Raw genomic sequence first — 55,895 nt, 5'->3', positions numbered from 1 at the left:
TGCTTTTCAGCCAGTCTAACCTCGGGCGTCGCTTTGCGCGACCCCGCTCCGGGCGCCTACTCGCGCGCGTACTCCTCGCATTGCTCCCGCGAGAAGGCCCCGACGCTCATGCAATCGCCGAAACGGTCGCGGCTGAACTCCTTGGCGATCAGCACCGCGAGAATCGCGGCGGCGGCCAGATAGAGGGCCAAAAGCAAGGCGTTGTCGAGGCGGCCCGGCACGCGGGAATCACAAAGCTGGAGGCAGCTTCTCGTAGCGCTTGCGGTCGGCGTCGATGACGCGCGCCACGGCGCTGCATCTTTGCTGGTCGTTCGGGTGCTGGGCGACGCAGAGCTGATAGGCTTCAAGAGACTGTTCGTAGGAATTGACGGCATATTCCCTGTTCGCCTCATCCTTGACGCTTTTTGCGCTGTTGCAGCCAGAAAGCGCAAGCATGAGAACGGCGACGCCCAGATAGCGCATGTGCATCCTCGTGACCTTGAATTTTTTCCTATCTCAGATTCACCGGCCAAAATAGCCCGTTCGCTGCAATTGTCACGTTAACAGGGGTCATGCAGGCATAGGGAATATGGATCGCCTGCCCTCTGGCGAAGCTCCGGCCCGCATACCAATAGTCGAAGCTCTGGCATTTGCCATTGTTCACGGCAATGCCTTCCACCTCGGCGACCTCGGGGCCGACGACAAGGCACTCGATCCAGCGGTAGCCGCTGAAGGTCTGCAAGTCCGGCAGGAAGGCCTGCGTTTCCATGAGCCGGCACTGAAACGGCCCGGCGGCGGCGGCCGGCGCCGCGCCCAGCAGGGCGGCCGACAGAAACACGCTGGCGCGAAGAAGCTCGGGCATGTCGATTCCCTCGTGAACCGGCTTCTTCATAAAGCATCAGGGAGATTTCCGCATAACGGAAACGGATCGGGCTTCTTGGAAGGGGAACGCGGTGGCGCGGATCGATCGCGAAGACATTGTGGCCATGGCGGCCTCGGCGGCGCTCGTCGGCGCCGCCGGCGCGGCGCATGTCTGGCACGCTGGGCCTATCCCGGGCTTTCTCGCGAGCGCCGTGGCGCTAGCTGGCGTCGCGTATGTCATCAGCGAAGCGACCGACCAGGTCGGCAATCATCTGAGCCCCGCCGCCACTGGCCTCGTCCAGGCGGCGGTCGGCAGCCTGCCTGAGTGTTCGTCTGCATCTTCTCGCTCCAGGCCGGCCTCGTCACCGTGGTGCAGGCGTCGCTGATCGGCTCGATTCTCGCCAATGTCCTGCTCGTGCTCGGCCTTGCCTTCATCGTGGGCGGATGGCGGCATGGCGTGCTCGTCTTCGGGAACCGGACGCCCCGCATGATCGCCTCGCTCCTGCTGCTCGCGGTCTCGGCGTTGTCGCTGCCGACGCTCGCCAACGAGCTGCATCTTCCGGCTGGCGCGCACGAGCAGCCGCTCGCGGTGGTTTGCGCGGTTGTTCTACTCCTGGTTTTCGCCGTCATGATGAAGGAGATGCTCGGACCCGGACAGCGCGCCGTTCCGGCGGAGGCCCACGCCCGCGCTCATGCCTGGCCGCTTCCCGCTGCGGTCGGCGTGCTTCTGGTCTGCGCGGCGGCGGCCGTGCTGGTCTCGGACTGGTTCGTCGAGGCGCTCGAGCCCGCGATGGATACGCTGGGGCTCAACCAGACCTTCACGGGCCTTGTGGTGGTCGCCATCGCGGGCAACGCGATCGAGAATGTCGTGGGGCTGCGCCTCGCCGCGGCCGGCAAAGCCGAGCTTGCTGTCAGCGTGGTCCTCACGAGCGCGCTGCAGGTCGCCGTTGTCGTCGTGCCGATTCTCGTGCTGGTGAGCGCCATGCTCGGAGGCGCGGCCTTCACCCTCGCCACTCCCACCATCCTCGTCGCCGCCATGTTCCTGTCGGTGATGGTGGTGACGGTGGTGACGGTGGACGGCGAGGCGGACATGGTCGACGGCGCCGCGCTCGTCGGCCTTTATGTGATCATCGCCGCCATCTTCTGGTGGGGCTAGCTCATCGGCCGTCCGATGGTGTCGGCCATGACGGCTCCCCGCTTGCCGAGCGGCCGCGACTTCCCCTCGGTCGTGTCCTTGGCGGTTTGATGCTCCATCTCGGCGTTGAGTTCCGCGCCGGTGAGCAGCACGATGGTGGACGCCCACATCCATAGCATGAAGCCAATGACCGCGCCCAACGAGCCATAGGTCTCATTGAAATTGCCGAGGTTCGCCGCATACCACGAAAAGAGCAGCGAGGCCGCGAGCCAGAGAAAGGCGGCGAGCGCGCCGCCCCAGCTCACCCAGCGCCATTTGGGTCCGTCGCGGCTCGGCCCGAACCGATAGACGAGCGAAATGGCAAACGCGATCAGCACGAGAAGCAGGGGCCAGCGCAGAAAGGCGATCGCCGTATCGACGGCTCCCGGCAGAGGGAGCGCCTGAAGCGCCGGCGGCATGGCGACCATGACGCCGAGCGACAGCGCCACCGTCGCCATGCCACAGAGCGTGAAGGCGAGCGTCACGGCGTTGAGCCTGAAGAAGCCGCGCTTCTCTTTTTCCTGATACACAACGTTGAGGGCGTCGAAGATCGCCTTCATTCCGGCGTTGGCGCTCCAGAGCGACACGAGCAGACCGATGATCGAGGTTGCGCCGAGCTTCGTGGCGCCCTGCGCGGCCACGCGATGAATTTGCTCCCCGATGATCGACAGGCCCTCGGCGGGAATGAAGCCGGAAAGCGCATTGAGATGCGCGCTGATCGCCGCCGGATCGGCGAAGAGCCCGTACAGCGCGACAAAGGCCGCGATCGCCGGAAAGATTGCGAGCAAGGCATAGAACGTCACGCCGGCGGCGATGGCCAGAATGCGGTGCTCGGCAATATTTTCATAGACGCGAGCGAGCACATCCCTCCAGCCGCGCGCCGGAATATCAGCAGGCGTCGCCGCCTCTCGTCCTCTCTCCGACGCTTCCCGCGCGGATGCCGAAACCTGCTCCATCGCCATTGCGAAAGCCTCCGCGGGCGACGGCGCACCCCGTCGCGCTCTCACGGAAGAACCTTGCCAAGGGACTGGCGTTCCGCAGAAATTCCACTTTTGGGCGACGGCCTGGGGACCCTCGCGCGCCGCCTCACCAATAGCGCCAATACGGCCCGACGCGCGGCCCGGTGGACAGGTACAGCTCCTCGCGCTGGACGCGACGATCGGCGGCCCGGTCGAGGTCTACGTCGAGCAGGCACTTGGAAAATCCATCCGTCCCGCGCCGGAAGCCATAGGATCGGCACCGCGCTTCGTCCGCCGCGCGCTGCTGGGCGGGTGTGGTCGTCTCGCAGGCGCATAGCAGCAGGCCCGCCGCCAACGCCGCCAGAAATCCGGGTTTCAGCATTGCGCTGTCCTTGTGGAAAGCTCGAACCCGACAAAATACCGCGACGAAAATGGCTGCTTCACGGCGCCGGCGCCTCACAGTTTGACAGGAGCCGCCATGAGCGCGCACCCTGCAAACCGCGCAAGGCCCATGGGGGCGCCGGAGACAAGCCTATGCGTGAAATTCTCGCCCATTTCGACGGCGTCCCGCTGCGCCGTCTCGCCGACGGGGAGACGCTGCTCCCCGAAGGCGAAAGAACCGGTCATCTCTATGCGCTGCTGGACGGGCGACTCGAGGTGTTGCGCGGCGAGACATGCGTTGCTGTTCTCGACGAGCCGGGCTCGCTCATCGGGGAAATGGCGGTGCTTCTCGACTCGCCTCATACGGCGACCGTCCGCGCCCTGGGGGAAGCGCGCGTGCATGTCGCCGAGGATGGCGCCGCCTTTCTCAGTGGACGCCCCGAACTCGCGTGGCTGGTCTCGCGCCTGCTCGCGCGCCGCCTCAACGCCGCCACGACCTATCTCGTGGACATCAAGCGGCAGTTCGCCGGTTATGGAAACCACCTTGAAATGGTCGGGGAGGTTCTCGAATCCCTCATGCATCAGCAGAGGGCCAGCGGGGCGGGACAGGTTTCCAACCGCGACGGATACGGCGGTTAGCCTAACGGAAGAAGAGTATGCCCGCGACGGCGGAGGCCGCCATCAACGGCAGGGGGTTCATGTCGGTCGCCATCAGAATTGCGAAGACGACCGCCGCGATCGCAGCCGAGTGCCAGCCCGTCAGCACGACCTTGCTGATGCTGACCACGCCGCCGAGCAGGAGGCCGATGGAGACAACGCCGAGGGCGCGCTGGATCGACGCGCGCCACGGCCAGCCGGCGAGATGCTCCCAGACGCGGCCGACCCAAAGTGTGAGCAACCCGGTCGGCAGGAAGAAAGCGAGGGTGACGGCGATCGCGCCGACGGGACCCGCGACCCATTCGCCGATCCCGGCGATCATCATCATGTTTGGGCCGGGCGCCATCTGGCCGATGCTGTAGAGATGGACGAGCTGGTCCTTCGTCAGCCAGTGGAAGACGCCGACTGTCAGCGTCTTCATCTCGGGGAAGGCCGCCATGCCGCCGCCGATGGTGAGGAGCGACAGATAGGCGAAGACGCCGACGAGCGCGACCATCTGCTTCATGGCCGATCCTCTGGAGTGTTCCGTGGGCGGAACCAAAGCGTCGCGATCGGGGCCACGACGGCGAGCGCCAGCAGCACCGACTCATGGAGCACGGCGACAAAAACCAGCGTCGCCGCCGCGAAGACGGCGTCAGCCGGACGACGAATCGTCTTGCGGCCAAGCTGCGTCGTCACATAGATGACCATGCCCACCGCGCCGGCCGAGACTCCGCGCAGGATAGCGCTGACGAGCGGGTGGTCGTGAAGACCGGAGCCCAGCGCCATGGCCGCCGCGACCATGATGAGGCCGCCGGGCAGGCAGATGCCGACGAGCGCGACCGCCGCCCCCAGGCCGCCGCGAAGGCGGTCGCCAACGAGAATCGCCATGTTGGAGGCGTTGAGGCCCGGCAGCGACTGGCAGATCGCCAGCAATTCGACGAAAGTCTCGTCGTCCAGCCATTTGAGCGAGCCGACGAGGCTCGAGCGCAGATAGCCGACCACGCCGCCGCCGAGACTCGTCGCGCCGATCGTGAGAAAGGCTCGAAAAATCTCGCCGATGGAAACCTGGGGCGCGGGATCACTCATGGCTTTGCGGCGGATTGCCCTTGAGCCGGTAAACGGCGCCCGTCTTGGTCGTGCCGAGGCTGATCCAGTCCTGCGCTTCGTGCTGCAAAAGCCTGAAGAATTCGGCGCATTTCTGCAGCGCCCTGGCGCTCAGCTCCTCGCGGCGCTGAAACTTGTGCTGAAACGAGAACTCGCCCACGAGCTGGCGATGGTCGCCGCGCGCGCGCCACACCGACACGTTGCTCGCAGCCTCCAATCCCTTGCCGAAATCGAGCGTCCCGAGTTGCTGGAGCACTTCCTCGACCGCCGTGCGGTTGACGAGCTGAAGCTGGCCGCTTTTCTTCTCGACAAGTAGCGGCCGCAGGGCGGGCAAGGCCTCGACAAGCGTCGCCGTATCCGTGAGGTTCTCGTTGAAACTCAGCGGATTTACCTTGAACTCGACATTGTGCGAATAGAGCGAGCGCGAGCCGCCGATACGCGTCTTCTCCGGAAGCCACTCCTCCTTGAACTTGATGCGCCACGCGCCCGGAATATTGGGCCGAACGTCCAACTGGGAGGCGGTTTCGAGATCGGGATGGCGGAATTTGAAGACGATCTCGGGTTCGCCGGCCGGGAACCCATCCTCATAAGCGATACGGCGCCGCAGGATGAAGGCGTTGTTGTAGAGCTTGAAATCCTTCGTATCGAGAAACAGAACCTCCCGGATCTGCGGGCGGAGGCCTTCACAGGGCTCGGTTTCGAAGTCGACATGGAGCTGCCTGGCGACCTTGCGGACCAGTTTTCCGAAGTCGTGGAAGCTTTGGATCGAGGTGAAGCGCAGACCGTTGAGGATGATTTTGGCTTCGATGTAATGGACCTCGTCGAGCGGATGGCCGTCGACGTAGGAGCCTCGCGATTCTTCACTGCCAGAGAATGATTGGTGATCCGCCAAACGACGTCCCCTTTTTACACTCATCGAGAGGCGGTCCGCAGCATGGAGAATGTCGCACCCGCGCTCGACCCAGGTCAAGCTGGACCGCCAAAGCCATCTGATAGATAGACGCCTTTTCAAAAAGCCGGAAGGGGCGGCGGCGCGAACCAGTCGGGGAGAGCGCGCAAAGCCGGAATGGGCCTTTCGAGCGGCTGGTCGAGGCGCACCGATTGCGCCCCCATCGCCGACATCCACAACGCCTCGTCGCGGATGGCGTCAATGGCGATATAGGCGGGCGGCGCGCCATATTGGCGGCCGGCGTTGAGCACCCATGTGTCGCCGAGCCGGTCGATCCAGGAGCCCTCGGCAACGAAGGGCGATTGATGGATGTGGCCGCAGATGACGACATCCGGCCTGTATTGCCCGATCCACTCGACGAGGTCTGCGTCGCCGAAACTCTGCTTGCCGGACCAGCTCGTCGGCGATTGTCGGGGCGGCGCGTGATGCGCCCAGACCCATCGCCGACCCTCTCGCCGCTGGGCGTCCAATGCGAGTTGGCGCAGCAGCCTTTCCTTCACAAGCGGCCCGTCCCACCAGGGAAAAACCGAGAACAGCACATCGCCGACGACAATGGCGTCGCCGTCGCAGGCGACGCCCGACAGGCGCGCCTCCTCGACCCAGCGCGCGATCTTCTCGCCGCTCTCGCTGCGGGCGTCGAGATCGTGGTTGCCGCTGCAGAAGATGACCCGCGTGGTCGCCGCCAGACGCTCCAGATATTTGCGCACCACCACCGTCTGCGCTGCGAAATCGACGATCGAGCCGGCGTCGAGTGCGTCGCCGGCGAAAATCACGAGGTCGAACTGCGGAGCGGCGCGCGCCAGCCAGTCGAACTGCGGCAGCGCATAATGCAGGTCCGAGACGATGAGCCAGCGCATGAAGCTTGACCTCGGTGGCGCCGCGAGCGGCTGTCCTGCGAAGCTCTCGCAATTTGGCCAAAAGGTAAAGGCTCTCCGCTTTGCCCTCGGGTGGCCCTTGCAAAAGCACGGCCAGGACGCAATCTCTGGCGTAAAAGGAGGATGGGACTGCATGAACGCGCCGATCGCGCCGGAGCTTTCCGTTTCGCGCTGGTTCAATACGCAGCGACCCGTTGCGCTCGCGGATTTACGCGGGCGCGTCGTGATGCTCCACGCCTTCCAGATGCTTTGCCCCGGCTGCGTGGCGCATGGGACGCCGCAGGCCCAGCGCGCGCATGAGCTTTTTCGCAACACTGATCTCACGGTTCTGGGTCTGCACACGGTTTTCGAGCATCACGCTGCAATGACGCCCGTCTCGCTCGAGGCCTTCATTCACGAATATCGGCTCACTTTCCCCATCGGAGTCGACGAGGCGGCCGAAGACGGGCCGATCCCGCTCACCATGCGGCGCTATCAGATGCGCGGCACGCCGACCGCCATCATAATCGGGCGCGACGGGTCGATCCGCCATCACGGCTTCGGGCAGGAGGACGATATGGCGCTCGGGGCCATCATTGGCTCACTTCTCGCGGAGCGGGCATGACGCCGCCAGCGGTCCAGCCGCTCGTATTGACAGGCGCCGTCGCCCTGCTCGGCGGCGGTTGCATGAGCGGCATCGACAAGAAGCCCGCACCCGGCCCGTGGCGTATCGATGCGGGCGGCCTCCGCGGCGATGCGCAGGCAGACCTTGCCCATCACGGCGGCCCCGAGAAGGCGCTGCATCATTACGCCTTCGACCATTACGCCGCCTGGCGCGCCGAGATCGGCCCCGCCGCGCCGCTCGCAACGCCAGGCGCCTTCGGCGAGAACCTGTCCACAAAGGGATGGACGGAGGACAACGTCTATCTCGGCGACATCGTCGAATTCGGAACCGCGCTTTTGCAGGTCAGCCAGGGCCGCCAGCCGTGCTGGAAGCTCAACCGGCGTTTTGGGGTCGCGGACATGGCGCGCCGCGTCCAGAAGAGTGGCCGCGCCGGATGGTATTACCGCGTGCTCGCCGATGGAATCGCCAAGCCGGGCGACCGGCTCATTCTCGCCGAACGCCCCTGCCCCGACTGGCCGCTATCGCGGCTCAACCGCCTGCTCTACCTCGAAACAGGAGATCGCACCGGCCTTTTCGCCATGGCCGAACTGGCGCCGCTCGCACAGGGCTGGCGGCGTCTCGCCCGGCGGCGGCTGGAGAACGGCAGGGTCGAAAGCTGGGACATGCGCCTCGAGGGCCCAGCGACGGGCGGCGAGATTGCCACGGGCGGGCGAAGTTTCTAACATGCCGCAATCCCGAATGCTTTTTTGAATCCGGCCCTTCAAGGAGCCGCGAAGGAGCAGAAATGTCCGCCCGCCCGCATGTAACGCTGCAAGACAATCTTTTCACCGGCAGGATCGGCGCGGAATATGACTTCCTTCGGCTGATGTGCCCCAATCACGTCCTGCTGGCCAAACGCGTCGGCGAGATCGTGGGGACCTTCAGGCCGGGCGCGGCCCTCGAGGGTTTCGAGATCGGCTGCGGCACCGGCATCAGCACGCTCGCGCTCCTCGCCGCGCGCGACGACCTCCACTTGATCGCCATCGACAGCGCCGCGAGAATGCTCGATCAGGCGCGCGAGAGTCTTTCCGACTATGTGAAGGCCGGCCGCGTCGACTTCAGGGAGGCAGATGCGCTCTCGGCGCTGAAGGCCCTCTCCGACGCAAGCGTCGACATCGTCGCGTCCAACTACGCAATTCACAATTTTTCGCAAGAATATCGCCTGCAAGTCCTCGCGGAAGTTTATCGCGTGCTCGCGCCGGGCGGGCTCTTCGTGAATGGCGACCGCTATGCCATCGACGACCGCGCCGCGCATCTTGCCGACACGCAGGCGATGGTGCGCCAGTGGTTCAAGCTCTTCAGGGAGCTCGACCGGCTCGATCTGCTCGAAGACTGGATCGTGCATCTCTACAGCGACGAATCCCCCGACCACATCATGTATTTCCGGCCGGCGCTCGATCAGCTTGCCTCGCTCGGCTTCTCACCGGTCGAGGTCAATTTCCGTGACGGCGTCGATACGCTGGTGCAAGCCGCAAAACCTTAATTGCAAAATCACACGCGCGAGCTATGGCCTGTAGATGGATCTCGCCCTTCTCGCCCTCTTCGGCTCGCTCATCACCGCCCTGTGCCAAACGGTCACGGATCTCGGCACTAAAGCCGCGACCCGCGCGGCCGACGATCGGGCCATCCTCGCGGCGCAATGGACGATGTGTACGTTTCTGCTGGTCATCGCCAGCGCCGTCGCCTATCCCGGGCTGCTGAGCGCGCCGGTGGAAACGCTCGAGACCCTAACGAAGCCGGGGTTCTGGAGCCTTCTCGTCCTCAACGGCGCCCTCAACGTCGTGGCTTATGTCTTCTTCATTCGCGCTTTCCGCCTGTCCGACGCCTCGCTCGTCGCGCCGCTCGTCCTGCTGACGCCGGTGCTGATGCTCGTCACCTCGCCGATCATGACAGGCGAAACGGCGCCCCCGATGGGCATTCTCGGCGTCATCCTCACCGTGCTCGGCGTCGGCCTTCTCGACGTCAATCAGGACAGCAAGAAAAAGCTGAATTTCAGCGTTTTCATCCGTCATGCCGGGCCGCGTTACATGATCGTGACGGCAAGTATCTGGAGCATCTGCGCCAATCTGGACAAGCTTGCCGTGAAGGCGTCGGCCCCGCTCATCTACATGACGACGCTAAGCGCCTTCATCGCGATCTGTTCGCTGGGCTATTGGCTCGCGAGCGGCCGCCCAGGCGCGCATCCGAGAGCTTTGCGTCATGCGCTCGTCGCCGGCTCCGCCCTGTCCTTTGGCGCGGCCCTGCAGATGTGGGCGCTCACCGTCCTCTTCACGCCTTACGTCATCGCGATCAAGCGCCTCTCGGCGTTGTTCACGGTCCTCGCGAGCGGGCGCGTCCTCAAGGAGGAGAACGGCGGGCGGTTGCTGGGGGCGGGAGTCATGCTCGCCGGCGCGCTGATGATCGTGCTGGCGCGAGGGTGAATCTCTTCAGGGCCCGTCTAGTTCGCAATACGCACGATTTTTATCTCGCGGTTGACAGAGTTCAGTGACGAAAAGAACGCATATTTCGCGTCCCTGTCGGGGAAATAGATGGTTTCCCTACCGCCCTGAAAGGTTGCGACAGTGCATCTTTGGAGTCCCGGACTACTGAAGGAATAAATTACGTAAATATCTGAGACATTCAGAGACCTTCGCAAAAGAACGGGAAGGGGAAACATTTTCAGCACTCGGCGCGGGAAAGAAATAGCATGACCGGCGAGAGCAACCCCGAGCAGCTCGCTGAAAAAAGAGAGAGCAAAATATAAAGAAAGGACGAGAACCAGCGTCCTCACTTCAACCGAGCGCGTGAGGAGAGCCGCAACGATCAGGGCCAAAGCCAGGCCGGCGCAAAACATGGCCAAACGCCATACGCAGCTTCTCCGGTAAAATGTTCTGTCAGACGAATTTCCTGGTTCTGTCACGTGAACGCTCCGTGCCCGCTGTTCCCCAAAAAGACAGAAGCATCATAACAATCCAGAAAAAAGACATTTTTCGGAAATAAGATATTCAACTTCGGAATGCCGCCGCCTCCTGAAGCGCCTTCTCAAGAAGCGCGTCGACGATTTCTGAGACCGCTCGGCGACTCCCCGAACAGCTTCCTGAACTCTATTGTAAATCTGGATGGAGAGGAGAAACCCAGCCGGTCCGATATGGACCCGATAGTTGCATTATCCCCTGACTCCAGCAGCAACTGTCTTGCGAGGCGCAACTTTTCGCGTTTCTGCCATTCCATTGGGCCGACAAAATACCTTTTTTGAAAACCATATTGAATGGCTCTGCCCGATATTCCCGTCAGTCTCTCCATCTCGGTTTTGGAAACCCATCTTTCGGGATGATTTCTTATGTGCTCGCAGATCGTATCGATGTTTTTGTTCATGCGCGGAATATTCTCTTGCGCGGCGTCAATCAGTATTCTGTCGCGGTAAATCAGCGAAACCATCGCCCTCGCGATCACATCGTCAAGGCACATGCGGTTCAGCACGGACTGGTTGCCTCTGCATTCGTCAACCAGATTGAAAAGGCCTGAAAAGAAGTCCCGGAAATTTATGGAGCCAGCATCCGCTGCAATCGACGAACTCTCCATTACCCTCGACATGGGCAGTTCGACGCCCATGGCCCAGGACATGGCTCTTATCGTTGCAACCAGCTGTTCTCTTTTGAGCCGAATAATGCCGAAACTAGCCTGGGTCGTGACGCCCTCGTGAGCCACATCCGGCACAAGCAGGGCGACGCTTCTCCCCGCTTCCACTTTGATCCTTTTTCCACCAACGGCGGCCTCATAACCTCCGATAAAAGGGATGTGGAACTCAAAGTGATCCGAGCTTTTAACGGACCACTTTACGGGATCCATACAAGCGGAGACCAGCGTCTGGGAACTGATTTCGATTGCGGAAACGAAGCCCTCGAAACCTTGGGGATCTTTGCCGTCGGCGGGAACGGCGTCCATCTCGAGCACGGACGGAGAGACCTCGCGAAACCTGTTGGCGAAGGCCTGAATATCCATGAAATGCTCGCAGCTCCGCCTCCCGAAAGGCAGAGACATAGCTCGTGGAGAGATCATCTTGTAGTTACGATCCGTTATTTTCTGTTACGATCCTACGCCACGGCGCCAGCAGCGACAAGATAAGTATTTCGTAAGATAACGTCGCAAATTCGCCGCACTCAGCGCGCGCTGGCGCGAGATTTAATCAGGAATGAAGCTTTTCCAGCGAGATCCGGCGGACTTTCGGTCAACAGAAATACGTCAAGTGAGCGCAACGCGGCCTCCAATTGCGCACATTGCCGCGTATGCTCTACGGATTGCCCGCTACGTAAACAACGTTCACTTCTCTCTTAGGGCAAATCAACATCAATTAGAGAGTTTGCGCCCCGCGTTGGGCTTAACTTCCGGCGACGACGCCGTCTCGCCATATTGTGCAAAACATTCGAGCGCCCAAGCGCCTCAACGGGCCTCGGCCAATCGCGGATACTTACAACCGGCGTGATCTTCCATCACGCGGGGTCGGGCGGCGCAGCCAGATTTTCGTGCAGGTCGCACAGGCGCCGCGCGTATGGCGGCGGCGCGACGGCTGAAGGAGGACGCCCCTACTCCTCCATCTTCAGGGCGGCGATGAACGCCTCTTGCGGGATCTCCACCCGCCCGAACTGGCGCATCTTCTTCTTGCCTTCCTTCTGCTTCTCGAGCAGCTTGCGCTTACGCGTCACGTCGCCGCCGTAACATTTGGCGGTCACGTCCTTGCGGAAGGCGCGCACCGTTTCGCGGGCGATGATCTTGCCGCCGAGCGCCGCCTGGATCGGCACCTGGAACATATGCGGCGGGATGAGCTCCTTGAGCTTCTCGCACATCTGGCGCCCGCGCCCCTCCGCGCGGGTGCGATGCACCAGCATGGACAAGGCGTCCACGGGCTCGGAATTGACAAGAATGCTCATCTTCACGAGATCGCCGGCGCGATAGTCGGTGAGCTGATAGTCGAAGCTGGCGTAGCCCTTCGATATGGACTTCAGACGATCGTAGAAGTCGAAGACCACCTCGTTGAGCGGCAGGTCATAGACCGCCATCGCGCGCTTGCCGACATAGTTGAGATCGACCTGCACGCCGCGCCGGTCCTGGCAGAGTTTCAGCACTGAGCCGAGATATTCGTCGGGCGTCAGGATCGTGGCCCGAATCCAGGGCTCCTTGATTTCCTCGATCTTCACGACATCCGGCATGTCGGCCGGGTTGTGCAGCTCGATCTCGTCGCCATTGGTGAGCAAAATCTTGTAGACGACCGAGGGCGCCGTCGCGATGAGATCGAGATTGAATTCGCGGTGGAGCCGCTCCTGAATGATCTCAAGATGCAGAAGGCCGAGGAAGCCGCAGCGGAAGCCGAAGCCCAGCGCCGCCGAAGTCTCCATTTCATAAGAGAAGCTCGCGTCGTTGAGGCGCAGCTTGCCGATCGCGGCGCGCAAATCCTCGAAATCGGCGGCGTCGACCGGGAACAGGCCGCAGAAGACCACCGGCTGCGCCGGCTTGAAGCCCGGCAGCGCCTCCGCGCAGGGCTTGCGCTCATCGGTGATCGTATCGCCGACGCGGGTGTCGGCCACCTGCTTGATCTGCGCCGTGATGAAACCGACTTCCCCCGGTCCGAGGGCCGCCACGTCCTGCATCTTGGGGCGGAAGACGCCGATCTTGTCGACCTCGTAATGGGCGCCCGTGCCCATCATCTGGATTTTCTGGCCCTTCTTCAGCGTGCCGTCGAAGATGCGCACCAGCACCACGACGCCGAGATAGGCGTCATACCAGCTGTCGACCAGCAGCGCCTTGAGAGGCCCCTTTTCGTCGCCCTGCGGTGGCGGCAGGCGCGTGACGATCGCCTCCAGCACGTCCGGGATGCCGATGCCCGTCTTGGCGGAAATGAGAACCGCGTCGGAGGCGTCGAGGCCGATGACCTCCTCGATCTGCTCCTTGATGCGGTCGGGCTCGGCCGCCGGCAGGTCGATCTTGTTCAGGACAGGCACGATCTCGTGGCCCGCATCGATCGCCTGATAGACATTGGCGAGCGTCTGCGCCTCGACCCCCTGTGAGGCGTCCACGACCAGGAGCGAGCCCTCGCAGGCTTTCAGCGACCGCGACACCTCATAGGCGAAGTCAACGTGGCCGGGCGTGTCCATCAGATTGAGAATATACTCTTTTCCATCCTTGGCGCGGTAGTGCAGGCGCACCGTCTGCGCCTTGATCGTGATGCCGCGCTCACGCTCGATATCCATCGAATCGAGCACCTGCTCCACCATCTCGCGGGCGGCGAGCGTCCCGGTCTCCTGAATCAGGCGGTCCGCGAGCGTCGACTTGCCATGGTCGATGTGGGCCACGATGGAGAAATTGCGGATGTTGTCGAATTTGTGGGGGGTGCTCATGGCGCGTGGGGATAGCAGCGCCCGCCCGTAAAGGGAAGGGCGCGATTAACCAAGCGGCGTCGGCAACCCGCAAGCAAGCGCCCGAGGCGGATTTCCGCACCGCAAAATGGGTCCCGTATTTTCCACAGGTTTCTCGATCCGGCAGGCGCTCGGCATGATGGCAAGGTTGGCGAAAGCGACGGCTGAAAAAAGCCAAGCTCATGGTCACGGGAGGAAGCGATGCGGCATTTTCAGGCTGAGCCTGTCTCGACAGGCCCAGATGACCGCCCGGCAAAAATGCTGGCCGGCTATCTTTGCAATATCAGCCGCGGCCCCTCGACCGTCCGACGCATGATCCTGAACGATATTGGGAGGTTCGCTGAACTCGGCGCGGACGGGTATGTCTCGGATCTGGTCCAGACCCTGCGCCTGTTCGATCGCGCATACGCCAAGGCCGCCTGAAGGCGCTGCCGCCGGTTGTAGGGCGGCGATCGCCGCCCACGCCCAAGCGGCCAAATGTGCTCGTTCTGTCCGAAAGTTGGCTGGAATTGCGGTCGCGCGGCCAGCCGACACGGCGCAAGGTTCCGGATCACGGACGAGACGCCCTGACGAGCGTCTCCTGCGCTCTGGGGAGGACGCCATGGCGGGTTACGGGCTTTTCGTTCTGGTGCTGGCGGTCGGGGCCGCCACCGTCGGATATTTCTGGCTGCGCAACGACTGAGGGCGGCCGTTACAATCCATTCGCCTTCCTGGCGATCGCGCTGTCGATCAGCGCCTTGACCTCGGGATGCAATTTCTTGCTGCCCGGGACGAAGAGGCCGGGGATTTTCCCGGCTTCGATCAGCTTGCGGCGTTTCGCCCGTTCATAGCGCGCCGGGTCGTCTCTGTCGTATCGCATTGATCGCTGGCTCATACATTGGCACATAGGGCCCAAAACGCGTTTGCCGAGACTGTAGAATCCACTTTCCAGAGGCTCGGATTAAGAGCAACGTCTAGCTTCCGCGCTGAATGGCTGCTACGCTGGGGGAGCCTAATTGAGCTCGGGGCAACCGATGCGCATGATTTTGGTCTATTCCGCCCTTGGCGCGATGTGCGCGACGGTCGCTTCTGCGCAATCGGAGATCAACCCGACGGTTCTCGCCCCCGCAGCCCGCCAAGCTTTACCAAAGAGCCGGGTCACTTGTTTGCCCCCACGGGCCGCCGGCTCATATGCGAGACCGAGGCTCCGACGGCCATCTCCCCCCAAGCCATTCACCCAAAACGAAGAGACGCTGTTCGACTGGCCTTGGTATTGACCGGACGGCGGATTTTTCCCTCTTTCTTGCAAAGGTCGTATACGACCAGGACACGCCGGGCTGCCTGCCGCTCCGCTCATTGAGATATGTCCAGATGCGCGCCGGTGCGACATTCAGAGCGTGGACCTCGGCTTGCCAAGGAGATTCTCGCAACGCTAGCTTCTCGGCGGGAGCGGCCAGACCCGCGTACCGATGCGTGCGCCGACCATATTCGCCAAAGAGGACCCGTTAATGAAGGGGGCAGAGCTCCGCCGGTTCATCGAGCAAGCGCCCGTCGCAATGGCTCTGTTGGATCGCGACTTACGCTACATTGCCGCAAGCCCGAGGTGGCTCAGGGAGCGAAAGCTTGGCAGCGGCATTCTGGGTCGATCCGTTTTCGATGTTTTTCCTGATCTCCGCGACGAGAAATGGAGAGAGGTCTCTCGTCGTGCGCTCGCCGGCGAGGTCGTCATTCGTGAGGACGACCAACTCACCCTGCCACACGGGGATGTTCAATGGGTGAGAACGGAAACACGGCCCTGGCGCGATGAAAATGGCGACATCCTGGGAATTGTCGCCTACGTGGAAGATATCACGCCGCGCAAAAAGGCCGAGAAATCCCTTCGGGAATCCGAGGAGCGCTACCGCTTCGCAATCGAGGCGACGAGCGACGGCATATGGGACTGGAACCTTCGAACCGACGAGGCCAGTTACAGCCCCTCCTATTACACAATGCTGGGCTATGACGCATCCGACTGGGGCTCAGGCAGTCTCGACTTCTGGAAAAGTCTGTTGCATCCGGATGATCGCGACCGCGTTGCGGCGATGGCCCGCCACCTGATCGAAGCACACGGCTTCTACTCTATCGAATTCAGAATGCGCGCCAAGGACGGCTCATATCGCTGGATCATGAGCCGAGGGAAAGTCGTGGAGCGCGACGAGTCCGGGGCGCCCGTTCGCGCCGTCGGCACGCACGTCGACATTCATGAACGAAAAACTCTGGAAGAAGCCTTGCGGCGAAGCGAGGCAAAGGCGCGCGAGAAAAAGGAAGAGTTGGAGTGGATTTATAATAACGCCCCAATCGGCCTTTGCTTTTTTGATCGAGAGTTGCGCTATTTGCGGGTCAACCGCCATCTCGCGGCTTTCGGAGGGCTTACGCCTGAACAACTGGTCGGGCGGACATTGGAGGAGACCGCTCCTGCAATCGCAGCCAGCGCCCGGGTGGCGATGCAAGAAATTCTCGCATCCCGAAAGCCTCTCACCAACAGGGAGATCGTGGCCGAAACCCCCAGCCAGCCGGGCGCCGCGCGGCATTTTCGCGAAAGCTGGTATCCGTTCTTCGGGAATACCGGCGACATCAGAGGCTTCGGCGTCGTTGTCGAGGAGATCACCGAGCGCAAGAAAGCGGATCAGGCGCTGCGGCAAAGTTCCGAGCGGCTGAAGGTCGCACAAGCGGTCGCCCGTATCGGCATCTGGGACTGGGATCTCAGAGCCGAGCAATATTGGATCAATGAAGAATACCGCAGAATATGCGATCTGCCGCCTGGAGCAACGCCCAGCTTCGAGCGATTCCTCGAGCAGATCGTTCCGGAAGATCGGGATTCTTACGAAGAGATTGTGCAGGACGCTTTCGCCGGGCGCGGGGAGATCGACTCCGAATGCCGCATCGCCGGCAGCCAGGATGGCAAGATCCGCTGGCTGCGATCCAGAGGAATGGTCTTGTTCGAAGAGGATGGCCGTCCGAGAGGTGCTATTGGCGCCTTGTGGGACATAACGGCGCTGAAGGACGCACAGCAATCGCTGCTGCAAAAATCGGAGGACCGATATCGCAGGATCGTGGAAACCTTGCAGGAGGGCATCTGGCTGATTGATGCTGATGCGAAGACGAGCTTCGTCAATCCCAAGATGGCTCAAATGCTGGGCTACACCACGGAGGAGATGCGCGGTCGCGACTTCAGGGGCTTCATGGACGAGGAATGGTTGAATATCGCAGCACACAAGCTCCTGGATCGCAAGGCGGGCATAATCGAGACCCACGACTTCAAGTTCAGACGCAAGGATGGATCGGAGCTTTGGGCCGTGCTTTCCTGTTGCCCGATTTTCGAGGAAGACGCCTATTCAGGTGCGTTGGCCATGGTCATGGACTTTACCGAACGCAAGCGTCTCCAGAACCAGATCGAGGAGCATCTTCAAGTCCTCAGGGAGGCGGATCAGCGAAAAAACGAGTTTCTGGCTACACTGGCGCATGAGCTCCGCAATCCATTGGCGACGATCAACCTCGCAATCGAAAATGTCGATGCAAATCTGCGTGCCGGCGGTTTCGCCAGAGAGGACGACCTGCTCGCGCTTGGGCGCGCCATCAGGCAAGGCAGGCATCTCGCCAGGCTGGTCGAGGATCTCGTTCAGGTTTCTCGGATAACCTCAGGTAAGATCGAGCTCAGAAAAGGCCCCGTCGATCTTTCGGATTTGATCCGGGACGCCGTTGACCTCATCCGAGCCAAGGTCGAAAAGAAAAACATTACGTTAGTCTCGGACATCTCGTGCGAACCGCTGCCCGTCATCGGCGACTCGGTGCGCCTGATTCAGGTTTTCGTCAATCTTCTCGATAACGCCGCAAAGTTCACAGACGTTGGGGGCATCATCAAAGTGAGAGCGGCACGAAGCGGCAAGGACGCGATCGTCGAAGTGTCCGACAATGGAATTGGCATACCGGCGGATCAACTGAACGCCATCTTCGAACTTTTCCAGCAGATGAGGCACGGAACAGAGAGAAGGGCGGAAGGCCTCGGAATTGGGCTCGCGCTCGCCCGGCAACTGGTGCAGCTGCACGAAGGAGCAATATCCGCCAAAAGTGAAGGGCAAGGCTTTGGCAGCGTTTTCACCGTGACGCTGCCTCTCGATCCAACCGCCCGACCTGACTGACTCGAGGCGGACGGACCCGACGGCGCTCAACGACGAAAGGCGAAGCCTTGCCGCGGGACGGTCTCGATCGGCGCCTTGCATTTGGCCTGCTGTTCGATATCGCGCCGCAAGCGAGCGACAAACATATCCAGCGCACGGCTGCTGTCGTCGTCGATGCCGACCACCTTACGCAACTCGTTGCGATTGACCGCCTTCTCCGGTGAGCGCATCAGACGCTTCATGAACGCCGTCTGGCGTAGACCGAGCGTAACCTTATGCCCGCCAGGGGCGCGCAGGGACCCGTCGTCGTCGTCTATCCGCCACCCGCGTTCGGCTGATTTCGGCTTTTCCCTGCGCAGCAGCGACTCTACCGCAGCCAGCAACTCGGCCTGAGACGTGGGCTTGACCATATAGATGTCGGCCCCGTGAGTATATCCCTCGACACGGTCCGTTATGGTGTCCCGTCCCGTCAGGACGATAATTTTCGTCGCTGTCGTCTCGCGTAACGATCTGACGATGGCGAAACCGCTGTCGTCCGGAAGGTTGATATCGACGATCGCCAGATCGAAGTGTTCCTTCGCCGCCAGTTCGCGAAATTCCTTCGCGCTCGAAGCGCCGGTAACGCTGCGTGCGTCGGACGCCAGCGCATAAACGATGGTCTCCCGCAAATCGTCGTCATCCTCGACCACGATAATCTTCTTCGCGGCAGCGATCATGTTGCCCCTGCTAGAGTATTGTTAAGCCACGTTAATTCACAAGTATAAGGCGCTTATCGGGCAAGAAAATGTCCAAGACAGGTTTTTGCGTCGCGCCCTTCATAGTAACCGATTTCTTCTCAAGCAACCCGGTTTTTCTCAGCCCTTCGCCTGCCTCTACCTTGACCGATAGCCAGGAACGCATTAGAAGTCGTTGATTATCGTTACGCTTATTCCATCGGTCCAGGGAGGATCGGGCAAGGTGTACGGCATCGTCACAAATGCAATCGGCGATCTCATCGTCTCGAACTATGGGGTGGCCAAATGGGAGGCCGTCCAGGAAACGGCAGGCGTTGAGGCCGATTTTCTGATTTCCACCGAGCCCTACCCCGACGAACTCAGCTATCGGTTGATTTACGCGGCCTGCGACGTTCTCGACTGCCGAATAGAGGATTTCCTGATCCAGTTCGGCAAGCACTGGGTCCTCGAGACTGGCGTCAAATATTACGGTCCTCTCCTTGTGTCAGGCTACACGGGCTTGAAGGATTTCCTCCTGAACCTGCCGGATTTCCATACGCGTATCCTTCTGCTTTACCCCCAACTCAAACCGCCAGAGTTCGCCTGCACCGACGTGACGGATAACTCCATGCGGTTGCATTATTTCACCACACGGCCTGGCCTGACCAATTTTATGGTCGGCTTGCTGCGAGGCCTCGGCGAGTTGCATAACGTTTCCGTCGACATTGCGCTCGTCGCAGCGAAGGACGACGGAGCGGATCACGACATATTCGAGATTCGATGGGAAGAACCCGTGAAATGAACGCCGAGACGCCGACTTCTGCGCTCGCGGGCAATATCCCCGTGCGCGAATTTCTCCGCGCCTTCCCTTTCTATTTGGCTTGGAACGCTCAGAATAGGATCGTCGAAGTCGGCCCGTCGCTTCGCAAGGTCTGCCCCTGCGTCGAGCCCGCACAAAATTTGACTGACGCTCTACGATTGGTCCGGCCGCACGGTGAGCTTTCAGCCTCGTTCTTCAACGACCACAGGGATCAGCTTTTCGTTCTCGAGGACAGGACCAACCAGCGCCTGCTGAGAGGCGGCTATCTGCCACTCGAGCAACTCGGTCTCGGCGTTTTTCTTGGAACGCCATGGATGACAAGTCCAGATCAAATCGCCGCCCATGGCCTCGCACTCGGCGATTTTGCTGTCCACGACCAAACTCTCGACCTTCTTCTGCTTCTGCAAACCCAACAGACCGCGGCCAATGATCTGCGCCAGCTCAACGCCAAGCTCGTGGCGAAGCGAGAGCAACTGATCGAGCAAGAAGCCCGCGCTCGCAAGCTCGCGCTCGTTGCTTCCTCGACTGACAACGCCGTCATCCTGACGGATGGCGAGATGCGCTTCGAATGGGTCAACGAAGCATTCACCCGTATGACGGGATGGTCAGCCTTGGATGTGCGCCAGGAGAAGCTTTGGGATTTCCTGATACATTCGGCGGCGGAGCCAATTTCATTCAGCGACGCCGAGAATCTATTGAACAAAGGGCTCATTTTTCACAAAGAACTTCCCCAGTTCAGGCGCGACGGGAGCTGCTACTGGCTTTCCATCGAGGTGCAACGTCTTCGAGATGACGCCCGGGAGGTCGCCAGTCTGATGGCGATCGGGCGAGACGTCACCGAAAAGAAACAGGCTGAGAAACGGCTGCGCCGGCGCGAGATGGAAGCGCGTCGGCAACGCGACGAAGCACACCGGCAACGGGACGAGCTCGAATGGATCTATAATAATGCCCCAATCGGCCTGTGCTATCTGGACAAGGACTTGCGATATCGGCGAGTGAATAGATACCTCGCCGAGATCAACGGGGTTGGAGTAGAGGAGCATATCGGGCGGAGCGTCGGCGAAGTCGTTCCGTCGTTCGCGACGCGCATCGAGCGGGAGGCGCGAAATGTCATCCGGACACGGCGCCCCGCACGCTACGAAGATGTGACGTATATTTCGTCTGCCGAACATAGCAGACGTTATTTCAACGAAAGCTGGTGTCCCGCGTTCGACGAGAAGGGTGAAGTCTCGGGAATGACCCTGCTCGTCGAGGAGGTCACAGATCAGAGGCGGCTTCTCCTGCTCGGTGAAGCGGACCAGAGAAAGAATGCGTTTCTCGCAACGCTGGCCCATGAATTGCGTAACCCGCTGGCTCCCATCAAATCCGCTCTGCAACTCGTGCAAATGTCCGACGCCGATGACCTCATGCGGGACGAAAATCTTGCCGCGCTCAGGATCGCCGAGCGTCAGGTTGATCATCTGGTAAGGCTCGTCGACGACCTTCTCGAAGTCGCCAGAATCACGCACGGCAAGATCAGACTCAAGAAGGAGAACATAGATCTCCTCGACGTCCTGCCTCAGGCCCTGGACCTCGTCCGCCCGCTGCTTTTGAAACAGGGTCACCAGCTGACCTACGAGGCGCCGACGCCTCCCTTGCCGGTCTCAGGCGACAGTGTCCGGTTGGTGCAAGTCTTCGCGAATCTGCTGGAAAATGCGATCAAATATACGCCGCCTGGCGGGGTTATCTCTCTCAGTGTCGCGATCGAAGGCGCAGAGGCCATCGTAAGAGTGAAAGACAATGGGCGCGGAATTCCACCGGAAAAACTTGCGTCCATATGGGACTTGTTCGCTCAGGTCGAATATGGCACACGAGAAGCAAGGGGAGGAATAGGAATTGGTCTCGCCTTGGCGCGAACCATAACTGAACTTCACAACGGGCGCGTCGGGGCTACGAGCCTTGGAATCGGAATGGGAAGCGAATTCTTCGTCGGCATTCCGCTCGCGGTCGCAAGTTAGCAGGAAAGCAACGACATTATGGCGCCCGCCTCGACCGAGCAGAAACGCGTTCTCGTCATAGACGACGACTCAGATTGCGCCGACACGATCGCAATGGTTCTCCGGCGCTTCGGCGCGCAGGTTACCGTCGCCTATTCGGGAGAGTCGGGAGTCAAGGAGTTTTCGGTTTCCTCCCACAACCTGGTATTTCTCGATATAGGCATGCCAAAAATGGATGGCTATGCGACCGCGCGCGCACTTCGCGCCTGCCAGGGCGACCGACACGTCAGAATCATCGCTCTTACCGGCTGGGGGCGATGTGAAGACCGTGAACGCACCATTCAGGGAGGCTTTGATCTTCATCTCGTCAAACCAGTGGATGCGCATCAGCTCAAAGATATTCTCGAAAGCTGACGCGAGATAAGAAACGCTTCGCGCCGCCGATCTGCCCCCGAAATCACATCCAGCCCGCGAAGGCCTGATTACTGGCCGCCAGAGCGACGCACAGCGTTCTCACTTGGACTTTCTTGGCGTCGCCCTCCTATCCGCTCCGTGCGTCGATAACGAACCTCCCATCGCCTGTGCGGCGCCTTCGCGCGCGACGGCCGCGTTGGCGGCTCTGATCGCATGGCCGTCGTCTCCGGTTTCAGCCAGAACGCTGTTGGCGACTTCGGCCCAAAGGCGACAAAGATGGGCAGTGTCCGCCTTATGGGTATGCCTCGGGGCGTCTTCGGGTCGCCAGGGCATCTCGGTGCTCCTCAGATAGGACCGCAAGACTTTTCTAGCGCACGCCGCAAATTTGTAAAAGTTTTGGGCGCCACTCGCGTGACCTGGCGGCCAGGCGAAATGACGAAGGGAGCGCGGCCGGATGACGCGCCTTCGGAAACGCGGGCGAGCCAGAGCTTAACGTATCGAAGGATGCGAGCGCCGCTGTCGGGGCGCGCCAGCGTGGTCCGCTGCTCGACCAGCCGGTTGAGCGACTCGAGCTCCTGCTCTACCATTCGCGCGCGGATCGGCTATCTTCTCCAACTCCAGACGCGCACGAACGAGGCTGCATTTGCCGGCGCTTTGGGGCAGAATGGCCGCCTCTTCGCGTTCATCCGGAAACGGCAAACCGCCATGCGCGCCATTATCGGAGCTTTCTCGCTCGATCAGGTCCGGGCCGGTGAAAAGGTTGTTCTGCGCGCCTTGTGCGGCGACCGCGAACTGCGCAGCCGTCTCATGCTGCTCGGGCTCTGTGTCGGCGGGGCAGCCGACGTCGTGCAAACCCGACGCCGTGGGCCTACGCTGATCCGCGTTCGGAACACGCTCGTCGCCATCGGCTATGAAGAAGCGAAAACGATCCTCGTGGAATGTCTTTGAATGACAAAAGACGCAACAGTCCTGCGCATCGCGCTCGCGGGCCAACCTAACGTCGGCAAATCGACGGTCTTCAACATGCTCACCGGCCTCAGTCAGCACGTCGGGAACTGGGCGGGAAAGACTGTCGAGCGGAAAGAGGGATGGATCGACTTCGCGGGGAGGCGGATCCAGATCGTCGATCTTCCCGGCGCCTACGGCCTCACCGCGAGTTCGGAGGAAGAGAGGATTGCCCGAGATTACATCATAAAGGAAAAGCCCGACGTCGTGATCATGATCGCAAACGCCGCGGCGCTCGATCGTAATCTCTATCTCCTCGGCGAATTGCTGGAACTGCCCGCTCCTGTGGCGCTCGGTCTCAACATGATGGACGTTGCGACTGCCGAAGGCGTCAACATCATGCCTGTCGTTCTCGAAGCGAACCTCGGTCTGCCGGTCGTGCCGATCACGGCCGTCGAGAACGCAGGGGTTCGAGATTTGCTGTCGGCCGCCGTGGCTCTGGCGGACGACCGCGCGGTCTTCCATCCCGCGCGCCCCGCACTGACGACGAAGCTCGCGCGCACGGTGAGGAAGCTCGACAGGCTGATTGGGCCGCATGCGCCAGAGCCATACAAATCCGGATGGGCCGCTCTCAAACTGCTCGAAGGAGATGTGGAGATCGTCGCGCTCACTCGGCAATCGACCCCACAGCAAGACTGGCTGGCGATCGAAGCGCTTTTGGGCGAAGAAGAAGACGCGGCGCTCGAGATCGTCGGCGGGCGCTATCTCTGGGCGGACCGCATGGTAAAGGCGGCGGTGCGGCGTGCGGCGCCACGGGACGCGAGTCTCACAGAGAGGCTCGATCGTCTCGCGCTGCACCCTATTGCGGGAATGGCCATTCTCTTCCTCGTTCTCGGCGCTACTTTCGCTTTGACCTTCGCCGTCGCCTGGCCGCTTCAACGCCTGTTGGAAATGGGAGTCGTTCTGCCTCTGCGGGAATTCGCGACCGTCGCTCTTGCAGGCGCGCCTCCCGCATTTTCTCATTTCATTGCCGACGGCGTTCTCGGCGGCGCGGGGCTCGTCATGACGTTCCTGCCGCTCCTTCTCGTGTTCTATGCGATCTTCGGCTTTCTCGAAGACACAGGCTATCTCGCTCGCGTGGCCTATCTGACGGACCGGTTCATGCAGAGAATCGGCTTGCACGGAAAAAGCTTTCTGCCTTTCTGTCTGGGCTTCGGCTGCAATGTTCCGGCGATCGTCGGCGCGCGCGTGATTGAATCTCCTGCGGGACGCCTGCTCACCATTCTGCTTGCGCCGCTCATTCCGTGCAGTGCGCGCTTTGCCGTGCTGGCTTTTCTCGCGCCGGTCTTTTTCGGCAAATACGCCCTCTGGGTTTCGCTTGCTCTCGTTACGGCGAACATCGCCGTGCTTGCCGCCCTCGGCGCCATCCTGAACCACACGCTGTTCCGCGACGCCCGCGTTTCATTCGTCATGGAGCTACCCCTCTATCATTCGCCAAATCCGAGAACGATCGGGCTCTATATGTGGGCGCATACCTGGTCTTTCCTGCGCCGGGCGAGCACCATGATCCTCGCGGTCTCAACGGCGGTCTGGTTTCTCGCTTATTTTCCGGCAGGCTCGATCAATACGAGCTATCTTGCCGAACTCGGCCAGATGCTGGAGCCCATCGGCCGCCTTCTGGGATTCGACTGGCGTCTCACAGTCGCCCTGTTCACGAGTTTTGTCGCCAAGGAGAACGCCATTGCGACGCTCGGCGTGATCTATGGCGCGGAGGGTGGCTCGCTCGCCGGCGCCCTGGCGCAATCGGTGACGGTCGCGGCCGGCCTTTCCTTTCTGGTGACGACGATGCTGTTCATCCCTTGCGCGGCGACGGTCGCCGCCATGCGACAAGAAACTGGGAGCTGGGCCTGGACCTTCTTCAGCGTCGCGCTGCTGCTCGTGATCGCCATGACCGCCGGCGCAATCTCCTATCAGGCCGTGAACTGGCTTCTAGCCTGAGGCGCCCGATGCTCGACGTGATCCTCAGGCTGGCGGCGAAACGGAGCGTAATCTCGCAAGGCGATGTCGCGCGCGACCTCTCGATCAGCCCCGGCTTGGCTAAAACTCTCTTTTTCGAACTCGAACGCCAGGGCTATCTGAAATCCGTGAGCGCGCCCTGCGATACGCCCTGCGGCGACTGCGCCGCGAAAGAGGCCTGCCGCTTCTTCAAGGCGCCTCCCCTCTGGGCGTTCACCGAAAAGGGCATTGCGGCCGCCCGTCGACTGTCGAAATGACTGTTCGCTCCGATGGGCGCCAGAGACGTGCGCCGCCGCACTTACGGCCAGAGCGCCTGCCGTTACTGTTGGATCATCGAAAGACGAAAGAGAACCAACAGGAGCCGATCATGACAAAGTTGAACGCCATCCTCGCCGCCATCGCCCTGACCCTGAGCATCGGCTTTGCCACGACCGCCTCTGCGGCGCCCGAAGGCTTCAACAATTTCGATGGCAGCGCCTGTTACTGCGTCGATCCGTAATTTTCTTCGCGAAAGCCGCCCGCAAGCAGACTCGTCTACATGAGCGTCGTAGAGCTTGAAAGGGGCCGCAAGCGAACGAGACCGCCCCACAAGCCGCCGAGATCGCCCAGAGTTGCGGACACGATTTCGGGCAGTATCGGATTTTTAGATTTGAGCCGCTCGAGGTGGGCTTCGATCCGATCGAATGGAATGCCGACCTCTCCCATCATCGAGCCGCCAAGGACGATCCTTTCGGGAGACCAGTAAGCGATCGTATTATGAAGCCCCACCGCGACGATTTCCGCGAGTTCCTCCCACACCGGGTGCTCCTTGCCCAATGTCGCGGGCGGCGCGCCGAAACGCTCTTCGATCGCCCGGCCCGAAACGAGCTCCTCCAGCGTGCTGGCGCTGGCGTCGCGGCCTAGGAGCTGCCCGCCGATTTCGAATCCGGATGCGGCGCGATCCAGCGCGCCATCCACGACGCGCGCGCCATTCACCCCGGTCGAGATCGTGACATAGGCGACGATGTCGGCGCCCTTCCCGGCCCCGATCGTAGCCTCGCCGAGACCGACCAGAGCCGTATCGTTTTCCATGATCGCGGGCGCGCCCAAAGCCGCTTCCAGATCGTCGGCGAGAGCGGCCCCGTTCCAGTCGGTAAGATTGGACACATTGAGAATGCGGCGCTTGTCTTGCGATAAAACGCCCGGCGCGCCCAAAGCTATGCCTGTAAGCGTTCCGCCTCCGATTTTTTTCACGACCTCCACCAGCGCGCCCAAGCCTTCGGAATAAGCGCGAGGCGTCGGAAAAATTTCGACCGCGGAGAGACCTTCAAAATCGTGGGCGCAGCCAATCCGCGTCTTGGTTCCGCCGATGTCGATCATCACGAACATGGCCACGCGGTCTCCTGGCTGCCGGAGGGCTTCAAACCGTCGGCGAAGTTAACCGTGAACAACGCAGCAACAGCCGTGCTTCTGGCATCGCCGGGGACGCCTCGGAGACGATTTGCCGGTCTCCCCTCACGTCGGCTCGCTGCATATCGCCTTCAATGCGAGATTAATTGACCCTCAGTCTCGCCTCTTGTTCCCGGGACATTTAGCGGCATATCGTCGTCCCGTTTCATATGCAGGCGCATCGAAGGCGGTTCCGCACCCGACTATTGTGGGATCAGCCAGTTCGGCGATCAAGCGCGGTTCGCCATCCGCCCCGCGGCCTTCGCCACTGATGATGGCGTTGCCTACCATCCTATCTGCGTCTTGAAACCAGGCGTGTCGTCAGTGCATTGCCCCAGCGGTTACCGCCTTGCGACGCTGGTGGGCAGGACGACGACGCGCGCGCCAACCGGGGTCTTCTCGTAAAGGTCCATTACGTCCTGATTGATCATGCGGATGCAGCCCGACGACTGGCTCTGTCCGATGGTCCAGGGTTCATTCGTGCCGTGGATGCGAAACAGCGTGTCCTTGTCCCCTTGCCAGAGGTACATCGCCCGCGCCCCCAAAGGATTGCTGGGTCCGCCATGCATGCCGAGACCGCTTTGAAGCTCGGTCAACTGCTTCTTCAGGTCGGGTCTGCGTTCGACCATTTCCTTTGGCGGATACCAGTCCGGCCATTCTTGCTTGCTCTTGATGGTCGCTTCGCCGGCCCAGGCAAAGCCTTCGCGCCCGACGCCCACGCCATAACGGGTCGCTCGTCCGCCGTCCTCCACGTGGTAGAGGTAGTGATGCGCCGGATCTACGACGATCGTGCCTGGCGGCTCCTTGGTTGAATAGGCGACCTGTCTGCGAAGGAAAGCGGAGTCGACTTGCCCCGGCTTGACCGCGGGAACGACGAAACCTGCATCCTTGTGCTCGGCGTAGACGGCGGCGCCGGCCGGAGCGACTGCATCCGTCCTGACCGCTTGCTCGACGGGCTCAATCTGGCGCGTTGGCGCAACCGTAGCGGTGCTGAACGCGGGAGTCGGTTGCGTGCTTGCGCAACCAGCTAGGGACGCGCCTGCCAGAGCTGAAACAATCCCGGCCGTAATGCGAAGCTTGGTGAGAGGCATCCGCGACTCCGTCTCGACTGATTTAACGAAATCATAGCCGCAAAACCGAGCCGTGAACATGGGAGCCTCGCCCCCGGCCTTCGGGGGGCATCCCGTTCGACCGGACCACGTCGAGACTGGTCAAGCAAAGGGCAAGCTCCGCCTCAGGCGCCCCCCATATCCGCGGCATTGCCTCGCAGGCTCGGCGGAAACGGACAAGCTGGCGTGAGGCCGCTCTCTTACAAGCCCGGCATGCCCTCCTCGCCGATGGTCAGTCGAGGGAATAAAAAAGCCCCGCCTCATCAGCGAGGCTTTGATCGCATATTTAGGGATGTTCCAGCCTGAGCGTCAGCCCAGGCATATTATAGTCATTGCCAGCATTTGTTATCGTGACAACCGCACCGCTGTTGGTGACGGTGTAAATCCATTGAGAGGTAGCCGTGCCGGTTCCCGCGGTGGCTTTCGCGGAGCCCAGGGGAGTTATGTAGCTTGAGCTGTTGGTTGAGGTGGAGGCAAGAACGCCAGTGCATGTGCCTTTGTAGAACGTATTGACCACTGGCCCAGTGGCCGGCGGCGACCCGGTCGAAACAGTCTGCGCGCCAAAGGCGATGGCGCCCGCATAAATTCGGAAACCAGAAGAGACCCCGCCTCCCGGAGCAAATGGGCGAAGCGGAGTCGCGCTTGTATCCAGAGCTCCGTTCGGATCGGTCGGAAGGCTCATGAGCTTCACATTGTTCGTTATCGCTCCACCCGTGATTGTGCCAACAGTAACATTGCCGGTGAAGTTTACGGTCCATGCCGCGCTCACGAGATTAGTGTAGTTCCCGCCGCCGGTCGGAGCCGGAACGTTTCCTATTCCGCTGGCGACGCCAACATAAAGTCCGTTCGGCACAGTACAAGCAGCGCGCGCGGGAAAGGCCGCCCCGGCGATGCCGGTAAGCGCACAGCTGAGAAGAAGAATGTTTTTGCACATGTTCTCTCGTTTCTGAAAATAACTCACCCTGGAATCCAACTGGCTCGGAATTGCTTGTCATCCCCCAAATGAGAGATACGCCGGGCAATTTGAAAGTCGGCGGCTGCTTTCAAGTCAGTTATCTCTGCCAGGACCCGTTCTCAAAGACGTCATCTCCCAAACGAGGGATGCGCTCCTGGCGCGTTTTCGCTTGAATTGCCTTGTAACAACAAAGTTATTTCAGCCGGGAGAGGCCGCTACAAGCCTCTCCCTTTTTATTGGACCCGGCGGAAAGGATTGAATCCCTCCGCGGCGCGCAGCACCGATACGGCTGAGTTATGTGCTAGGGCGTCTTGAACGGCACCGTGACTTGTGCTGCAAGCAGCGCGGCGAGTTGCGATTGGCGTTCGACCCCGGTTTTGGCGAAGATCGATTTTACCTGGCTGCGAACCGTGCCAACGCTCACGCTGTGCTGCTCGGCAATTTCATCGAGGGCGAGGCCTTCGGCGACTCGACTAGCGACTCGCGCCTCTGCGGCGGTCAAATCGAACAATCCTTGAAGGAGGGCCCGGTCCGGAGCGCACGGCGCGGCGAGCGGCGTGATCGCCAATATTCCAAATCCGCCGTCAAACAGGTCGCGCGCCTGGCCTGTCGCCGGAACAAGATGCACAATGACTGGCGTCTCGGTCACGCCTTTGGCCGGAAAGGAGCGAACAGAGGTTGCGGCGGGACTGCGCAGATCCGCCAAGGCGCGCCGCAACAAGGCGTTGGCCGCCGGATCCACGAGCGCAATCCGGTCCTTGGGCAACCAAGTCAGGTACGACGAGAGAGCCTGGATGAGGGCATTGGCCGAGAGCACTTTGCCATCCGCATCGAGGATGGCGGCAGGCAACCCTATCAGCGCTAGAGCTTCTGCGGCCGCTCTCAATCGCTGCAGCCGCCATCGCGCTGCAAGGAGACCCGCGCGCGCAAGATGCGGACGAAATGCATCCAACCGGCCGATGTCCTCGCGGTCGAAAGGCTCCTTCCCAATGCTGCGGTTGACTTGCACCACGACCAGATCGCCGCTCGGAACGGGAATTGCCGTCGCTGCACAATGGTGCAAACCGAGTGGCCCGCACCACTCGGTCATGATGGAATCGCTAAGCCACTCGTCTTCGGTGAAGGCTTCCTGCTCGGCGACGAATCCTGCGCGATCGGCGCCAAGGAGTCGGGCGGTGGCTTGGCTGCGCAATGTGCCGCCGGTAATCCATGCTTCGGTCTGTTGCGCCGACATTGCATAGGACGCGCGCCACCCTGTCCAGGCGTCGGCCCTACGCGTGAGAATGACTCCGGCCGCGGCGTCCGCCGCGCCTGCCAGATCGTGCATTACTTGCGACCATAGCCTGGCGTCAGTGGCCGCTTCATAAATTTTATCAACGACCGTTTCGTAATCCGGCATAGGCGGCAATACTCGTCCAATAAGAATTATCTTTCGTTTTTATCGAACAGAAAAACGACCGCCAAGCGCGACTGTTTCATTCGGGGTTAGAGCCGGAGCGTTCGGGTGGTCACGCCCGAGGTTTTGATGAATTTAAATATTGGACGCACGTATTTTGTCCCGAGCGGGAAGGTCGCGAAGCGGCCCATTCCTGCGGACGACCACGCACCTTGCGAGGAGGGCTCCCAGGCGACCTGGCCCGCACTAGTTTGAATGTCGATGCGAATTTCGGTCCGAGTTGGAAGCGGGGGTCGACAGGCGAGATGAATGCGCTTTTTCGTCCTGGCTTCGCCATTGGAGCTTTAATTCTTGCCGTAATGGCCGCCCTGCCCGCCTCCGCAGTCAGCGCAGGAACGCTCAAGACGGTCAGAGACCGTGGGGCGCTCATCTGCGGCGTGAGCAATGGGCTCCCCGGTTTCTCCGTCGCCGACGACAGGGGAGAATGGTCGGGATTCGACGTCGATTTCTGCCGCGCGGTTGCCGCGGCGGTCTTCGGCGACAGCACAAAAGCGCGGTTCGTTCCTGTCCTCGCCAATGAACGCTTCGACGTGCTGAAAGCCAGGAAAGTGGATCTCCTGCTGGGGAACTCGACCTGGACCATGTCGCGCGAGGCGACCCTCAACCTCATTTTCGCTGGAACGACCTATTATGACGGTCAGGGATTTCTCGCGCCGAAGCGACGAAATCTGCTCTCGGCGCTGGAGCTCGACGGCAGCAAGGTCTGCGTCGAGGCGGGAACGACGAGCGAGCTGAATTTCGTCGATTACTTTCAGTCGAACAATCTCAAATATGAAACTCTCCGCTTCAAGACCGTCGGGGAGTCCGTCGCCGCTTATGAGGCGGGGCAATGCGACGTCCTCACAAGCGACGTCTCCGAGCTGTATGCGCAACGGCTCCTTCTCGCCAAGCCAGGCGACCATGTCATTTTGGCCGACATCATTTCAAAGGAGCCGCTGGGACCGGTCGTGCGTCAGGATGACGTGCAATGGCTGAACATCGTCAAATGGGTGCATTTCGCGATGCTGAACGCCGAAGAGCTCGGCATATCGAGCAAGACGGTCGGAGAGGCGCTGAATTCCAGCAAGCCAGCCATCAAACGCTTCGTGGGCGCAGAAGGAGACTTCGCCAGACAACTCGGCCTCTCGCCTGATTGGGGCGTAAACATCGTCAGGTCGGTCGGAAATTACGGCGAGGTCCTGGATCGTAATCTGGGCGCGAAGTCGCTGCTTGGTATCGAGCGCGGGCTAAATCAGCTGTGGAGCGTCGGCGGAATTCAATACGCCCCGCCAATCCGGTGAGCTGCCAGGATTCAGTTCAGCGATCTCTGGGCCCCGGCGCGCGCGATTGCGCCAGAAGCCGCGGCGCCCGGACCGAATTGATTTATGACGCCGAGTTGGGTTCGCATCACGGCCACCCATCTGCGCTGATTGGAGTCGAGGCGGCTCGATGTTGAAAGGTCCTGCAGGATTTTGACGGCCGCTTCGATGTGTCGCCTCACCCCTGCCTTGTCGAGATGCGCGAGTCTCCGATGCTGGAGAACGAGCGACTGCCGTAGCGGGACATCATCGGGACGGGCGTCGAGCAGCGCCTCATAGGCGCCGGTCATGGTCTCGAACGCTGCCACAGCGTCTGCCGTTTCGTTCAGGTTGAGGAGGGAATTGCCGATGCGCTCACTGTAACTGGCCAGGTCCTGCCGCCAACGCACGTTGACAGGGTCAGCCGCCGCGAGATCCGAGATGATCCCGTGACCGTTCTTGTAGAAAGCGAGCGCCTGAGCATAATCGCCGCGCGCAAACCAGAGATCGCCGATGCGTGCGTTGCTCGCCGCGAGATTTCGCCGCCATTCGCCGTTTTCCGGATCCGACGCCGCGATCACTTTGATAATATCAAAGGCTTTTTGGTAGGATTTCAATGCGCCATCGAAGTCGGAGCCGGCCTTAAGGACGTCGCCGATCTTGTTGTAGCTGACAGCGAGATCGCGTCGCCAGCCGGCGTTTCCAAGATCGGCTTCGGAGAGCGCGTCCCTGAGGCCAAAGCTCGTGCGATAGGATTTCTCGGCCGCGGCGAAATCGTCCCGCGCAATCTGCGCGTCGCCGACTTTTTCATAACTCGTCGCGAGGTCTTGCCGCCATCGCGTATTGAGCGGATCGATTTGCGCGACAGCCGATATGAGGCCGAGGCTGTCATAATAAGCCTTCAGGGCGCCGAGAAGGTCGCCCTGGGCCAGCTGCGCGTCGCCAATATTCAGATAGCTCACGGACAAATCGCGCTTGAGTTCGGCGTTCGCAGGGTCGGCCGCCGAAAGCGCCTCGCGGAGGGAGAGACTGTCTCGATAGGAAGCGAATGCGGCCTTGAAATCTCCCTGCTCTATCCTCCCGTCGCCTATCTTTTCGTAGCTGAAAGACAGAATCTGCCTCCAAGTGGCGTTCGAGGGATCGCTGCGCGAGACGCTCTCGGCAAGTGCGCGCACCTCGAGGTAATAATTGAGCGCGTCGGTGATCGCTCCCTGAAGCGCCCTCACGTCTCCCATTTTGGCGTAGGCGATCGAGAGCTCGCTCCGCATTTCTGAATCCTGGGGATTCGATTTTACCAGTTCGCTGCGAAAGGCGATCGCCTCTGTGGCGGCGTCGAACGCGCATTTGGTCTTCCCCATGGCGAGGCAGGCGTCCACGGTCTCCTCCTGTGCGGCGGCGTGGACGCGACGAAGGTCGACGCTGTCCGCGCCGTCCGCCATCAGCCGGATCTGCAAGGTGTTCACAGTTTCGAGAATAGCGAGAATCAAAGATGCGGGAACGCCGGATACATTCTTGAATTTATACGCCAGATTGCTCACGAGCTGGTTCGCCGTTTCGGTCGCCGCCTTGAGCCGTGCGCTTGCGATCTTCCACTCCCACCCCGCGATCCCCCCGAGAGTCATGGTGATCGCGAGCCCGATTCCACATATCAAGGCGATCCGCCGGGTGGCGCGAACATGTTCGGCGAGTTTCTCGATCTTTTCGCGCGCGAGCGCCGCCTCGGTGCGATGGCGCGCTTCTTCGGCTTCGTGGGCGGCCTCGTCCTTTTCGTGGCACGCCGCGAGATAGGCGCGGTCCACTACGTTCAGCAGGGCGGCGAGATCGGGGCGCGTGTCCAGCCGGCCCGCCTCAGCCAGCCGGGTTCCGCCATGCGCCGCCCATGCGACGGCGCGCGCATTTGCGTCCCAGTCGCATGCCGCCCGCTTGATTCCTTCCAAAGTGGCAAGAAGGCCGAAGTCTTCCTCGAGCCAGCCCTTGAGGCCGCCCCATTGCCGCAGCAAGGCCTCATGGGCGGGCTCTATGGTTGCTTCGCCGCTCTCCTTGTCGACGTCGCGCGTCAAGAGCCGGTGCTCGACCAGGAGGTCGATGAGCGGACGGGCCTCCTCGGGGATTTGCGAGGCCAGCGCCACACGGCGGCGCGGGGTCTTGCTGTCGAGGTCGATGCCCGCGAGCCAGGGGATGAATCCGCGCCTGAGCAGCGCAAGCCGGGCGTTGCGATCCTGGGGTATCCTCGGGTCGGCGTCCGCTTCCAGAAAAACCTGCGCCAGCGCCGCGTCGATCGCGCCCTTCAGCCGCCCGAAATTTTCGTAATCCTCGCGCGTGATCCGCCGCGCGGCCTCGTGCTCGCGATACAGCAACTCAAGGGTGAAGGACAGCAGCGGGAGCGCGTCGCTCCCCGCACCCTTCTCAATGTCCTCGAGCAAGGCTTCGGTCAGCGCCGGATCGATTTCGAATTTCCGACCGGCCTGCTGCAGGCGTTTTGCTGGCCCTTCGATGATTGTCTGGTAGGCCCCACGCGGCATGGGCAGCAAGGCGAATGTGTGCTGGCTGAGCCCTTCCAGCGGCCTGGCCCGCTCCAGAGCGTCATAGCTGTCCGATCGGATCGCGAAAATCACGATGACGGCCGGTTCATCCGAGGTCGCGAGGTCGTGCAGGATCGTCAGGAACTTGTCGCTCTCCGGCTCCGTATCCGTGCGAAACAGCTCCTCGGCCTGATCGATGGTCACCACCACCGTCGGAGGCTTATCGCCGCCGGGCCGGGTGACCAGACTGGAGAGAATACGCCGCAGCGCCGGCGGGTCGCTTGCCACCGCGCGGCGAATTTCAACCCGAGTCGCCGAGAGGCCGGCCTTCATGACCGCCTCGCCCAGCGCGGAAACCAGACCTTCCGAGCGGCTCATCCGAGCGCGCTCAGGGCGGATCACCGGCAGGACGAAGAAGTTCCGGTCGTCCCGCGACAGCCTGGGGATCAGCCCAGCGCGCAGGAATGAAGATTTCCCGGCCCCCGAGGCGCCGAGTATGACGAAGAGGCGCGGCGGCGCGGCTTCACGCAAGCCGCGCAAGGTGTCGAGAACTTCGATGATCGGGCCATCCCGACCGAAGAAGATGCCTGCGTCGGCGGCGTCTATCGGCTCCAGCCCCCGATAGGGCGCGCGTCCGGGATCGGATTCGGGGGGCCAGGCGAAAAACCGCGGATCGAGTCCGACTTGCGTGAGCCCGCGTCTGAGGCGCTCGAGACCTTCCCGCGAGAAGGTGACGTAGCCGACCTCATGGGTGATCGGCATCCGGGGATTGAAGACCTGATGGTCCTCCCCGGCGGCCAGCGAGACCGCCTGATGCGTCTGCGTTAGATACGACGGAAGGTCGCCGACGGCGATATTTTCGATGAGGGCGACGAAAACCCGCTTGTTCAGCTTGCGCGCGAGTTCATATTCGCGGCGGCACCATTCCGAGCCGAGCCAGCTGCGGGAAACAAGAAAGATGACCGCTTCGCACTCCGTCGCCTGCGTGTAGAGCGCGCGCTCCCATCGTTCGCCGGCGGCAATTCCTTCGACAGGATCAAGATCGAGAAAGGCGTCGTTCCAGCCTTCCCCCTTCAACCAGTCGCTCACCGCGACCGCCGCGAAATTATCCTTGCTCGAATGAGAGAGGAATATACGAGACATCACTTGCGCCCACGGCCCGAAGGCAGGCGCGCGTCCGCCATTCAGACCTCCCGTCACCATGCTTCAGATAACGGGCGTTCCGCTCCCGGCAAGCCGCCGTTCCGCTTGTCGTCAGAGCATCGCCTCAAGCATCTCGCGCGTGATCTGCTGTTGCGCGGCGATGCGCCCAAGGTTGTAAAGCGAGGGGATGTTCGCCGGGTTTTCCATCTGGCGAAGCTTTGAGATGTCGTTTTCGGTCAGGGAGACGCCCGTGTTCTGCGCGAGCCACTGGCCTTCGAGCTTTATGTCATAGCGATAGTAGCGAAAAAGCTTGCCGAAGGGGGGCGTAGAGTCTTTCAGATCCCCGATCTCGGAATTGATCGGCCAGGGCAGCGACGACTCCCCGAGCCAGGACATGAGCATGAGCGTCAATTCCTGATTATCCGATATTTGCGCGGCAAGAGCGTTGATCGCAAGTAGGATCGCCGGGGATCTCTGCGCTTCCCGGGTCGTGAGCTTCGGGCGGCAGGAGCCTGTCCCGATCGATACGATGAAGAGGTCTTCGACTCCCGTCTTCCATTCAAGGCGATAGGGCGGCAGGACAGCGGTGAGAAAGAGCGCAAGCGAGGGGTTGTTGTGCGGCGTCAGGCCGCCGTCGAGAAAGAGCCCCGGGTCCATTCCCTTGACGATTTCGATAGTCTGCGGATCGAAATAGAAGGGCGCCGCCGTGCTCGCGCGGATGATGTCGGGCAGTGAAAGATAGCTGTTTCCAACGAATGAATTGTCGTTTGGCGTCTCCCAGAACATGGATCGCGGATTGTTCATCACGATCCAGCAACTCCCCGTGTCGAGCCGCTTGAGAACCATGCACAGGCCGGTTCTCAGTATCTCCGAGCCGAGCGAGCAATGGGAAAAGGTCTTGTCCAGCTCCTCGTGAAGCGCCGCCCCGTCGAAGTTCGCGCGCCAGCCGGGGATGTGAAATATCGACGATCTGAAGACTTTCGGCGCGAGCTTCTCGTAAAAGGCGTGCATTTCGCCGGCCGAGAATCCGGTTGCGAGCCCCGCGGCGATGATGGCCCCGGTCGAGGTTCCCCCGACCAGATCGAAATAGTCGCACAGCAGCACGCTCCGCCCTACGATTTCGACAAGCAGATTTTCGATCCGCTCCAGAAAGGCGATCGAGATGGCCCCTCGAACGCCGCCGCCATCGAGCGAGAGAATGCGCTTTTTCCCCGCGCTGAAGAGGTGGCGGTCACGGGGGCAGGTGAAGGAGGCATCCATTTCAATCGAGCTTGCTGACGAGGACCGGAAATCCGCCGCGAGAAGAGCGAACTTCACCCGTCGGGTGAGCTAGCGCGCCTTACGGCGCCGGCCAGTTTTTGCCAGAAAAAGCGTATCGGCTCCGCGTGGCCCCCAATTCTCGATAGCGCGGGGCGCCGGCGCCCAAGCGGCCTCGCGCTGACCGCTAACGGCGCTTTGGCAACCGATTTGCGCCAAACTCCGCCGGGCTTGTCCGGCCTTCGAAATGTCCGATAATCTACGCCCACCATTCAGCGCCAAATGCGCGCGTTCGGGCCGCGCGGGCAGCGCCGAGGCGTCGAATTTGGAAAGCGCGCAAACGAGGATCTGAGATGGCCAAAGGCGAAAAGGAGGGGATGGGCGGCCTGTCGCGCGTCGAGGAACCGACCGCGCCCCAATTTTCGGCGCTCTCCCAAAAGGCGCGCGACTACGCCCGCGCCGCCCGATCGGAAAATACACAGCGGGCCTATGACGCCGACTGGCGGCACTTCGCCTCCTGGCTGCGCCGGGAGGGCCTCGACCCCCTGCCCCCGAATCCCGCAACCATCGGCCTCTATCTCGCCGCCTGCATGACCCCCGCGCCCGGCCGGCCGGCGCTCTCCGTCTCCTCGCTGGAGCGCCGGCTGTCGGGAATTTGCTGGCGCTATCGCCAGCTCCAGCGGCCTCTCGACACGACGGATCCGCATGTCGCCACGGTGCTGGCCGGCATCCGTCGCACTCACGCCCGCCCGCCCGTCCAGAAAGAGGCGATCTTCGCCGACGAGCTTCTCGCCATGCTGGCAACCCTCGGCAACGACTTGCGGGACTTGCGTGACAGGGCCCTTCTCGCCGTCGGCTTCGCCGGCGGCCTGCGCCGCTCCGAGATCGTGGGCCTCGACTGCGGGCCCGGTCAGACCGAAGACGGAGCCGGCTGGATCGAGATCGTCAGCCCCGACGAGAACGGCGGCGGCCTGCTCCTGACCATCAACGGCAAGACCGGCTGGCGCGAAGTGGAGATCGGCCGCGGCTCATCTCCCCTCACCTGCCCCGTCGCCATGCTCGAAATCTGGCTCAAACTCGGGCGGATCACGCGGGGTCCCGTGTTCCGACCCATCGCCCGCAAGAACGGCGGCGTCGGGTCGGAGCGCCTTTCAGACAAGCATGTCGCCCGCCTCGTCCAGAAAACGGCGCTGGCCGCCGGCCTGCGCGGCGATCTCCCCGAAGGCGAGCGCCGTCGCGCCTTCTCCGGCCATTCCCTGCGCGCCGGGCTCGCTTCTTCGGCGACGATCGAGGAGGCCCATGTGCAAAGGCACCTCGGCCACGCCAGCGCCGAGATGACTCGCCGCTATCAGCGCAAACGCGATCGCTTCAGCGTCAATCTCACCAAGGCGGCGGGGCTATGAACGTCAGCTTCCGATCAAGGAAGAGCGCAGAACCGCGAGAGCCGCGCTAAACATGGCTTGAGCGTGGGCCGAGGCGCGCGGCGCGGGAAGACGTCGGGGATCATCGAGTGGCTTGGCTGGGGGACCTGGATTCGAACCAAGATTAACGGAGTCAGAGTCCGCTGTTCTACCGTTGAACTATCCCCCAACGGCGGCTTTGCGCCGCAGCGGATCGTGATCTAGAGAGAGCCGCGGGCGCTGTCAACCGTTTCTGTGACGACGGCCGGGCGGCCAGACCGCCACTTGCGGCTGGGTCAGCAATCCTGCATTTAGGATAATTGACGCGAATGGGGTCGTGCGAGCGGCGAAGGCGCGAGAAACCGGTTATCGCGGGAGCATGAATTTGGCAGGGACCCAGCGGCCCGCGGATGCGGAGCCAGGTCTGGAGGCGGCGGCGGCGCGGCAGGCCGGGGTTGTGGGCGCGAACACGGCCGTTCCGAGGACGTCCGCGCCTTGGACTGGCCATACCTACGCCGCCCTCGACCTTGGCACCAACAACTGCCGGCTGCTCATTGCGCGGCCGGAGCGCCGGCCGCGCCGCCGCAATTCGGATTTCTTGCGCGTCATCGACGCCTTCTCGCGGATTGTGCGGCTGGGCGAGGGTCTTGGCCGCGCCGGGCGAATCAGCGAGGCCGCGATCGAGCGCACCATCGCCGCGCTGGACGTTTGCCGCGCGAAAATGGAGACGCGCGGCGTCACCCGCGCCAGGCTCGTCGCCACCCAGGCGTGCCGAGGCGCGGCGAATGGCGACGAATTCGTGGCCCGCGTTCGCGAACGCACCGGCCTCGAGCTCGAGGTCATCGACCGCGAGACAGAGGCGCGTTTCGCGGCGCGCGGATGCGGGTCGCTCGCCGATCCACACGCCGCCAGCGTGCTGCTGTTCGACATCGGCGGCGGCTCCACCGAGCTTGTCTGGCTCACCCGCTCGTCCGAATCCGCCGACGCGCGCGAACTGCACAGCTGGACGTCGCTCGAGCTCGGCGTCGTCACCCTGGCCGAACATTTCGGCGGTCGCGTGGTCGACGCCCGCACCTTCGCCGCCATGAAGAATTACGCGCGGGAGGCGCTCCTCCACTTCGTCGACGAGACCGCGGAAATCGCCCGCTGCTCGCGCTTCCATCTCCTCGGGACATCGGGGACGGTCACGACGCTCGCCGGCGTGCATCTCGGCCTCGAACGCTACGATCGCTGGCGCGTGGACGGGCTGTGGATGAGCGACGCCGAGGCGACGCGCGCCATCGATCGACTGCGCGCCATGGATTTCGAGGAACGCGTGGCCAATGGCTGCATCGGCCCACAGCGCGCCGATCTCGTGCTCGCCGGCTGCGCCATTTTCGAGGCTATTCGCGAGATGTTCCCGGCTGCGCGCACCCGCATCGCGGATCGCGGCCTGCGAGAGGGCATGCTGCTTGAGCTCATGGAGGCGGACGGGGTTCTCGTCGCCTGAAGGCTCGACGCGCGCGAGCTAAAGCTTCACAATAGCGTCGATTCGCTGAAGGCCGGCTCAACCGAGAGCTTTTGCGTCCCGATGATCGACGAACTCAACGCGCCCCTCCGCGGCGGGACGCACACGCCGCGCCGAAGCGCTCCGGGATTGCGCGGGGCGCCTATGGCCCTCGCAGCCGGCGCAGTCGTGGCGGCGAGCGCGGTCGCGCTTTCTTTCGCGCCACTCGATCGATACGGAGGCGAACCCTACGCCAGGGCGAAAATCGAGTCGGCGCCGATATCCGAGACGCCCCCCGCCCCGCCGCAGCGGCAAGCCGCTGCCGAGCCGGAGGCAGGCCGAGACGATGACGGCGGCGGGGTCGAGGTCGTGGCGGGCGTCAAGATCACGCGCCATGGCGAGGGCGGATCGGCGCGAATCATCCGGATCGAGCCCTCTTCCGGCGTGCGACTCGCGCCCGCGCCCGACCGCCGGGTGACGGAAAAGGGCCGCTACGGCCTGCTGCCCCGCATTGGCGCGGAGGGCGCACGGCCGATGGACGTCTACGCCCGCCCCTTCGTCGCAAACCCCGCGCTGAAGCCTGGAGCGCCGCGTCTTGCGATTGTCGTCGGCGGGGTCGGGCTCGACGCGCGCGCCTCACGCGACGCGATCGAGGAGCTTCCCCAGGACACGACGCTCGCCTTCGCGCCTTATGGCGCGGATCTGGAACGGCTCGTCGCGCAGGCGCGCGCGCGCGGCCACGAGGCGCTGCTTCAGGCGCCAATGGAGCCTTTCGACTATCCGAGGAACAATCCCGGCCCTCATACGCTCCTCGAGGGCGCGGCGGATGGCGGAGGCGCGGATGATCTGCACTGGCTGATGAGCCGGTTCACAGGTTATGCTGGCGTCATGAATCATCTTGGCGGACGCTTCACGGCCGATGAGACGGCCATGTCTGGCGCATTGAGCGAATTCGCGCGGCGCGGCCTGTTCTATCTGGAGGATGGGCTTTCGCCGCAGTCGCAAGCCGCGAACGTCGCCAGGAAGCTTGCGGCTCCTTTCGCCAGGGTCGACGTCGTCATCGACGCTTCGGGCGCGCCGCAGGCGATGGACGCTGCGCTGACGCGGCTCGAAGGTTTGGCGCGGGAGAAGGGCGTGGCGATAGGCTTCGCCAACGCCACGCCCGAAGCCATTTCGCGTATTGCGCGTTTCGCCCGCGATCTGGAGCGCCGGGGCGTTGCGCTGGCCCCTGTTTCCGCCGCTGTCACGCACGGCGCGGCGCCCGCGGCGAGCCACGCCCCATGAACGCGCCCGACAGCCGCTACCGCCCCTGCGTCGGCGTGACCCTGTTCAATGCGCAAGGCCTGGTCTTCATCGGCCATCGCAAAGCGAAGGGCGCCTTTGATCAGGTGGCCGAACCTTTCATGTGGCAGATGCCGCAGGGCGGGATCGACGACGGGGAAACGCCCTTCCAGGCGGCGCTGCGCGAGCTCTACGAGGAAACGAACGTCTCCAGCGTCGAATTTCTCGCCGAGGCGCCAACCTGGCTCTCCTACGACCTGCCGCCCGACGCAAAGAAGCGCTGGAGCGGGAAATACATCGGCCAGACTCAGCGCTGGTTCGCCCTGCGCTTTCTCGGCTCGGACAGCGAAATCGACATTCACGCCCCCGGCGGCGGCCATCACAAGCCGGAGTTCGACGACTGGCGGTGGGAGAGATTGGACATGCTTCCAGGCCTCATCGTGCCATTCAAGCGGCAGGTTTACCGCGACGTGGTCGAAGCCTTCGCGTCATTCGCGGCGGGCTGACGCGGTGGCCGCCTCAAAACGGCCGAGACACTGCCTTATCTGACTTTTTTTGGTAATGACTTTCACGCAAGGCCCCCTGCCCGGGGACCGCGCCCGACTTCGCGACTTGCGAGCCTGATTTGAAGAACCTCTACGTCCAACGCGCGATCCGGATTGGCGCGCCTTACGCCGCCACGGCGCTGGCGGTCGTCGCCGCCACGACCGTCCTGGACGCCTCCGGCGGAATATTGGCCCAGCGCCCGTTCGTCCCGCTCTTTTTCGTGTCCATGCTGATCACCGTTATGGCCGGCCCCGGACCGGGCGTTCTGGCCACGGTCCTCGGCGCGCTCATCGGCGACTTCCTGTTTCTGGAGCCACGGGGTTCTCTCGCGATCTACGCAAAAACAGATGCGATCAGATTGGCGGTCTTTGTGGCGCCTGCCCTCCTGTTCTCTCTCGGCGTCAGCTTGTACGGCCGCAGACAGCGCAGGCTCGTGGCCACCGAAATCGGCCGCACCCGGAGCCTCCTGCGAGAAGAGGCCAACGAGACCCTGCGAGAAAGCGAGGAGCGCTACCGCCGCTTGTTCGAGACCAGCCGCGACGGGATCGCCACGATTGATTTCGACGGCAGGATAGCAGACGCCAATCCGGCATTCCTGTCGATGCTTGGATACACGCTCACGGAACTGCGGGACCTGTGTTACCCAGACATAACGCCTGAACGCTGGCGCGAGACGGACGCTCGCATCCTTCGGGAGCTCATTCTGCCACTTGGAGATTCCGGCGAATTCGAAAAGGAATACATATGCAAGGATGGCTCCGTTTTGCCGGTGAGTGTCCGTGCATGGCCTATCCTCGACGCGCAGGGGAAAATCGTCGCCGTCAGGGCCTTCGTTCGCGACATAACGGAACGCAGGCGCGCGCAGGAGGCGCTGAAGATGGCCGACCAGCGCAAAGATGAATTCATCGCGACGCTCGCCCATGAACTGCGCAATCCACTCTCGCCCATTCGCAACGTCATCTATGTGCTGCGGCGCGAGTCAGCTCTGACGCGCCAGCGCGACAAGCAGCTTCTCGACATGGCCGAACGCCAGGTCGACCATCTCATCCGCCTCGTCAACGAGCTTCTGGATTTCTCCCGCATCTCCCGCGGCAAGATCGAATTGAAGAGAGAGAACGTCGACCTTCGGCTGGTGCTGCGGCACGCGATCGAAACGGCGCAGCCGGCCATTCGGTCGGGCGGCCACACGCTGCGCGCATCGTTCCCCGGCGTTCCCATGGTTGTCCATGGCGACTTCGTGCGGCTGGCGCAGATCTTCACCAATCTGCTGGACAACGCCGCGAAATATACGGAACACGGGGGAACGATCTCGCTCGTCGCCGACGCCAGCCGGACGGAAATCATCGTCACCGTCAGCGATACGGGCGTCGGTGTTCCCGCGGACATGCTCCCGTATATTTTCCATTATTTCACGCAGGTCGACCGCACGCTCGGGCGCGCGAAAGGCGGGCTCGGCATCGGCCTTGCGCTCGTCCGCACGCTACTGACCCTCCATGGTGGGACGGTCGAGGCGCACAGCGCCGGCGTCGGGGGCGGCAGCGCCTTTGTCGTCAAACTGCCCGCCGCCCCGGCTGAAGCCTCGGGCGCCGAGGAGCCTGCGCGAATAGCGGAGAAAAGCGCCCCGCGTCGAGTTCTCATCATCGACGACGAGAAAGACGTCGCCGACAGTTTCGCCGCGCTCCTTCAGCAACTGGGAGCCGTCGCCGAGGCGGTCTATTGCGGCGAGAGCGGCGTGGCGCGCATCGCCGCGCTGAGGCCGGAGATCGTGCTGCTCGACCTGGGAATGCCCGGTATCGACGGCTTCGAGACGGCCCGCCGCATCCGCGCCCTGCCGGAGGGACGCAAGCTTCTCCTGGTCGCGCTCAGCGGCTGGGGAGAAGAACAGGTTCAGGCGCGCATGGGTCCGGCAGGATTCGACCGACGCCTGACCAAGCCCGCCGAAGTCGAGGCTCTCGGCGCGCTGCTGAGCGCGCACCCTGCCGCGCAGGCGGCCCCGGACGGTTGACGGCCAGTGTGTTAGCTGCTGCGATAGGCGACTGCTCTGGCGGGGCGCTTCGTTCGGGATGGTTTCATTGCTCAGACCCTGCCTTTCCCTGCTGCTGCTCCCGCTGATGTCCCTGCCGGCCCCCGCCATCGCCAAGTCTTCCGGCGGCATCCGTTTCATGGAGCCCTACGCGGTCGAAGGGCTCGCCGTCGGCGCCACCGTCGCGCCGGGTTCGTGGCAATACAAGAGATACAAATGCCAGCCGAGCGAGCAATACGATCACGCGGTCGCCTGCCGCTTCAGCGAGACCAAGGACGGCGTCAACAAGACGCTCACCATCCTTCATCTCTACAACAATGTCGTCACCTACATTAACAAGTCCGTCGCGCCGGCTTTCTTCTCGCAAAAGGAAATCCAGAGCGAGCTCGAGCGGCTTTCCGCGCGCTTCGGCGGGCCGCCGCGCGTGGTTTCTTCGAGCGCCGGCGTGATTGCGTCATGGGGCGAAATTGAACTCGCGCCCCTGCGCGGCGACGCGCTCCGCGCGCTCAAGGCCGGAAAGAGCCCGCACCGTGGATTTCTCGTCGACTATCTGATGAATTTCCAGGAGTCTGCGCGCCGCGGTCTGCCGGTGTATGAGCTGGCGGGCGGCAGGGGTTTCGTCTGGATCGCGCGCTTTGCCGGCCCGAAAGAAGGCGCGCTGCGCTTTCTTGCCGCGGACCCTTCACAGATGACGAGAACCGACGCCCCGCGTGAACAGCCCCCGGCCCAGACGCGAGAAGCGCCGGCGCCCGCCCCGCGGGCGGAGGCGAGCCTCTCGACCGGGACCGGCTTTTTTGTCTCCGACAAGGGCTCGCTGGTCACCAATGCCCATGTGGTCCAGGATTGCGACCGCGTCATGGTCGCGCCAAGCCTGTCTTCGCCGACGCCCGCGCGGATTCTCGCGCGCGACGACGCCAACGATCTGGCCTTGCTCAAAATCGACGCCCCGTCTCCTGCACGGGCAAGGCTGCGGGCGGGCGTGAGGATCGGCGAACAGATTGCGGTTTTCGGCTATCCGCTCGTCGGCCTGCTCTCCACCAACGGCAATTTCACCCTGGGCAATGTGTCGGCCACCGCGGGCGCCGGCGACGATACGCGCTTCATCCAGATTTCCGCGCCGGTGCAGAGAGGCAATAGCGGCGGACCTGTCATGGACCAGAACGGCAATGTCGTTGGGGTCGTCGTGAGCAAGCTGAACGCTCTCGCCATCGCGGGAAAGGCGGACGACCTCGCCCAGAACGTCAATTTCGCCATCAAGACGACGGTCCTGATGAATTTCCTCGACGCCAACGGGGTGGCTTACGACGCTTCGGCGGGCGGCTCCCCGCTCGCGACGGCCGACCTCGCCGAGCGCGCCAAATCCATTTCCGCGCTCGTCGCCTGCGAGAAAAACGCCGAGTAGGCTCAGGCCTGCCGCACGAGCCGTGAGGCGAAAAACCCGTCTATTCCCGCGAGCCGCGGGTCTTCGTTGGGCCAGTAGCAGGGCAGCGTGCGCAGATCGCCGTCACGGTTGATGAACTCGGACGGCACGCCATCCGCCGGCGTCACGGGGTCGCGCCGGAAATCCGGGTTGCGACGCAGGAAGCTCGCGATCTGCTGCTCGCCCTCCTCTGGCTCGAGCGAACAGGTGCAATAGACGATTCGTCCGCCAGCCTTTGTAAGCAAGGCCGCGCGAGCCAGCATTTTCGTCTGCAGGGCGGCGAGCGTTTCGATATCGCCCGGCTTTTTGGTCCAGGGCACGTCCGGGTGGCGGCGCGCAGTGCCGGTGGCGGAACAGGGCGCGTCGATGAGAATGCCGTCGAAGGGCTGGGCCTGATAGCCGGTCGCGTCGGCGACGGCGACGTCGGCCCGGAGGCCGAGACGCGACAGATTGCCCGCGAGAACCTTCAGGCGCTCGGCCGAGCGGTCCAGCGCCACCACATGGGCGCGCGCCATGGCGAGCTGCGCCGTCTTGCCGCCAGGGGCGGCGCACATGTCGAGCAAGCGCTCGTCCGCCTTCGCGGAGAGGAGCCGGGCGGGCAGCGCCGCAGCAGCGTCCTGCACCCACCACTCCCCCTCTTCGTAGCCGGGGAGTTCAACGACCGGCGTGCGCGTGCGAAGGCGCACGGAGCCGGTCGGCAGCACGACGCCGTCGAGCCGCTCGGCCCATTCCTCAGGCCCGGACTTTACCGTCAGGTCGAGGGGCGGCTCGCGCATGTGCATCGCCGAAATGGCGCGGGCGGTCTCTTCGCCGTAATGTTTTCGCCAGCGCTGGAGGAGCCAGGCAGGCGTATCGTAATCCCCGCTCGCGGCCAGCTCCAGAAATTCGTCGCGCCGGCGCAGCAGATTGCGCAGCACCCCATTGACCAGTCCCGAATAGGGGGTGGTCTTGGGCTCGAGCTTCGTCGCGCGGACAGCGAGATCGATCGCCGCATGGTCGGCGGCGTCGAGGAAGAGAAGCTGCGCGGCGGCCGCGATGAGCGTGAATTCCAGTCGACCGGCCTGACGCGGAAGGCCGGTTTCGAGAAGCGTGGCCAGCGCATGACGGATGAGGCCCAGGCGGCGCAGCGCGACAGTGGCGATCGAGCGCGCAAGCGACACGTCGCGCGAATCGAGGCCCGTAAGGCGGCTGGGCACGGCCTGCGGCGAAAAACATTCATCGAGACGATGGCCGCCCTGCGCCACGTCTCCGATGATCGCGGCTGCGGCAAGGCGCGCGGGCAGGCCAGGTATCTTCGCAGCCTCCGCCTCGCGGGCGGCTTCCGCCGGAACAAATCCCTGCCTTGTCGATTGACGCCCTGTTTTCGGCCGCCCGCGGAATGGTTTACTATCGATCAAGCGGCCGTCTCCGCTGCCCCGTCCGGCGGGACCATAGCACAAGGCGGCGTCCGCGTGCGAGAACCTCGGTGATGGCCATGTCCGGGACGAAACAGACAAAAGACGTTGGAAACGCGGCCGGCGCAAACAGCCCACTGCCGCCGGCCGCGCAGCGCGCGCTGGCCGAAGCGGAGGCACGCCGAAAGGCCGCCGGCGCCGAGCGCCGGCCCGAAGAGCTCGGCGGCCGGGGCGGGCTCGATCCCGCCCGTTTCGGCGATTGGGAGGTCAAGGGAGTGGCGAGCGATTTCTAGCGCGATCGGCGCAGGCTAGCCGACGCCATTGGCGCGGAAAAAGGCCAGCATTCGCTCCCAGGCGTCCCGCGCCGCCTGCTCCCGATAGCTCGGCCGGTAATCTGAAAAGAAACCGTGCGGCGCGTCGTCATAGAGCATGATGTCCGCCGGCGCGTCCGCCTCGGCGAGGCGCTCCATCATGCGCGTCACGAGGTCGAGCGGGATGCTGGGATCGGCGCCACCATAGAGGCCGAGCGTCGGGACCTTTATTTCCGCCGCGACATCGATCGGCCAGCGCGGCTGCACGGCTGTATGGGAGCCGTCGAGCCGGCCATACCAGGGGACGCAGGCGGCAAGGTCCGGCCGATGCGCGGCGTAGAGCCAGGCGATGCGGCCGCCCCAGCAGAAGCCGGTCATGGCGGCCCGCTTCGGATCGGCGTCGCGGCTCACCGCGAAAGCGAGCGCCTCGTCGAAGATCGCCATTGTCTCCGCATCCGGAACCTTGGCCACGATCTCGCGAAGAATCGTGTCGATGTCTGGCGCCGCCATGGGATCGCCGTAACGGATCAGATAGTCCGGCGCCACGGCGAAATAGCCGAGCTTGGCCAGGCGGCGCACAATGTCGCGGATGTGCTCGTGCAAGCCGAAGATTTCTTGCGCCACAAGAACAACCGGCAGATTCCGGCCGCCTTCCGGTAAGGCGTAATAGGCCGGGGCGCCGCCGGGCAGCGTCGCCATTCCCTGCTCCAGCCCCTCGGCGCCGGTGTGAACGACATGCGCCGAAACGGCGCTCGCCGCGGCGGCAAAGCCTTTCCCCTGAAACCCTTGCGTCATGGTCGCTCCCTCCCCTGCTGCGCGCCATTCGAAAGATAGGTTGCGCCTTCTCGCGCGCGACGGCGAGCCCGGCCAATTTTGCGGCGCAAAACTCGGCCTTCTCATCTACCGGAAAAGAGCGTATATCGCCGCTCCGTTTGCGGAAGGACGCCCTTTCGCGCTGGAGAGGCTTTGTCCGTGTCTGCCCGGAAGCTTGTGTTCGAGCGGCCCCTCCCCCCTCGCGCGTCCGCTGGCGCGACCGACCCCATTTCCAAAAGGATTGCTTCATGACCCAGCAAGCGGGCGCGGAGGCGCAGGCCGCCACGAAAGCGGCCAGCCCCGACGAACATGGGCATGAACACGGCAAGGGGGGACTGCTCGGGCTGATCGTCGGCTCCATCGGCGTCGTTTACGGCGACATCGGCACGAGCCCGCTCTACGCCTTGCGCGAATCGCTCGCCCATGAGGCCCGCGCCGACGCGCTGACGGAGGAAGGCGTCATCGGCTCGATCTCGCTTCTGATCTTCGCGCTGATTTTCACCGTCACGATCAAATACATCTTCTTCGTGATGCGCGCCGACAACCGCGGCGAAGGCGGCATTCTCTCGCTGATGGCGCTGGCGCAGACTGCGCTCGGACGCCAGACGCGCATCGCCTTTCTGCTCGGCGTCGGCGGCGCGGCGCTCTTTGCGGGCGAGGCGATGATCACCCCGGCCATTTCCGTGCTGTCCGCGGTCGAGGGCCTCGAACTCGTGACGCATCGCTTCAGCGAATATGTGGCGCCGATCACCATCTTCATCCTGGTGACGCTCTTTTGGGTGCAAAGCAGCGGCACGGCCCGCGTCGCCGCCCTGTTCAGCCCGATCATGCTGGTCTTTTTCCTCACGCTCGGCGTGCTCGGCGGCGCGCATATCGCCGACGCACCGCAAGTGCTCGGGGCCTTCGACCCGCGCCACGGCCTCGTTTTTCTGCTCAACAATGGCTGGCTCGGCTTCGCCGTGCTGGGCTCGGTCTTCCTGTCGGTCACCGGCGTCGAGGCGCTCTATGCCGATATGGGCCATTTCGGCCGACGCCCCATCCAGATCGCCTGGCTGACCTTCGTGCTGCCGGCGCTTCTGCTCAACTATCTCGGCCAGGGGGCGCTCGTCCTCTCGCAGCCCGAGGCGGTCGGCAATCCCTTCTTCCTCATGGCCCCGGACTGGCTGCTTCTGCCGCTCGTCATCCTTTCGACGCTCGCCACGACCATCGCCGCGCAGGCCGTCATCACCGGCGCCTTCTCTCTTTCCCGGCAGGCGATCCAGCTCGGCCTACTGCCGCGCCTCGAAATCACCCATACCTCGGCCATGCTGGAGGGGCAGATCTACATCGGCCGCATCAACCGCCTGCTGCTGATCGGCGTCCTGCTGCTGGTCGTCGCCTTCAAGAGCTCCTCGGCGCTGGCCTCGGCCTATGGCATCGCCGTCACCGGCACGATGGTGCTCTCGACCTCGCTTCTGTTCATCGTCGCCTGGCGCAAATGGGGCTGGCCGCTGTGGCTCGCGATCCTGTTCGCCGCCTCCTTCCTCGTCGTCGAATTCACCTTCCTCGCGGCGAACCTCTTGAAAATCAAGGAAGGCGGCTGGGTGCCGCTGGCGCTCGGGGGCTGCGTGATGATCGTCATGTGGACATGGGTGCGGGGCACGCGGCTCCTGGCCGAGAAGACGCACCGGGACTCGATCCCGATCATGGACCTGATCGGGATGCTCCAGAAATCGAAACCGACCCGCGTGCCGGGAACGGCCATCTTTCTGACGAGCGACCCGAAGGTCGCGCCGGCGGCGCTCATGCACAACATCAAGCACAACAAGGTGCTGCACGAGCGCGTGCTGATCATCTGCGTGCGCACCGAGAACCGCCCGCGCGTCGCGCCCGAAAAGCGCTTCGAGCTGCAAAAGCTCTCCGACGATTTCGCCAGCGCCATCCTGCATTTTGGCTTCATGGAGAGCCCGCGCGTGCCGGCCGCCCTCGCGCTCATGCGGAAGTCGGGGTTCAAATATGACATCATGACCACGAGCTTCTTCCTTGGCCGGCGGACGATCAAGGAGAGCGCGGCGTCCGAGATGCCGGCCTGGCAAGACAAGCTTTTCGTGGCGCTGACCAAGCAGGCCGCCAACGCCACGGACTTCTTCTCGATACCTTCCGACCGGGTGGTCGAACTCGGGGCGCAGGTGACGATCTAGAGCTTTCGCCATTTCAAAAAGGGGATCGTCATGACGAAGCATGAGCAAATCGGCGTTCAGACGGCAAACCCCGAAACCAGGCCAGAGCACGCAGGGCAATCGACCGCCGCCTTGATTCTCGGGTCGATCGGCGTGGTCTATGGCGACATCGGCACGAGCCCGCTCTATGCGTTCCGCGAGTCGCTCGCCCACAGCGTGAAAGCCGACTTCCTGACCGAACAGGCGGTCGTCGGCGCCATCTCGCTCCTGATCTATGCGCTGCTCTTCACCGTCACCCTGAAGTATGTCCTCTTCCTGATGCGCGCCGACAACCGCGGCGAGGGCGGCACGCTTTCGCTGATGGCGCTCGCGGAGTCCTCGGTGGGCGGGCGGTCCGCCGTGATCTTCCTCCTCGGCGTCGCGGGCGCCGCGCTTTTTTCAGGCGACGCCATCATCACGCCGGCGATCTCCGTCCTCTCGGCTGTCGAGGGCCTCGAACTCGTGACCCATCATCTCAGCGGATACGTCATGCCGCTGACTCTCTTCATCCTGATCAGCCTGTTCTGGGTGCAAAGCCGCGGCACGGCGCGCGTCGCGAGCTTCTTCGGCCCGATCATGGTGATCTTCTTCGCCGTGATCGGCGGGCTCGGGGCCATGCACATCTCAGACGCGCCGCAGATCCTCTGGGCCTTCGATCCGCGTTCGGGCGTCGCCTTTCTCCTCGAGAACGGCTGGCTCGGATTCGCCGTCCTCGGCTCGGTCTTTCTCGGCGTCACGGGCGCCGAGGCGCTTTACGCCGACATGGGGCATTTCGGGCGCTTCCCGATCCAGGCGGCCTGGCTCTGCTTCGTGCTTCCCGCGCTGCTTCTCAATTATCTCGGTCAGGGCGCGCTGATCCTGTCGCGGCCCGAGGCGGTCGACAATCCCTTCTTTCTGCTTGCCCCGGACTGGGCCATGCTGCCGCTCGTCCTGCTCGCGACCGTCGCCACGGTCATCGCCAGCCAGGCCGTGATTACCGGCGCCTTCTCGATCGTTCGCCAGGCGATCCAGCTCGGGCTTCTGCCGCGACTGGAGATCACCCATACCTCGGCGATGCAGGAGGGGCAGATATACATTTCCCGCGTCAATCGGCTGCTGCTTCTCGGCGTCCTGCTGCTTGTCATCGCCTTCAGGAGCTCCTCGGCGCTCGCTTCGGCCTATGGCATCGCCGTGACCGGTACCATGGTGGTGACGACCGCGCTCGCTTTCATCGTGGTGCGCTACGACTGGAAGTGGCCGCTCTGGCTGAGCCTGATCGTCATCGCCTCGTTTCTGTCGGTCGATATCGCCTTCCTTGCCGCCAATCTTCTCAAGATCGTCGACGGGGGATGGGTCCCGGTGGCGCTCGGCGGCTGCTCCATGATCGTCATGTGGACCTGGGTGCGCGGCACGCGGCTCCTCAACGAGAAGACGCGCCGCGATTCGATCCCGATCCGCGAGCTCATCCCCATTTTGGAGAAATCGCGGCCGATGCGGGCGCCCGGCACGGCGGTTTTTCTGACGAACGACCCCAATGTCGCGCCGGCCTCGCTCATGCACAACATCAAGCACAACAAGGTGCTGCACGAGCATGTGCTGCTGCTTTGCGTGCGCGCCGAAAACCAGCCGCGGGTGCCGGTCGATAAAAGATACGAGATCGAGAAGCTGTCGGATGATTTCGCGGTCGCCGTTCTGCATTTCGGCTACATGGAAAGCCCCCGCGTGCCGGCCGCCCTTGCGCTCATGCGCAAGGCCGGCTTCCCCTGCGACGTCATGACCACGAGCTTCTTCGTCGGGCGGCGCGTGGTGAAGGAGAGCCCGTCCTCCGAGATGCCGGGGTGGCAGGACGCTCTCTATGTCGCCATGACCCGGCAGGCGTCGAGCGCGCCGGACTTCTTCGCCATCCCGCCGGATCGCGTCGTGGAGCTCGGCGCGCAGGTGACGATCTAGAGCGAGTTCACCCCCGCGCGCCCGCCGGCCGGCCCGACGCTCGCGAAGGGGGTGGACGAGAGGCGGGTCGAGGGACTAAGCCATCCACGACAAGAGGCGGGCGAACCGCCGAACCGGAAAGACTGCAACTTCTTATGGCCACCCGCATCGACGACCGATTTGCCGCCCTCGCCGCCGAGGGGCGCGCCGCCCTCGTGACCTTCGTGATGGCCGGCGACCCGGACCCCGAGACCTCGCTCGATATCGTGAAGGCGCTGCCCGCCGCCGGCGCCGATGTGATCGAGGTCGGCATGCCCTTCACCGATCCGATGGCCGACGGCCCTGCGATCCAGGCCGCCGGCCTGCGCGCGCTCAAGGCGGGCATGACGCTGAAGAAAACCCTGAAGCTCGTGACCGACTTCCGCGCTGGGGACAATGAAACGCCCATCGTTCTGATGGGCTATTACAATCCGATTTACGTCTATGGCGTGGACCGTTTCCTCGCCGACGCCACGGCCGCCGGCGTCGACGGGCTGATCGTCGTCGATCTGCCGCCGGAGGAGGATCAGGAGCTCTGCATTCCGGCGCGTGACGCAGGGCTGAATTTCATCCGCCTCGCCACCCCGACGACCAACGACAGGCGTCTGCCCAAGGTGCTCGAAAACACCTCCGGTTTCGTCTATTATGTCTCGCTGACGGGCATCACCGGCGCGGCGCTCGCCGATTACGCGGGCGTGAGCGAGGCCGTTCGGCGCATCAAGGGCCACACCGGCCTGCCGATCGCCGTCGGCTTCGGCGTGAAGAACGCGGAAAACGCCGCCGAGATCGCACGGAACGCGGATGGCGTCGTGGTCGGCTCGGCGCTGGTGGACGCGTTGAAAGCGTCGCTCGGCCCCGCCAATGAGGCGACCGACAGGAGCGTCGAGGCGGTGGCCTCGCTCGTGTCGAGCATTGCGGCGGGCGTGCGCGGGGCGCGGAAGGCGGCCGCGTCCGCCAGAAGCGGCGGCGCATTTTCCTGGCTCACGAGGCTTTGGGCATGAACTGGTATTCCAACGTCGTCCCGCCGAAGATCAAGGCTCTCATCAAGCGCGAGGCCCCGGAAAACCTCTGGGTGAAATGCCCGGAGAGCGGTCAGCTCGTCTTCCACAAGGACATTGAGGCCAATCTCTATGTCGTGCCGGGCTCGGGCTATCACATGCGCTGCCCGGTCGAGGTGCGGCTCGCGACGCTCTTCGACGACGCCGAGATGGAGCTTCTGCCGACGCCCGAGACGCCGCTCGATCCGCTGAAATTCCGCGACATCAAGCGCTATGTCGACAAGCTGAAGGAATATCGCCTCAAGACCGGCGCCCAGGACGCCGTGACGCTCGCCACCGGCAAGCTTGACGGTTCGCAAGTCACGGTGGCCGTGCAGGATTTTGACTTTCTCGGCGGTTCGCTCGGCATGGCCGCGGGCGAGGCGATCGTCGCCGGGGCGGAACATGCGCTCTCGCGCCGCACGCCCTTCATCATCTTCACGGCTTCGGGCGGCGCGCGCATGCAGGAAGGCATGTTCTCGCTGATGCAGATGCCGCGCACGACCATCGCCGTGCAGCGCCTGCGCGACGCGCGCCTGCCCTATATCGTCGTGCTCACCAATCCGACGACGGGCGGCGTGACCGCCTCCTACGCCATGCTGGGCGACGTGCAGATCGCCGAGCCCGGCGCCATCATCGGCTTCGCCGGCGCCCGCGTCATCGAGCAGACCATTCGCGAGAAGCTGCCCGAAGGATTTCAGCGCGCCGAATATCTGCGCGATCACGGCATGGTCGACATGGTGGTGCCGCGTCAGGAGATGCGCGAGACGCTCGCGCGCCTGTGCGGCCTGCTCACCAAGGCGCCGCCGCGCCGCGCCGCCTGACGCAGGAAGGCGCGGCCGCCATGGATCAGCATGACGCGATCCTGTCGCGACTGCTCACGCTCCATCCCAAGAAGATCGACCTGTCGCTCGGGCGCACCGAGCGACTGCTGGAGGCGCTCGGCCGTCCCGATCTGCGCCTGCCGCCGACGATTCACGTCGCCGGCACCAATGGCAAGGGCTCGACCATCGCCTTTCTGCGCGCCATGCTGGAGGCCGCCGGCCAGCGCGTGCATGTCTATACGTCGCCGCATCTCATACGTTTCAACGAGCGCATCCGGCTCGGCGCCGAAGGCGGAGGCAGGCTCGTCGACGACGCCCGCCTCAACGCCGTTCTCGAGCGTTGCGAGGAGGCCAATGGCGGCCAGCCCATCACCTTCTTCGAGGTGACGACGGCCGCCGCCTTCGCCCTCTTCGCCGAGACGCCCGCCGACTGGCTGCTGCTCGAGACGGGTCTGGGCGGCCGCTATGACGCGACGAACGTCATCCGTGAGCCGAAAGCGACGATCGTCACCTCGGTCTCGCTCGATCACATGGAGTTCCTCGGCGATACGGTCGAAAAGATCGCCTATGAGAAGGCGGGCATCTTCAAGCGCGGCGTACCGGCGATCATCGGCTTTCAGCACATGGGCGCCGAGAACGTGCTGGCGCGCGAAGCCCGCCGGGCCGGCGCTCCGCTTTTCGTTGCGGGCCAGGATTTCCATGTCCGCGAGGAGAACGGGCGCCTCGTCTTCGAGGATGAGCGCGGCCTTCTCGACTTGCCGCTGCCGCGCCTTGCGGGGCGACACCAGCATTTCAACGCCGCCGGCGCCATCGCCGCGCTTCGGGCGGTTGCGCCGGATTTCCCCGCAAAGGCCATGGAGCAGGGGCTTGCGCGGGCGGAATGGCCCGCCCGCCTGCAAAGGTTGCTGCGCGGGCGCATCGTCGATCTCGCGCCCGCGGGCGCGGAGGTCTGGCTCGACGGCGGCCACAATGAGGACGGCGGCCGCGTGCTGGCCGAGGCCATGGCCGAATTCCACGACCGCGCGCCGCGCCCGCTGGCGCTGATCTGCGGCGCCCAGACGACGAAGGACGTGCGCGCCCTGCTGCGCCATTTCGCCGGGCTGGCGCGCGACGTCGTGGCCGTGCCGGTCGAAGGCGAACACAAGAGCTGGCCGCCGGAGGAAGTCGCGGCGCTGGCGAGAGCCGAGGGCATACCCTCGGCCGCAGCGGCAAACAATGTCGAGGAGGCGCTGCGGATTCTGGCGTCGCGCCCCTTCGAGCAGCCGCCGCGCGTGCTGATTGCCGGCTCGCTCTATCTCGCGGCGGCGGTGCTCGCGGCCAATGGCTCGCAGATCGAATAGCGCGCCCTCAGAATTCACAGAAGCGGCGAGACGGTATAAGTGGGGAGCGCGTCCCGCGGGGCGCGCTCCCTTCCTCCCGCAGGCGAAGCCTTGTTCCCGGAGCCCGGATAGATGACCCTGATGTTGGCCAGCGTTCTGTCGCGCGAGGAAGCGGAGGTCGCCCTCGCCCATGGCGCCGACATCATCGACTGCAAGGACCCCGCGCGCGGCGCGTTGGGCGCGCTGCCGCTGGCGCAGGTCGCCGACATTGTCGCCGTCGTCGGCGGCCGCCGACCGGTGAGCGCGGTGGTCGATCTGCCGCATGACGTAGCTCACGCCCGCCGCGCCTTCGAGGAGGCGGCCGCAACCGGCGTCGAATTCGTGAAATTCGCCCTGCCGCTCACGCCCGACGCCGGCGAGATTGTCGCCGCCCTCGCGCCGCTCGCGCAGCGGCTTCGGATCGTCGCGGTCCTCTTTGCCGATCTCGGGCCGGATTTCGAGGTTCTGCCCGCGCTGGCGGCGGCCGGCTTCCACGGCGCCATGCTCGACACGGCGCACAAGGGCAAGGGGCGGCTCATCGACATGATGCCGGTCGGCGCGCTCTCGGACTTCACGGCGCGCTGCCGCGAACTCGGCCTCGCCGCCGGCCTCGCCGGCGCGCTGGAGCCGCCGGACGTGCCGCGCCTTCTCGTCACTGGCCCCGAAGTGCTGGGCTTTCGCGGCGCGCTCTGCGCCCATGGCGACCGCCGCGCCGGGATCGACGCCGACGCCACGGCGCTCATTCGCGACCTCATTCCCACGCGCCGCGAGCAGATCGACACGCTCGCCGCCGAATGGGCGCTGATCGCGCGCGGCTATATCGAGCCGCCGGGCCTCAATGAAACGGACTGCGTCTTTCTCCACGATTACGTCGTGCCGGTGGAGGTCGGCGCCTATGCGCATGAATATGGCCACACCCAGCGCGTCCGCTTCAACGTCGACGCCGAGGTGGCGCGCGCCGACGTAACCGACGACATGCGCTCGGTCTTTTCCTACGACGTCATCATGGACGCGATCAAAGTGATCCTCTCGGGCGGGCATATCGCCATGGTCGAGACGATCGCCGAGCGGTTGGCGGAAAGCGTGCTGCTGCACGAACGGGTGCGCTGCGTCACGGTGCAGGTCGAGAAGCTCGACGTGGCGCCGGGCGCGGTCGGCGTCAAAATCCGCCGCGAGCGCCACCCCGACGCGCTTCGCATAAAGGGGAATTGAGGATGACGCGGGAGGCGCCCGCCGGGGCGCGCCCCCTGCTCGTCGCCAAGATCGGCGGCAGTCTCCACGCTTCGCCCGATCTCGCACGCTGGATCGCGGCGCTGCGCCGATGGCCGCATCGCCTCACTCTCGTCGCGGGCGGCGGCCCCTTCGCCGACGCCGTGCGCGCCGCGCAGCCCCGGCTCGGCTTCGACGATGATACGGCGCACGCCATGGCCGTGCTCGCCATGGAGCAATATGCGCTGGCGCTGGCGCAGCTCCACGGCCTCGATCTCGCCGCGCGCCCCGACGAGATCGACGCCCTTCACGCGCGGGGCCGGCCGGCGCTGTGGCGCGCTTCGGCCATGGTTTCGGCGGCGGCGGAAATCGCGCCGGGCTGGGACGTGACCTCCGACAGCCTCGCGGCCTGGCTCGCGCGCCGCTGCGGCGCGCAATCGCTGCTGATGGTCAAGAGCGTCGATGTTCTCCCGGATTCCGCCATGGCGAGCCTCGTCTCGGCCGGCGTTGTCGATCCTGCCTTTCCAG

The 55,895-nt window shown here is 63.4% G+C and carries 53 protein-coding genes and 1 tRNA gene (1 of these 54 only partly in view); 31 read left to right on the top strand and 23 right to left on the bottom strand.

The window, feature by feature from the left end:
* Positions 1-56: 56 nt before the first annotated feature.
* Genes WOC76_RS09035 through WOC76_RS09025 form a run of 3 tightly spaced genes read right to left on the bottom strand, consistent with a single transcriptional unit; the run spans position 57 to position 841 of the window.
* Positions 57-221, bottom strand: a complete 165-nt coding sequence (locus tag WOC76_RS09035; protein ID WP_341107446.1) for a hypothetical protein — start codon at positions 219-221, stop codon at positions 57-59.
* Positions 222-228: 7 nt separating this feature from the next.
* Positions 229-462 carry a hypothetical protein gene (locus WOC76_RS09030; protein ID WP_341107448.1) on the bottom strand — a complete coding sequence of 78 codons (234 nt, stop codon included), beginning with the start codon at positions 460-462 and terminating at the stop codon, positions 229-231.
* Positions 463-490: 28 nt separating this feature from the next.
* The gene (locus WOC76_RS09025; RefSeq protein ID WP_341107450.1) at positions 491-841 is read right to left on the bottom strand and encodes a hypothetical protein; all 351 of its coding nucleotides are present in this window, start codon (positions 839-841) and stop codon (positions 491-493) included.
* A gap of 91 nt (positions 842-932) precedes the next feature.
* Here WOC76_RS09025 and WOC76_RS09020 point away from each other — a divergent pair, with 91 nt between their 5' ends.
* Both WOC76_RS09020 and WOC76_RS09015 read left to right on the top strand, forming a co-directional pair.
* Positions 933-1,226 (top strand): hypothetical protein, encoded by a 294-nt coding sequence (locus WOC76_RS09020; RefSeq protein ID WP_341107453.1) that lies wholly within the window; start codon positions 933-935, stop codon positions 1,224-1,226.
* Complete coding sequence (locus WOC76_RS09015) at positions 1,166-1,996, top strand: sodium:proton exchanger (RefSeq protein ID WP_341107455.1); 831 nt, start codon at positions 1,166-1,168, stop codon at positions 1,994-1,996. Before WOC76_RS09020 ends, WOC76_RS09015 begins: the two co-directional genes overlap by 61 nt.
* Here WOC76_RS09015 and WOC76_RS09010 read toward each other — a convergent pair.
* A complete protein-coding gene (locus tag WOC76_RS09010; protein ID WP_341107457.1) occupies positions 1,993-2,976 on the bottom strand; it encodes a YihY/virulence factor BrkB family protein in 984 nt (327 codons plus the stop codon). The genes WOC76_RS09015 and WOC76_RS09010 overlap by 4 nt on opposite strands.
* 124 nt (positions 2,977-3,100) lie before the next feature.
* Positions 3,101-3,355: a hypothetical protein gene (locus tag WOC76_RS09005; protein WP_341107458.1), complete on the bottom strand. Its 255-nt coding sequence runs from the start codon at positions 3,353-3,355 to the stop codon at positions 3,101-3,103.
* A gap of 152 nt (positions 3,356-3,507) precedes the next feature.
* Between WOC76_RS09005 and WOC76_RS09000 the strand changes: the two genes are divergently transcribed.
* Positions 3,508-3,993 (top strand): Crp/Fnr family transcriptional regulator, encoded by a 486-nt coding sequence (locus WOC76_RS09000; RefSeq protein WP_341107460.1) that lies wholly within the window; start codon positions 3,508-3,510, stop codon positions 3,991-3,993.
* 1 nt (position 3,994) lies between these two features.
* On the opposite strand, the gene WOC76_RS08995 is transcribed toward WOC76_RS09000, so the two are convergent.
* From WOC76_RS08995 to WOC76_RS08980, 4 genes are all read right to left on the bottom strand, one after another.
* The gene (locus tag WOC76_RS08995; protein WP_341107462.1) at positions 3,995-4,516 is read right to left on the bottom strand and encodes a chromate transporter; all 522 of its coding nucleotides are present in this window, start codon (positions 4,514-4,516) and stop codon (positions 3,995-3,997) included.
* A complete protein-coding gene (locus tag WOC76_RS08990) occupies positions 4,513-5,079 on the bottom strand; it encodes a chromate transporter (RefSeq protein ID WP_341107464.1) in 567 nt (188 codons plus the stop codon). Before WOC76_RS08990 ends, WOC76_RS08995 begins: the two co-directional genes overlap by 4 nt.
* The gene (locus WOC76_RS08985) at positions 5,072-5,989 is read right to left on the bottom strand and encodes a hypothetical protein (protein WP_341107466.1); all 918 of its coding nucleotides are present in this window, start codon (positions 5,987-5,989) and stop codon (positions 5,072-5,074) included. Before WOC76_RS08985 ends, WOC76_RS08990 begins: the two co-directional genes overlap by 8 nt.
* A 116-nt stretch (positions 5,990-6,105) precedes the next feature.
* Entirely contained in the window at positions 6,106-6,903 is a 798-nt protein-coding gene (locus WOC76_RS08980; RefSeq protein WP_341107468.1) for a metallophosphoesterase family protein, read from the bottom strand.
* Between the two features lie 151 nt (positions 6,904-7,054).
* Between WOC76_RS08980 and WOC76_RS08975 the strand changes: the two genes are divergently transcribed.
* The 4 genes from WOC76_RS08975 (at position 7,055) to WOC76_RS08960 (ending at position 9,984) form a co-directional block, all read left to right on the top strand.
* Positions 7,055-7,525, top strand: coding sequence for a peroxiredoxin family protein (locus tag WOC76_RS08975; protein WP_341107470.1), 471 nt, complete (start codon positions 7,055-7,057; stop codon positions 7,523-7,525).
* Entirely contained in the window at positions 7,522-8,247 is a 726-nt protein-coding gene (locus WOC76_RS08970; RefSeq protein ID WP_341107472.1) for an MOSC domain-containing protein, read from the top strand. Before WOC76_RS08975 ends, WOC76_RS08970 begins: the two co-directional genes overlap by 4 nt.
* 62 nt (positions 8,248-8,309) lie before the next feature.
* Complete coding sequence (locus WOC76_RS08965; protein WP_341107474.1) at positions 8,310-9,047, top strand: class I SAM-dependent methyltransferase; 738 nt, start codon at positions 8,310-8,312, stop codon at positions 9,045-9,047.
* Positions 9,048-9,081: 34 nt separating this feature from the next.
* On the top strand, positions 9,082-9,984 hold the full coding sequence (locus tag WOC76_RS08960) for an EamA family transporter (RefSeq protein ID WP_341388044.1): 903 nt from the start codon (positions 9,082-9,084) through the stop codon (positions 9,982-9,984).
* Positions 9,985-10,001: 17 nt separating this feature from the next.
* Here the strand turns inward: WOC76_RS08960 and WOC76_RS08955 are convergent, their stop codons facing one another.
* From WOC76_RS08955 to lepA, 3 genes are all read right to left on the bottom strand, one after another.
* Positions 10,002-10,397 carry a hypothetical protein gene (locus tag WOC76_RS08955; RefSeq protein ID WP_341107480.1) on the bottom strand — a complete coding sequence of 132 codons (396 nt, stop codon included), beginning with the start codon at positions 10,395-10,397 and terminating at the stop codon, positions 10,002-10,004.
* A 188-nt stretch (positions 10,398-10,585) separates the two neighbouring features.
* Positions 10,586-11,545, bottom strand: coding sequence for a helix-turn-helix domain-containing protein (locus tag WOC76_RS08950; protein WP_341107482.1), 960 nt, complete (start codon positions 11,543-11,545; stop codon positions 10,586-10,588).
* 581 nt (positions 11,546-12,126) lie between these two features.
* Positions 12,127-13,935: a translation elongation factor 4 gene (gene lepA, locus WOC76_RS08945; protein ID WP_341107484.1), complete on the bottom strand. Its 1,809-nt coding sequence runs from the start codon at positions 13,933-13,935 to the stop codon at positions 12,127-12,129.
* A 219-nt stretch (positions 13,936-14,154) separates the two neighbouring features.
* Between lepA and WOC76_RS08940 the strand changes: the two genes are divergently transcribed.
* Positions 14,155-14,376, top strand: coding sequence for a hypothetical protein (locus tag WOC76_RS08940; protein ID WP_341107486.1), 222 nt, complete (start codon positions 14,155-14,157; stop codon positions 14,374-14,376).
* Between the two features lie 268 nt (positions 14,377-14,644).
* On the opposite strand, the gene WOC76_RS08935 is transcribed toward WOC76_RS08940, so the two are convergent.
* The gene (locus tag WOC76_RS08935; protein WP_341107488.1) at positions 14,645-14,812 is read right to left on the bottom strand and encodes a hypothetical protein; all 168 of its coding nucleotides are present in this window, start codon (positions 14,810-14,812) and stop codon (positions 14,645-14,647) included.
* A 589-nt stretch (positions 14,813-15,401) separates the two neighbouring features.
* On the opposite strand from WOC76_RS08935, the gene WOC76_RS08930 reads away from it, so the two are divergent.
* Positions 15,402-18,110 carry a PAS domain S-box protein gene (locus tag WOC76_RS08930; protein WP_341431379.1) on the top strand — a complete coding sequence of 903 codons (2,709 nt, stop codon included), beginning with the start codon at positions 15,402-15,404 and terminating at the stop codon, positions 18,108-18,110.
* A gap of 26 nt (positions 18,111-18,136) precedes the next feature.
* Here WOC76_RS08930 and WOC76_RS08925 read toward each other — a convergent pair whose 3' ends face one another.
* Positions 18,137-18,805, bottom strand: coding sequence for a response regulator transcription factor (locus WOC76_RS08925; protein WP_341107489.1), 669 nt, complete (start codon positions 18,803-18,805; stop codon positions 18,137-18,139).
* Positions 18,806-19,046: 241 nt separating this feature from the next.
* Here WOC76_RS08925 and WOC76_RS08920 point away from each other — a divergent pair, with 241 nt between their 5' ends.
* From WOC76_RS08920 to WOC76_RS08885, 7 genes are all read left to right on the top strand, one after another.
* Complete coding sequence (locus WOC76_RS08920) at positions 19,047-19,604, top strand: heme NO-binding domain-containing protein (protein WP_341107490.1); 558 nt, start codon at positions 19,047-19,049, stop codon at positions 19,602-19,604.
* Positions 19,583-21,619: a PAS domain-containing protein gene (locus WOC76_RS08910; RefSeq protein ID WP_445928464.1), complete on the top strand. Its 2,037-nt coding sequence runs from the start codon at positions 19,583-19,585 to the stop codon at positions 21,617-21,619. Before WOC76_RS08920 ends, WOC76_RS08910 begins: the two co-directional genes overlap by 22 nt.
* 18 nt (positions 21,620-21,637) lie before the next feature.
* On the top strand, positions 21,638-22,012 hold the full coding sequence (locus WOC76_RS08905; protein WP_341107491.1) for a response regulator: 375 nt from the start codon (positions 21,638-21,640) through the stop codon (positions 22,010-22,012).
* 558 nt (positions 22,013-22,570) lie between these two features.
* A complete protein-coding gene (locus tag WOC76_RS08900; RefSeq protein ID WP_341107492.1) occupies positions 22,571-22,960 on the top strand; it encodes a FeoA family protein in 390 nt (129 codons plus the stop codon).
* A complete protein-coding gene (gene feoB / locus WOC76_RS08895) occupies positions 22,961-24,955 on the top strand; it encodes a ferrous iron transport protein B (RefSeq protein ID WP_341107494.1) in 1,995 nt (664 codons plus the stop codon).
* An 8-nt stretch (positions 24,956-24,963) separates the two neighbouring features.
* A complete protein-coding gene (locus WOC76_RS08890; RefSeq protein WP_341107496.1) occupies positions 24,964-25,230 on the top strand; it encodes a hypothetical protein in 267 nt (88 codons plus the stop codon).
* 110 nt (positions 25,231-25,340) lie between these two features.
* Positions 25,341-25,472: a hypothetical protein gene (locus WOC76_RS08885; RefSeq protein ID WP_341107498.1), complete on the top strand. Its 132-nt coding sequence runs from the start codon at positions 25,341-25,343 to the stop codon at positions 25,470-25,472.
* Positions 25,473-25,507: 35 nt separating this feature from the next.
* Here WOC76_RS08885 and WOC76_RS08880 read toward each other — a convergent pair whose 3' ends face one another.
* The 4 genes from WOC76_RS08880 to WOC76_RS08865 form a co-directional block, all read right to left on the bottom strand.
* Complete coding sequence (locus WOC76_RS08880) at positions 25,508-26,341, bottom strand: ROK family protein (protein WP_341389807.1); 834 nt, start codon at positions 26,339-26,341, stop codon at positions 25,508-25,510.
* A gap of 401 nt (positions 26,342-26,742) precedes the next feature.
* Entirely contained in the window at positions 26,743-27,492 is a 750-nt protein-coding gene (locus tag WOC76_RS08875) for a L,D-transpeptidase (RefSeq protein ID WP_341107504.1), read from the bottom strand.
* Between the two features lie 304 nt (positions 27,493-27,796).
* Positions 27,797-28,444 carry a hypothetical protein gene (locus WOC76_RS08870; protein WP_341388029.1) on the bottom strand — a complete coding sequence of 216 codons (648 nt, stop codon included), beginning with the start codon at positions 28,442-28,444 and terminating at the stop codon, positions 27,797-27,799.
* A 322-nt stretch (positions 28,445-28,766) separates the two neighbouring features.
* The gene (locus WOC76_RS08865; RefSeq protein ID WP_341107507.1) at positions 28,767-29,864 is read right to left on the bottom strand and encodes a helix-turn-helix transcriptional regulator; all 1,098 of its coding nucleotides are present in this window, start codon (positions 29,862-29,864) and stop codon (positions 28,767-28,769) included.
* 302 nt (positions 29,865-30,166) lie between these two features.
* Here WOC76_RS08865 and WOC76_RS08860 point away from each other — a divergent pair, with 302 nt between their 5' ends.
* Entirely contained in the window at positions 30,167-31,201 is a 1,035-nt protein-coding gene (locus tag WOC76_RS08860) for an amino acid ABC transporter substrate-binding protein (RefSeq protein ID WP_445730638.1), read from the top strand.
* A gap of 11 nt (positions 31,202-31,212) precedes the next feature.
* On the opposite strand, the gene WOC76_RS08855 is transcribed toward WOC76_RS08860, so the two are convergent.
* Both WOC76_RS08855 and WOC76_RS08850 read right to left on the bottom strand, forming a co-directional pair.
* On the bottom strand, positions 31,213-34,863 hold the full coding sequence (locus tag WOC76_RS08855; protein ID WP_341107510.1) for an nSTAND1 domain-containing NTPase: 3,651 nt from the start codon (positions 34,861-34,863) through the stop codon (positions 31,213-31,215).
* Between the two features lie 111 nt (positions 34,864-34,974).
* On the bottom strand, positions 34,975-36,123 hold the full coding sequence (locus WOC76_RS08850; protein WP_341431378.1) for a patatin-like phospholipase family protein: 1,149 nt from the start codon (positions 36,121-36,123) through the stop codon (positions 34,975-34,977).
* 350 nt (positions 36,124-36,473) lie between these two features.
* Between WOC76_RS08850 and WOC76_RS08845 the strand changes: the two genes are divergently transcribed.
* Positions 36,474-37,523 (top strand): tyrosine-type recombinase/integrase, encoded by a 1,050-nt coding sequence (locus WOC76_RS08845; RefSeq protein WP_445730639.1) that lies wholly within the window; start codon positions 36,474-36,476, stop codon positions 37,521-37,523.
* A 113-nt stretch (positions 37,524-37,636) separates the two neighbouring features.
* Here the strand turns inward: WOC76_RS08845 and WOC76_RS08840 are convergent.
* A tRNA-Gln gene (locus WOC76_RS08840) sits at positions 37,637-37,710 on the bottom strand.
* A 189-nt stretch (positions 37,711-37,899) separates the two neighbouring features.
* On the opposite strand from WOC76_RS08840, the gene WOC76_RS08835 reads away from it, so the two are divergent.
* The 5 genes from WOC76_RS08835 (at position 37,900) to WOC76_RS08815 (ending at position 44,258) form a co-directional block, all read left to right on the top strand.
* Positions 37,900-39,009, top strand: coding sequence for a Ppx/GppA phosphatase family protein (locus tag WOC76_RS08835; protein WP_341107512.1), 1,110 nt, complete (start codon positions 37,900-37,902; stop codon positions 39,007-39,009).
* Positions 39,010-39,171: 162 nt separating this feature from the next.
* Positions 39,172-40,290, top strand: a complete 1,119-nt coding sequence (locus WOC76_RS08830; RefSeq protein WP_341107514.1) for a divergent polysaccharide deacetylase family protein — start codon at positions 39,172-39,174, stop codon at positions 40,288-40,290.
* Positions 40,287-40,793 carry an RNA pyrophosphohydrolase gene (locus WOC76_RS08825; protein ID WP_341107515.1) on the top strand — a complete coding sequence of 169 codons (507 nt, stop codon included), beginning with the start codon at positions 40,287-40,289 and terminating at the stop codon, positions 40,791-40,793. Before WOC76_RS08830 ends, WOC76_RS08825 begins: the two co-directional genes overlap by 4 nt.
* 119 nt (positions 40,794-40,912) lie before the next feature.
* Positions 40,913-42,838 (top strand): PAS domain S-box protein, encoded by a 1,926-nt coding sequence (locus WOC76_RS08820; protein WP_341107517.1) that lies wholly within the window; start codon positions 40,913-40,915, stop codon positions 42,836-42,838.
* Positions 42,839-42,905: 67 nt separating this feature from the next.
* Positions 42,906-44,258 (top strand): S1C family serine protease, encoded by a 1,353-nt coding sequence (locus WOC76_RS08815; RefSeq protein ID WP_341107518.1) that lies wholly within the window; start codon positions 42,906-42,908, stop codon positions 44,256-44,258.
* A 2-nt stretch (positions 44,259-44,260) separates the two neighbouring features.
* Here the strand turns inward: WOC76_RS08815 and WOC76_RS08810 are convergent, their stop codons facing one another.
* Entirely contained in the window at positions 44,261-45,673 is a 1,413-nt protein-coding gene (locus tag WOC76_RS08810; protein ID WP_445730640.1) for an RsmB/NOP family class I SAM-dependent RNA methyltransferase, read from the bottom strand.
* 77 nt (positions 45,674-45,750) lie between these two features.
* Here WOC76_RS08810 and WOC76_RS08805 point away from each other — a divergent pair, with 77 nt between their 5' ends.
* Entirely contained in the window at positions 45,751-45,963 is a 213-nt protein-coding gene (locus WOC76_RS08805) for a DUF1674 domain-containing protein (protein WP_341107519.1), read from the top strand.
* A 15-nt stretch (positions 45,964-45,978) separates the two neighbouring features.
* Here the strand turns inward: WOC76_RS08805 and WOC76_RS08800 are convergent, their stop codons facing one another.
* Complete coding sequence (locus tag WOC76_RS08800) at positions 45,979-46,776, bottom strand: dienelactone hydrolase family protein (protein ID WP_341107520.1); 798 nt, start codon at positions 46,774-46,776, stop codon at positions 45,979-45,981.
* Between the two features lie 266 nt (positions 46,777-47,042).
* Between WOC76_RS08800 and WOC76_RS08795 the strand changes: the two genes are divergently transcribed.
* The 7 genes from WOC76_RS08795 to WOC76_RS08765 all read left to right on the top strand — a co-directional run.
* A complete protein-coding gene (locus tag WOC76_RS08795) occupies positions 47,043-48,974 on the top strand; it encodes a potassium transporter Kup (protein WP_341107522.1) in 1,932 nt (643 codons plus the stop codon).
* A gap of 30 nt (positions 48,975-49,004) precedes the next feature.
* Entirely contained in the window at positions 49,005-50,921 is a 1,917-nt protein-coding gene (locus tag WOC76_RS08790) for a potassium transporter Kup (protein WP_341388016.1), read from the top strand.
* Between the two features lie 134 nt (positions 50,922-51,055).
* Complete coding sequence (gene trpA, locus WOC76_RS08785) at positions 51,056-51,940, top strand: tryptophan synthase subunit alpha (protein WP_341107524.1); 885 nt, start codon at positions 51,056-51,058, stop codon at positions 51,938-51,940.
* Positions 51,937-52,800 (top strand): acetyl-CoA carboxylase, carboxyltransferase subunit beta, encoded by an 864-nt coding sequence (gene accD, locus WOC76_RS08780; RefSeq protein WP_341107526.1) that lies wholly within the window; start codon positions 51,937-51,939, stop codon positions 52,798-52,800. The genes trpA and accD overlap by 4 nt, the downstream gene beginning before the upstream one ends.
* 20 nt (positions 52,801-52,820) lie before the next feature.
* Positions 52,821-54,140, top strand: coding sequence for a bifunctional folylpolyglutamate synthase/dihydrofolate synthase (locus WOC76_RS08775; RefSeq protein WP_341107528.1), 1,320 nt, complete (start codon positions 52,821-52,823; stop codon positions 54,138-54,140).
* A gap of 111 nt (positions 54,141-54,251) precedes the next feature.
* Positions 54,252-55,370 (top strand): (5-formylfuran-3-yl)methyl phosphate synthase, encoded by a 1,119-nt coding sequence (locus WOC76_RS08770; protein ID WP_341107530.1) that lies wholly within the window; start codon positions 54,252-54,254, stop codon positions 55,368-55,370.
* Between the two features lie 2 nt (positions 55,371-55,372).
* On the top strand, positions 55,373-55,895 hold the 5' portion of the coding sequence (locus WOC76_RS08765) for an amino acid kinase family protein (RefSeq protein ID WP_341107531.1). Its footprint extends 107 nt past the window's final position; 523 of the gene's 630 nt are visible here — the first part of the coding sequence; its start codon is at positions 55,373-55,375; its stop codon lies beyond the right edge, outside the window.

Origin of the sequence: Methylocystis sp. IM3, assembly GCF_038070105.1 — a bacterium.
Taxonomy (GTDB): Bacteria; Pseudomonadota; Alphaproteobacteria; order Rhizobiales; family Beijerinckiaceae; genus Methylocystis.
This window is presented reverse-complemented; position numbering and strand designations above follow the sequence as displayed.

What these genes read in the sequence shown, in the direction of transcription:
- WOC76_RS08865 (WP_341107507.1), bottom strand. Translation starts at nt 29,864, where the DNA reads ATGCCGGATTACGAAACGGTCGTTGATAAAATTTATGAAGCGGCCACT.
- WOC76_RS08880 (WP_341389807.1), bottom strand. Translation starts at nt 26,341, where the DNA reads ATGTTCGTGATGATCGACATCGGCGGAACCAAGACGCGGATTGGCTGC.
- WOC76_RS08870 (WP_341388029.1), bottom strand. Translation starts at nt 28,444, where the DNA reads ATGTGCAAAAACATTCTTCTTCTCAGCTGTGCGCTTACCGGCATCGCC.
- feoB (WP_341107494.1), top strand. Translation starts at nt 22,961, where the DNA reads ATGACAAAAGACGCAACAGTCCTGCGCATCGCGCTCGCGGGCCAACCT.
- WOC76_RS09005 (WP_341107458.1), bottom strand. Translation starts at nt 3,355, where the DNA reads ATGCTGAAACCCGGATTTCTGGCGGCGTTGGCGGCGGGCCTGCTGCTA.
- WOC76_RS08910 (WP_445928464.1), top strand. Translation starts at nt 19,583, where the DNA reads ATGGGAAGAACCCGTGAAATGAACGCCGAGACGCCGACTTCTGCGCTC.
- lepA (WP_341107484.1), bottom strand. Translation starts at nt 13,935, where the DNA reads ATGAGCACCCCCCACAAATTCGACAACATCCGCAATTTCTCCATCGTG.
- WOC76_RS08770 (WP_341107530.1), top strand. Translation starts at nt 54,252, where the DNA reads ATGACCCTGATGTTGGCCAGCGTTCTGTCGCGCGAGGAAGCGGAGGTC.
- accD (WP_341107526.1), top strand. Translation starts at nt 51,937, where the DNA reads ATGAACTGGTATTCCAACGTCGTCCCGCCGAAGATCAAGGCTCTCATC.
- WOC76_RS08950 (WP_341107482.1), bottom strand. Translation starts at nt 11,545, where the DNA reads ATGGATATTCAGGCCTTCGCCAACAGGTTTCGCGAGGTCTCTCCGTCC.
- WOC76_RS08845 (WP_445730639.1), top strand. Translation starts at nt 36,474, where the DNA reads ATGGCCAAAGGCGAAAAGGAGGGGATGGGCGGCCTGTCGCGCGTCGAG.
- WOC76_RS09000 (WP_341107460.1), top strand. Translation starts at nt 3,508, where the DNA reads ATGCGTGAAATTCTCGCCCATTTCGACGGCGTCCCGCTGCGCCGTCTC.
- WOC76_RS08795 (WP_341107522.1), top strand. Translation starts at nt 47,043, where the DNA reads ATGACCCAGCAAGCGGGCGCGGAGGCGCAGGCCGCCACGAAAGCGGCC.
- WOC76_RS08955 (WP_341107480.1), bottom strand. Translation starts at nt 10,397, where the DNA reads ATGTTTTGCGCCGGCCTGGCTTTGGCCCTGATCGTTGCGGCTCTCCTC.
- WOC76_RS08775 (WP_341107528.1), top strand. Translation starts at nt 52,821, where the DNA reads ATGGATCAGCATGACGCGATCCTGTCGCGACTGCTCACGCTCCATCCC.
- WOC76_RS08975 (WP_341107470.1), top strand. Translation starts at nt 7,055, where the DNA reads ATGAACGCGCCGATCGCGCCGGAGCTTTCCGTTTCGCGCTGGTTCAAT.
- WOC76_RS08960 (WP_341388044.1), top strand. Translation starts at nt 9,082, where the DNA reads ATGGATCTCGCCCTTCTCGCCCTCTTCGGCTCGCTCATCACCGCCCTG.
- WOC76_RS08995 (WP_341107462.1), bottom strand. Translation starts at nt 4,516, where the DNA reads ATGAAGCAGATGGTCGCGCTCGTCGGCGTCTTCGCCTATCTGTCGCTC.
- WOC76_RS08790 (WP_341388016.1), top strand. Translation starts at nt 49,005, where the DNA reads ATGACGAAGCATGAGCAAATCGGCGTTCAGACGGCAAACCCCGAAACC.
- WOC76_RS08875 (WP_341107504.1), bottom strand. Translation starts at nt 27,492, where the DNA reads ATGCCTCTCACCAAGCTTCGCATTACGGCCGGGATTGTTTCAGCTCTG.
- WOC76_RS09025 (WP_341107450.1), bottom strand. Translation starts at nt 841, where the DNA reads ATGCCCGAGCTTCTTCGCGCCAGCGTGTTTCTGTCGGCCGCCCTGCTG.
- WOC76_RS08980 (WP_341107468.1), bottom strand. Translation starts at nt 6,903, where the DNA reads ATGCGCTGGCTCATCGTCTCGGACCTGCATTATGCGCTGCCGCAGTTC.
- WOC76_RS08890 (WP_341107496.1), top strand. Translation starts at nt 24,964, where the DNA reads ATGCTCGACGTGATCCTCAGGCTGGCGGCGAAACGGAGCGTAATCTCG.
- WOC76_RS08830 (WP_341107514.1), top strand. Translation starts at nt 39,172, where the DNA reads ATGGCCCTCGCAGCCGGCGCAGTCGTGGCGGCGAGCGCGGTCGCGCTT.
- WOC76_RS08990 (WP_341107464.1), bottom strand. Translation starts at nt 5,079, where the DNA reads ATGAGTGATCCCGCGCCCCAGGTTTCCATCGGCGAGATTTTTCGAGCC.
- WOC76_RS08970 (WP_341107472.1), top strand. Translation starts at nt 7,522, where the DNA reads ATGACGCCGCCAGCGGTCCAGCCGCTCGTATTGACAGGCGCCGTCGCC.
- WOC76_RS08850 (WP_341431378.1), bottom strand. Translation starts at nt 36,123, where the DNA reads ATGGATGCCTCCTTCACCTGCCCCCGTGACCGCCACCTCTTCAGCGCG.
- trpA (WP_341107524.1), top strand. Translation starts at nt 51,056, where the DNA reads ATGGCCACCCGCATCGACGACCGATTTGCCGCCCTCGCCGCCGAGGGG.
- WOC76_RS08965 (WP_341107474.1), top strand. Translation starts at nt 8,310, where the DNA reads ATGTCCGCCCGCCCGCATGTAACGCTGCAAGACAATCTTTTCACCGGC.
- WOC76_RS08925 (WP_341107489.1), bottom strand. Translation starts at nt 18,805, where the DNA reads ATGATCGCTGCCGCGAAGAAGATTATCGTGGTCGAGGATGACGACGAT.
- WOC76_RS08825 (WP_341107515.1), top strand. Translation starts at nt 40,287, where the DNA reads ATGAACGCGCCCGACAGCCGCTACCGCCCCTGCGTCGGCGTGACCCTG.
- WOC76_RS08885 (WP_341107498.1), top strand. Translation starts at nt 25,341, where the DNA reads ATGACAAAGTTGAACGCCATCCTCGCCGCCATCGCCCTGACCCTGAGC.
- WOC76_RS08860 (WP_445730638.1), top strand. Translation starts at nt 30,167, where the DNA reads ATGAATGCGCTTTTTCGTCCTGGCTTCGCCATTGGAGCTTTAATTCTT.
- WOC76_RS08930 (WP_341431379.1), top strand. Translation starts at nt 15,402, where the DNA reads ATGCGTGCGCCGACCATATTCGCCAAAGAGGACCCGTTAATGAAGGGG.
- WOC76_RS08905 (WP_341107491.1), top strand. Translation starts at nt 21,638, where the DNA reads ATGGCGCCCGCCTCGACCGAGCAGAAACGCGTTCTCGTCATAGACGAC.
- WOC76_RS08855 (WP_341107510.1), bottom strand. Translation starts at nt 34,863, where the DNA reads ATGTCTCGTATATTCCTCTCTCATTCGAGCAAGGATAATTTCGCGGCG.
- WOC76_RS09010 (WP_341107457.1), bottom strand. Translation starts at nt 2,976, where the DNA reads ATGGCGATGGAGCAGGTTTCGGCATCCGCGCGGGAAGCGTCGGAGAGA.
- WOC76_RS08835 (WP_341107512.1), top strand. Translation starts at nt 37,900, where the DNA reads ATGAATTTGGCAGGGACCCAGCGGCCCGCGGATGCGGAGCCAGGTCTG.
- WOC76_RS08940 (WP_341107486.1), top strand. Translation starts at nt 14,155, where the DNA reads ATGCGGCATTTTCAGGCTGAGCCTGTCTCGACAGGCCCAGATGACCGC.
- WOC76_RS09030 (WP_341107448.1), bottom strand. Translation starts at nt 462, where the DNA reads ATGCGCTATCTGGGCGTCGCCGTTCTCATGCTTGCGCTTTCTGGCTGC.
- WOC76_RS08805 (WP_341107519.1), top strand. Translation starts at nt 45,751, where the DNA reads ATGTCCGGGACGAAACAGACAAAAGACGTTGGAAACGCGGCCGGCGCA.
- WOC76_RS08935 (WP_341107488.1), bottom strand. Translation starts at nt 14,812, where the DNA reads ATGCGATACGACAGAGACGACCCGGCGCGCTATGAACGGGCGAAACGC.
- WOC76_RS08800 (WP_341107520.1), bottom strand. Translation starts at nt 46,776, where the DNA reads ATGACGCAAGGGTTTCAGGGGAAAGGCTTTGCCGCCGCGGCGAGCGCC.